The following is a 57,671-nucleotide window of genomic DNA, read 5'->3' on the forward strand; positions in this document are numbered from 1 at the left end:
GCGCGTCCGGGCGGCCGAAGGCCAGGGCCCGGCCCGCGTTGATGAGCGGGCCGACCTCGGCCACCTGGACGCCGAACTGGAAGCCGACCCCGTTCTCGCGGGCGTAGTCGACAAGCCCGGCCGCCGGCAGCGGTCCCCCGTTCTTCGACACCCGGATGTTGAACGCGTCGCACGCCCCGGACTCCACCGCCGTACGGGCGTCCCGGGCCGTGCACACCGACTCGTCCAGCATGATCCGCACCCCGCCGTCGCGGCGCAGCACGCGCAGCGCGTCCCAGGAGCCCTTGGGCAGCGGTTCCTCCACGTAGTCGACGCCGGCCTCGTGCAGCCGGCGGGCGTGGCCGACCGCGTTCGCCGGGGTCCAGCACATGTTGGCGTCGACCATGACCGGTACGTCGGTGCCGATCTTGTCGCGGATCGTGCGGACGGTCCGCGCGTCGTGCTCGACGTCGTCCGACGCCTTGATCTTGACGAAGTGGAAGGGCCCCCGGGTCGCGAGGAACTCCTCGGCGTCCAGGCTGAGATCGAGCACCTGGGAGACGGGCAGGGACGGCGGGGTGCCGGCCTGCGCCCCCGGCAGCAGGGCGCCCGCACCCAGGCCCAGCCGCCGCCCCAGCCAGTCGAGCACCGCCGTCTCCAGCAGGCAGAGCAGATTGTTGCCGCCGGTGATCCCGAAGGTCCCGGAGAAGCCGTCCCGGTGCAGCAGGCCCAGCACCTCCTCGGGGTCGCGGCCGGTCAGCAGCGCGCACAGCGCGGCGAAGTCGACCTCTTCGAGCGCGGCGCGCACACCCGCGGTGGTCTCGCCGGTGACGTACGGGCGCGGCGCGCACTCCCCGATGCCGTCCACACCGCCGGCCGACAGTCTCAGGACCAGGCTGTCGGAGGTACGGCGCCGGGCGGCGGGATGGTCGAACGGCGTCCGCATCGGCAGTTCGACGTGGTACAGCCGGGCCCGTCCCGAGCTCCCGGTCTCAGGCGCCACGGTTCACCCCTTGGAGCAGGGTGTACGTCGACGTCCAGTCGACCAGGTCGCCGCTGACGTCGGTGTAGAAGAGATAGTGCCTGTCGGTGGGGAACTTCATGATCGCGCCGCGCCCGGAGACGAGGTCCTGGAAGACGGAGTGGGCCGCGTCCAGGTTCACGATCGGGTCGGTCATACCGGAGACGAAGGTGGCCGCGGGCACCCTCGGCGCGGTCCGCCCGCGCGCCAGGTACAGCCGCTCCAGCTCCAGCAGCACGGCCCGCGACCGCCGGGTCAACTGCCGTACGGCCAGGTCGTCGTGGTCGATGAAGTGCTGGTACTTGGCCTCGCCGGTGAAGTCGGCGCTGTCCAGCCCCGCGTCCCACGGCTCCTCGCTCGCGTCCGCCGCGATCGCCGCCCGCGCGTCCGCGTCGAGCGTGGCGTGCATCCGGCCGAGCCAGGAGGAGCAGAACACGGCCGCGTCGTACGAGGTGGTGAACCCCTCCCAGCTCATCAGGGCCGCCATGAAGGAACCGCCGAGGCAGTGCCCGAACAGGGACAGGGGTACGGAGTCGCCGATCATCTCCCGGACGAACGCGACGGCCCCGGCGTAGTCGCCGAGTGCGGTCCCCGCGTCCGGTATCACACCGCGCGCGCCGGGGCTGATGCCGCTGCCGCGCCGGTCCAGTACGAAGAAGGCGATGTCGTTGTCGGCGAACTGCGGGCCCACTTCCCACAGCCACCCGGCGTGACTCTGCAGCCCGTGGAAGTAGAAGACGGCGCCCTTGATCTGCTGCGGTTTCCACACGTGCAGGGCGAGCCGGACCCCGTCGCCGGACGGCAGGTCGATGATCTCGCGGCGGGTGTTCTGCGGGGGCCTGAGGGTTTCCAGCATGGCGAACTCTCCTTGTTCGACGAGTGGTCGGTGATGTTGCGGAGGTGACACCGGCGGTGCGGGCGTCAGCCGGTGAGGATCGCGTCGACGAAGTCGGTGTCCTTCTGGAACGGCTTGTACTTGTACTGGGTCGCGTTGCCCTGTTGGCGCCGTGACTCGACGTACGCGGCGATCGCGCCCTGTGCCACGGTCCGGACCCTGAGGCCGGCGAGCCGTCCGCTGTCCCGCTTCGAGGCGTACTCGATGTTGATGACGGACAGCTCGCGGTCGACGGCGGCGGACAGCTCGGCATCCAGCTCGGGTCCCGGGGCGGGCACTTCGACGACGACCGTGTAGGACGGCGGCTCGTCCCAGCGCGGCCCGCACATGTACAGGCCGGTGTCGAGGCCGCTGCCTTCCAGGCCCTGCCGGATGGCCTGGGTGACCTGGCTCTCGGTGATCTTCTCGCCGGTGAAGGAGTGGAAGACGCCGTCGCGGTGGGTGAAGTGGATCCAGGGCGTGCCGTCGACGATCCGGTCGACGCGGTAGATGTCGCCGGTCCACAGCCGGTAGAGGCCGTTTCCCTGGGACATGATCAGGTGGTAGTCGCGGCCCGCCTCGACCTCGTCGTACAGCAGGGTGTCGACCTTCTCACCGGCGTCGAGGAGCTGCCCGAGCGGCACGTCGGCGGGGACGAACTCGAACCAGGCCTGGCTGACGGCGAGCGGCTGGCTCTCCAGGGTCTCGTCCACGGGGATGGTGGTGACGCCCTCGGTGCCGCAGCTCATGAACGGCAGCTTGGCGACGCCGGGCAGTACGGCGTCCAGGCGTGGCCGGTACAGCTCGGCCGAGGCCGACAGCCAGCAGCTGTAGAGGGTGAGGGACGGCCAGACGTCGACGAGGCTGAAGTCGTGCTTGGCCAGGGCCTGTTCGAGGTGGAGCGCGGCCTTCTCGTCGGGGTCGGTCCACGGCCTGCCCCGGAAGGTGCCCTCGCGCAGGTCGCGCACCAGTTCGGCGCCGTGCTCGGCGATCAGGTCGCGCAGGGAGACGAGCGTGCTGGGGTTGATCGCCGAGATGTAGTGCAGGTCCTTGCCGACGAGGTGCCGTACCCGGTGGTACATCCGCCCGGCGTGGCTGGTGGGGGTGTCGGGGCCGAACCAGGGGGACTCGTACCACGGCGGGTTCCAGTCCAGGCTGTTGATCTGCGGGTGGCGGTTGCTGATCGCCTGGTGCTCGACCCCGTGCACGAAGTCGTAGACGTCCTCCCGGACGGTCTGGGTGTCGAGCGTGGCCCAGGGGTGGGCGAGGATCTCGGGGTGGTGCTCCAGGTAGGTGCCCCACATGGCCTTCATCGCGGGGATCCGGTACTTCAGCAGCCAGTGCAGCGTGTACGGGATCCGCTTGGGGGTGCCCGTGGTCCCGCTGGTCTTGAGCCAGCGCAGTACGGGGCTGCACGAGAGGACGCCGCCCTTGGTGCGGGTCTCCCGGTCGATCTGCTCGGCGAAGTCGTCGTAGCGCATGATCGGGAGCACGGAGCGGAAGGTGGCGGGGTCGGCGGCGATGACGTCGTACCCCTTCTCCTTCCAGTGCAGCGAACTGGCGCCGATGTCGATGAGGTCGTCCAGGACGCGGGCCTGGGCGGCGCGCGGGTCCTTCAGATCGGCGCGCAGGCTCTCCCGCGCCCGGAAGCACTCCGCGACGAAGGGGTCGCGGCGGGCCTGCCAGTGCTCCTGCCACTGGGCCGTCCGGGGTGCCTGGTCTGCCTGGTCTGCCTGGGGTGCGTGCACGGTTGTCTCTCCTCGGGTGCCGGCCCGTTTCCGGGCAGGCGGAAGCGCCGCGCGGCGGATGCCGAACGGTGGGGTGGATGGGGGGTGTTACGTGGCGCCGACCGCCGTGGTACGGCTAGGTGGCGCTCTCACCGGCCGCGAGCGCGGTCAGCTCGTTCAGGTCGTACAGGGCCTGGCGTTTCGTGCCGTACCGGGTGATCTTGCCCCGGCGGGCCCACTGGCGGATCGTGCCCTCGCGGACGCCGAGGGCGAGTGCGGCGAGCGAGGTGGGGACACGCTTGCCGCGCGGGGCGCGGACGTCGTCGGTCATGCGGACTCCTTGGTCCCGGCCGTGGATTGACGCTGATTCAGCAGGAGCCACTGGCGTGGCGTGAGTACGTGCCCCGCGTCGCACATCGGCCCGCGCAGCACCAGTTCGTCGCCGCCGCGCCCGGGCAGTGACACCTCGGCGTCGCAGCCGGGCTCCACGCACCGGCCGAGCGGTACCAGCTCCGGCCTGGGCGCCGCCACGACGAGCCGCAGGGCGGCGGCCACCTGGGCGATCTCGTCGGCCGCCGGGCCCGCGGCGGGGTGGGCGGCCAGGAAGCCGGCGTGGCGGCGGAGGAAGGCGGCCAGCTCGGGGACGGTACGGCCGGGAGGCGCCCCGGTGGCCGCGTCCGCGCACTCGTCCAGCACGAGCCGGGCCCAGGAGGCCAGGCGTACGACGGCGTCGTGGCGGGCCTCCAGCGCCGCGTCGTTCACGGGCGGCGCGTCCGGGTGGTTGCCCGTGACCCGGGCGAGACCGGCTCGCCGTGCGGGGAGCACGAGTTGCTGCTCGCTCTCGTGGTGGAGCGCGGGCAGCGCCGCCAGGTCGGCCGCGAGGGCACGGGCGCACGATCCGCAGAGCCGGGCGCCGGGCGCGGCGGGCCTGCGCCGCAGCGCGTCGGAACGGGCCGCCCGCCCGCAGCGGTGCGACGCGCACTGCCGCGGGCGGGACTGCGACGGGGTCGGGTCGGCCATGGACGCCTCACCTTCGTGGGAAACAAAAAAAGCGCCGCTCGATGGCGACGCGACAGCAGTGCGAGGGCCCAGGGGAGAGGTCCCGGAACTTTCGGAGCACCTGCAAGCGGGGTACCTGAAAGTGGGCAGACTGCCTCGCGAAAGAGTGTTACACGTCTGCCGCGTGGACCGCAAGGGGCCGCGGAAGGGAATCCAACGGGGTTGCGGGCAGCGGCGGTTGACGGCAGGGACGGTCCGCGTCCGGCACGGGCGACGGGCGCCGCCCGCCCCGGCGGTCGCGGGGCGGGCGGCACCCGTCGCCGGGTTCCGGTCACCGGGGCGCCGGAACACCGAGCACTCGGTCGCGGAGCGCGGGGAACTCGGCGCGGGTCTTGGCCACGAGCGCCGGATCGAGATCGACGACGAGCGTCTCCTCGCCCGGCCCGGCCTCGGCGAGCACCTCGCCCCACGGGTCGGCCACGACACTGTGCCCGGCCTGTTCGACCCCGGCGTGGGTGCCGGCCGTACCGCAGGCGAGGACGTAGGCCTGGGACTCGACGGCCCGGGCGCGGGCCAGCAGCGACCAGTGGGCGCGGCGGGCCGCCGGCCAGCCGGCCGGGACGAGGAACAGTTCGGCACCGGCGTCCACCAGCAGCCGGAACTGCTCGGGGAAGCGCAGGTCGTAGCAGGTGGCGAGCCCCGCGGTGAGTCCGGTCCCGCCGGGCCCGTCCAGTACGGCGGTGACGGTCTCCTCGCCCCTGGCGAGCAGCGTCGCCTCGCCGCGGTCGAAGCCGAAACGGTGGATCTTCCGGTACGTCCGGTGGAGGGTGCCGTCGGGCGCGAAGACCAGGGAGGTGTTGTACAGGGTGCCGCCCGGGCCGCGTTCGATGATCGAGCCCGCGTGCAGCCAGACCCGTGCGACGGCCGCGGCCTCGCCCATGGCCAGGGCCGTGGGCCCGGCGAGCGGCTCGGCCCCGGCCCGGAACGCGTCGAAGGCGAACGCGCCGACGGTCCACAGTTCCGGCAGCAGCACGAGGTCGGCGCCGTGCTGCTCGCGGACGAGGGCGGCCACGCGGTCTCGCCGCTCGGCGACGGGTTCTTCCGGTCGTACGGCGATCTGCAGGAGTGCGGCGCGCACGGTGTCTCCGTTCGTGGTCGGTGGGTACGGGGTTCAGCGCAGGTGGGAGGCGCCGTTGACGTCGAGCACGGTGCCGCTGCACCACTCGGCGCCGGCGCTGCTCAGCCAGGCGACGGCGGCCGCCACGTCGGAGGGCACGGCGATCCTGCCGAGCGGGCTCTGCCGGCGCACGTCGTCCGCCATGGGCCCGGCGAGCATGGCTTCCGTCAGGTCGGTGCGGACGAATCCCGGCGCGACGGCGGTCACGGCGATGCCGAGCGGGCCGAGCGACCGGGCGAGCGACTGGGTCAGCGCGTGCAGGGCCGCCTTGGAGGCGCCGTAGGCGGGGGCGTCGGGTTCGCCGCGGTAGGCGCCGCGCGAGCCGACGTTGACGATCCGCGCGCCCTGGGGGCCCTGGAGCCGGTGGCGGAGGTGGTCGACGTGGTGCCAGACGAGGTCGGCGGGGCCGAGGAGGTTGACGTCGAGCAGGCGTCGCCAGTCGGCCCGCCAGTCCTCGTACGAGGTGGTGGCGACGGGCTGTTCGGCGTAGACGCCGGCGTTGTTGACGAGGACGTCGACCGTGCCGAGCTGGTCGACCGCGGATCCGATGATCTCCCGGGCCGCGCCCGGTGCGCCGACGTCGCCGGTGACGAGGGCGTGACCGGTGCCGGGCAGGGCGGCCAGCACGGCGTTCGCGGCGGCGGACTCGGCACGGCAGTGCACGGCCACCCGGTGCCCGGCGGCGGCGAGTTCGGTCGCGATGGCGGCCCCGATACCCCGGGAACCGCCGGTGACGAGCGCGCAGCGTCGCATCATGGAGTGAGCCTTTTCGTGTCGGATGACGGCGGGGACGGGAGGGGGGTAGGGGCGCCGACCGGGCTCGCGGCGGCGCCCGGTGTACACGCGGCGGTGCCCGGTGGACACGCCGTGGCGGCAGCCGACGGCCCGGGATCGCGCACCAGCGCCCACAGACGCTCCAGTTGGGCGCGGACCTCGTTGCCGGTGCGTCCCGCGCGCAGCGCCGCCTCGGCGCCGGCCATGAGGTAGAGGGCCAGCAGTTCCAGTTCCTCGGGCTCGGGTCCGGACCGTTCGCGGCTCCGGGCCACCGCCTCCCGCAGGGCGGCCCGCCAGACGGCGTGCCAGCGGAAGGAGACGGCCTGCTCCTGGGCGAGCCGGGCCGCGGCGCGGACGGTGACCTCCTCGTCCAGCAGCCGGACCACCGCGAAGGTGAACTCGGCGACCGGCAGGAGCGCGCCGTCCGGGGCGAGCCTGGCCAGCGCCTGCCGGGTGACGTCCGCGGCCTCGTGGCAGACGGCGCCGGCCAGCTCCGCCTTGGCGGAGAAGTGGAAGGTGAGCGCCCCCATCGTCACCCCGCAGGCCCGGTGCACGGCGGACAGCGAGGTGCCGGCGTACCCCTGTCGGTCGAACTCGACGGCCGCCGCCGCGACCAGCGCCTGCCGGGTGCGTTCGGCTCGCACCTGCTTCACCATGGGCTTGACCTCGGTATCCGTCACGGGAACTGACGCCCACGGGCCGCAGGACGGTGTTGCGCGCTCCGGGCACCGGTGGCGGGGACCCGTCTGTCGCGCTCCCGCCCGCCGTTGCTCCGCTGGTGGGACGAGAGGGCAGGGCCCTCAGTCTCCCGAACCTACCGCCGCTTCCCCTTCGGACACCTCGCTTGCCCAAGTCGGCAACTACTTGGCCAAGTTGAGGTAATGCCGGTGGTATGTGCCAGGGGGCGCGAGCGCGTCGGCGGTGCCGTCGGGGCCGGCGCGAGTGGGCCCGGGGGCAACCACGTGCGCCGGGCCGGGCATCCGGACCGCCGCGGACGAGAGGCGCCCGGCCGGCGGAGCCGGACGTGCTGCCGTGGGTGGCCGTTGACCTGCCGCGCGCGATGCCGCGGCCGCCGTCGCGGAACAGGGGCGCCGGGTCACCACCCGTCAAACACCCGGCCCAGGGGCACCGGCTGCCGTACCGTCACCCGGCGGCCCCGAGCCACTCCCGGTACCACCCCGCCGCCCCGCCGAGCCGTTCCAGCGGCCCCGGCCCCGGTGCGCAGCGCGTCAACCGCCAGATCTCCTCGCTCTCGTACCAGTGATCCCGGGCCAGCAGCGCGAACTGCCGTTCACTGATGCGTCCCGGGGCCTCCCGCAGGCGCGCCAGGCACTGGTCCCACGGCAGGTCGGCGGCGGCCCCCGGCAGGACGTCCAGCGCCGCCAGCCGGGCCATCAGGTCGCGGTTGCGCACCGGCACCGGATGGCTGGCGTGGTACACCCCGGAGGGCACCTCGTGGTCCGGGGCCAGGGCCACCGCGGTCACCAGCCGGGCCAGGTCCCCGACGTCCACCGCGGACGCCCGCCCGCGCCCGCCGTCCCACCGCGCCGGCACCCGCCGGAGCAGTTCGGCGAGCGCAGGCACGACCCAGCGGTCCCCGGCCCCGAGCACGAGCCCCGGCCGCAGCACGACCCCGCCCGCGTCGAGCGCGACGCGCTCGGCGGCCAGCCGGGTACGGCTGGCCGCCGACACCGGCGCCGGCGTCACCCCGTCGACGGCGATGCCCCGATGCGGTCCCGGCCCGTACACCGCCGCCGTGGACAGGTGGACGACGCGCCCCACCCCGGCCCGCCGGGCCTCGGCGAGGACGGCCCGGGTGCCACCCACGTTCGTCCGCTCGCACTCCTCCGCGTCGCCGTCGACCCGGCAGGCGAGGTGCACGAGCACATCCGTGCCGCTCGCCACACCGGCCAGCGACGCCGGGTCCGCCAGGTCCGCCCGCACCCACTCCACGCCGGCCGACGCCCCGGCATCCGCGGGAACCGCGCGGGCTACCGCACGCACCTCGACCACTCCCCCGCCGGCGCCCCCCGCGCGCGGCAGGGCATCCAGCACCGCCCGCCCCACGAACCCGGTCGAGCCCGTCAGCAGGACCCGGACAGGTCTCATGAGGCGGCGACCTCCCCCGTCGCCTTCGCCCCCTCGGCGTCCCCCGGGAACTCCAGCGTGTCGACGACCTCAGCCGGCGCGAGGGCCGGCAGCAGACATCGCAGCATGGTCTCTATGCGCTCGGGGAGGTCGGCCCGGTTGGTGGCGAGCCGGGACATGATCTGCGTCCCGGTGTAGGCGGCGACGATCACCTGCGGGAACGCGCTCTCGTCGACGTCGGGACGCAGCTGCCCGAGCTCCCGCGCCTCCGCCAGGTGCGTGGCGAACTGCTCGGCCCACCAGTCGTAGATCGAGTAGTCGAGCAGGTTCATCTCGCTCTGCTCGACGGCCAGCCGCACACCCGCCCGGAACAACACGTTCGAGCGCATCTGCACGGCCAGGTACTGGCACACGTCGATCAGCTGCTGCAGGCCCTTGCGCTCCTGGGGCCAGTGCAGCTCGGCGGCCTGGTCGACGATGACCGCGCGGGCCAGCTCCTCCTTCGACTTGAAGTGGAAGTACATGGCTCCGGTCGTGATGCCCGCCCGCCGCAGGATCGCGTTCAGACCCGCGCCGTGGTACCCGGCCTGGTCGAACTCCTCCGCCGCCGCGTGGATGAGCGCGACCCGAGTCCGCTCCGCCCGCTCCTGTCGTTGCCGCGCCATCAGCGGACTCCCTCGTATCCGTAGACAAACAAAAAGAACGACCTCTATTTTATTCACGTCGGCGCCGCCCTGTCACTGCGAGCGCCCTCGTTTCAGCTGCGCGTGCCCACAGGAGAGTCACCGCAACAGGGGGGTCAACCATGTCTATCAGCTTTGCCCAGCACGCCCTCGAAAATAGTTTTGAGAGGGTTTCACCGGATTTCACGCACAAGACGAACCAGGCCGAAGTACTGCTGCGCGACTGGCGGCGGACCGCGCCCGACGCCTTCACCGTCACCGCCGCCTGGCCCGCCACGCACCCGTTCTACGTCAACCGCCTGGGTCTGCACGACCCGCTCCTGCTGAGCGAAACCGTACGCCAGACGCTGCCGTTGCTGTCCCACGGCGCCTACCGGGTGCCGTTCGGCCACCAGTTACTGTGGAAGGACTTCGGCTGGAGCCTCGACCCGTCGGCCGCGTGCGCCGACGGCGGCCCGGCCGAACTGGAACTGCACATCACCTGCACCGAGGTGACGTACCGTCGCGAGCGCGCCGCAGCGATATCCCTGAGCGTCGAGGTGGAGCGCGGTGGCCGGCACCTCGCCGCGGCCCGTTCCCGCTTCACCATCCAGGACCGCACCGTCTACAACCGGCTCCGCGGCCCGTACGCCGACGCCGCCGCGGCCACCGCACGGGCCGTGCCGCTGCCGCCGCCGGCCGGTCTCACGCCGTTCGGCCGCGACCGCTTCGAGGACGTGGTGCTCGCCGCCACCGACCGTCCCGACCGCTGGCAGCTGCGCGTCGACACCACCCATCCCACCCTCTTCGACCACCTCGTCGACCATGTGCCGGGCATGCTGCTCCTGGAGGCCGCCCGCCAGGCGGCCCTGGCCACGGCGCACCCCGGCACGGCGGCGGTCACCGGCATGGAATCCGACTTCGCCCGCTACGCCGAGATGGACGCCCCTGCTGGATGGAGGCCGAGCGGCTGGCCGAGCCCGGCCGGGTGCGGATCAGCGCCCGGCAGCACGACAAGGAGATCTTCGCCAGCGTGGTCACCCTGACCGCCGTTCCCGCCGTACCCGCCGCTCTCGCCGCACCCACCGTCCCTGGGGCGCACAGCGCCTGACGCACGCGTCCCGCGCCCCCGCCGGCCCGCGGCCCGCAGGCCCCGGTCATGGCGACCGAGGCTCGTCGCCCGGGTCGGCGGTGGCGGCCGCGTCCCGCAGCGCGTCCAACAGGCCGCGCAGGGAGGGCTGTTCGAGGGCGGTCTCCCGGACGGCGGCCGAGATCACCCGGACCGGCTCGGGGTTGCGGACCGGGCGTACGACGACACCGGGGTGCTGGTTGCGCAGCCCGAGCCGCGGCATCAGACCGACGCCGAGGCCGGCCGCGACGAAGCCCTGCGCGGTGGCGTAGTCCTCGCTCTGGATGACGAAGTCGGGACTGAAGCCGGCCGCCGCGCAGGAGTCGACGACGGGTTCGAGGCAGGGACCGGGGGGCTCGCTGCCCACCCACTGCTCACCGGACAACTCGTGCAGGTCGATCGTCTCCCTGCCGGCGAGCGGATGGCCGAGGGGCAGTACGGCCGCGTACGGGTCGTCGAGGAGGTGGACGAGCCGGAAGCCGTCGCCTGTGCGGTCCTGCGCCTGGACCACCACGGCCAGGTCGGCCCGGCCTCGCGCCACCTCCTGGAACGGGTCCTCCGGGTCGGCGAGTTCGAGGTCGACGCGGACGCCGGGGTGCTCGGCGCGGAGTCTGGCCAGGGCCGGCGCCACCAGCGTGGAGCCGGCCGTGGCGAAGTAGCGGACCGACAGCCGGCCGGTGCGTCCGGCGCGGAGGTCGGCGAGCGCCGTCTCCGCCTGGGCGACCGCCGAGCTGATCAGCGCCGCGTGCTCGGTGAGCAGCAGCCCGGCCGCCGTGGGGCGCACCCCGCGTCCGACCCGCTCCAGCAGCGCCGTACCGGCCTGTTTCTCCAGCGCCGCCACCTGCTGGCTGACGGCGGACGGGGTGTAGCCGAGGTGGGCCGCGGCCGCGGTGACCGTGCCGCTGGTGACCACCGCCCGCAGGACCTGCAGTCGCCTCACATCAAGCATGTAGTACAGCTTAACAGTATGGGTAGAAGCGTTTGCTTGTCCTCAAAGCTCGGCTGAGGCACCGTCGTAGGAGTCGCGGCGAGAAGAACGAGACGACCACCGGACGGGACGACGGGAATGGGGAAACGCCAATGACCGACAACAGCGGCACGCGGGCCCTGGTGGGCGGCGTGCGGGTGGCCGTGCTCGCCCTGCTGTGGGGCTCGACCTTCCTCTGGATCGAGCTGGCGCTGCGCGGGCTCTCCCCGCTCCAGGTCACGTTCGCGCGCTGTGCCCTCGGTGCGCTCGTCCTCGTCGTCGCCTGTTACGCGACGGGGCACCGGCTGCCGACGGGCGTCGCCGTGTGGCGGCACATCGTCGTCGCCGCCTTCTTCTGCAACGCCCTGCCGTTCGCGTTGTTCAGCGTGGGCCAGCAGACCGTCGACTCCGGGCTCGCGGGCGTCCTGAACGCCACGACCCCGCTCTGGTCGATCATCCTCGGTCTCGCCCTCGGCTCGGAGCGCGGACTGCGGCCCGTACGGCTGGCGGGACTGCTGCTCGGCTTCACCGGCACCATCGTCATCTTCGCCCCGTGGCAGACGACCGGCGCCACCGGCTGGGGCGCCCTCGCGATCCTGGGCGCCGCCGCCAGTTACGCCGTCGCGTTCACGTACATGGGCCGAACCCTGGTCCGCCGGGGCACGCCCACGATCTCGCTCTCCGCCGCCCAGCTCGTCGCCGCGAGCGGGCTGACCGCCCTCGCGGTGCCGATAACGACGAGGGCGCGACCAACGCCGCCGTGGTCGGCTACCTGCTGCCGGTGGTGTCCGTGCTGCTGGGCGCCGTCGTCCTGGGCGAGGACCTGAGCGTCCGGGTGGTGCTGGGGATGGCGGTGGTACTGGTGGGCGTGGGGATGACCCGACGGCAGGGGGCGCCCGCGGCATTGTCGGAAGCCGCGGCATTTTCGAAAGCCGCGGCATTTTCGAAAGCCTTGGGGGGCACGGGCGTCGTGACGACCTCCGAAGCCATGGCTGGCCCCTAAGCCCTGGTGGCCGCGGAGGGCCGAGGTCACCGAGGAGCCGGGCTCCCCTGACCTGCGCCCGGTCGACGCCGAACCCGCCCCGGAGGACCGCCCGTCCGAGACCCAGCGCCCCCTTCTGGAGAAGACCGGCGGCCTCGGGCTCACCTGAGCCCAGGCGGGGGCGACGGCTCCGGGCTTCACCGGCTTCGTCTGCGCGCTCCGCCTGATGCGTGCCGAGACGACCTGGGCGCCGCTCAATCCCTACGAAGCCGTCCCCAGGTCGGCCTCTGCTCCAACGCCTCGACTACGACACCGACTTGGACGACTGGCTCGTCGTCACACCGCCCCAGGACGTCACCGGACTCGGCATCGGCGACTCCGACGCGATCGCCGCGTCTACCCCACCTCCGGAACCACAGGCCTTCCGCGTTGCTCGCCGCCGCCCCGCTCACCCACGTCTCCGGCGGGATTGCCTTGGCCGTCACCCATTGCGGCGGAACTGTGGTGATCCCGCACCGATCCGAACTGGATACCTTGCTGTGCACCATCGAACCGCGCCGGGGCCACATTACGATGATCCCGCCGACGGACCTCTACCCGATCGTCGGGATGCGCGGTTTCGAACACCGCCGCTTCCCCGCGCTGTGGCAGATCAGCTACGGCGCCCTACCAATCCGCGTGGAGAGGCTCAAGGGCTCCCTGGAGCTCTTCGGCCCCGTCTTCCGCCAGGGCTACGGTCGGACCGGAGCTCCCATGCTCATCACCGCGTTGACCGCCGCAGAACACTTCGCACAGCTGTGCCCCGGAGGGGCCGGTCGCGCTGATGCTTCGCGTCGGCGCCCACGGCCCGCTCGCGTCGCCGGGAGGCAAGCTTGACCTGGTGCCGTTCGCGCCACAACGGGCCGCTCCGCTATGAGTTCGGCGATCGCCGGGCGGACGGACCGGTGATCCTTCGGCTACTTGTGATCGTCAGGGAAATCGGCACCACTGCCAAACGCGACACCATGCGACGAGGGCGTCGCCCCCCTCGACCGCCATCCCCGAAAGCCCGTAAAACGCCGTTACAACAAGGAGTCGGCATCCCGTGCAAGATCATAATCACAGAAAGCTACCCGCCGTCGCCTCCGCATGCGGGCTGACCCGTTAAATTGAGACACTCGGGACCTCGCCTGGCGGGCCGCGAGGCCCGCCAGGCGCTGGCAAACCACCAGGGCGGGGACTACGAGGATCCGGAAGGTCGTGCCGTGGCCGCGCTGCGCCCGCTGGAGTGCCCCGGGTATGGCGTCACTGCGGTTCTGCAGCCAGCGTCGCGTGAAGGCGGAGAAGTTCCCCGACCTGCTCGGGGGGGCGGCGGCCGAAGCCGCATTCCGTGGCGATCCCGAAGTGCGGTAGGTGGGCGCGTGCGGTACGGATACGACGACGGGTTCCTTCAGCGCCGTCTGTGAAGTGGACCAGGCCGAGGTAGATGGTGGTGCCTGGGGCGTCCAGGGCGGCGAGGGGCTGGAAGTAGGCGTCGTCGTGCCGGTCACGCGGGACGGCCATGTGGACGTAGTCGACCCGGCGCCCGGCGGAGGCGACCGCTGCGTTGGCCATCGTCACCGAGACGGTCAGGTCCTCGGGCTCCTTGATGTGCCGGTGCCCCAGGTCGGCGTAGCAGAAGTGATAGCCGAGGCGGACGTTCTCCGGCACCTCGGCCGCTATTCGCCGACACCAGCCGGTGAAGCGTTCGAGTGCGTTGCCCTGCGGGGCGAAGGGGAAGACGCCCTCAAGATCGAGCAGTTCCATACAGACGTCGAACTGAATGGACAACTCGTCGTCCGGGATGGCCAGCGTCAGCTTCCGTATCTCACGGATGAGCGCTCTCTCGTAGGCGGGTACCACTTGCTCGAGATCGGCCGGAGTGGTCATGAAGAACATCAGCGTCGCGCTCCATGGGAACGGCAGACAGACCTGGAAGCGGACATGCTGAGGGATCCGACCCGAGTCTTTGAGCTCCCGGAAGGTCAGGTAGGAGCTGAGGGCGGCGCCGGCGTACCGGAGGTCCTCGAATCGCAGGTCGGTCACGCCGGGCTTCACACGAAACTGCCAATGATCGCCGGGCGACGCGGGTATCCACTGCTCCTCTCCGTCCACAGTGGCAGGCCGTTGCACCGAGTCCAGTTGCGGATGCATGTAGTACGTACGGAGGGCTAGGAAGTTGATCCACTGGTGCCGGTCGGCGGGCTCACCGTCCGGCAGTGCCGCGACGTGGTCGCCGATCAGCTCACCAGCGGTGCTGAGTACCTCCTCGGCGTTGGCCAGCGGGACGCTGCCGACAAGAAGTACAGGAGTGTGTGACACAAGAGCTCCCGCTCCGTTTGAGGGATAACACGCTTCGTTTATATGTCAATCACTTTGTTAAGGACAAGAGATTCAGAGCCGATCGCGAACATCCTCGATGGGTGTCTCAATTTGGCGGGTCTGGCGCATACTTGATGGTGACTTTAGGTAACCATTGGCGATCATGGTCTCGTTAGGGACGTCGACTCCCTTGGTGCGACGCTGATTTCCGGGCTGTCGGGAGTGGCGATCCGGGGGAGATACGGACGGCGACGACGCGGTCGACACGGCTCGCTCCGGGTGTCGCGGTTCCGTGTCCGGTGTGCGGGATGCCGACGATAAAGGCGCACAGGTTCGTCGACCAAGGAGGAACGGTCGAAGGCTTGACCCGGCTCATTGAGGCACCGTTGCCGCGTGGCCCGCGGAACTGTGCGGTAGTGGGCCACGTTTGCACCCCAACGGATCGGTCACTCCCACGCCGCGATGCCGGCTCTGCTGCGTGAACTTGTATGGAGCGGAGTCGACCCGCGGCGGCATTCTTCGGGAACTGGCGAGAGTACCGTGATAAGTCCGAACATCCGGCAGTTGGAGAAGGAAACTGCCGAGCTACGGCGGGCGAACGAGATCCTCAAGGCTGCGGCTGCTTTTTCGCAGCGGAACTCGCCCCTTCCGCTGCGCGGATTCCCTTCATCGACCCCCATCGTCCGCCTGCAGCGCGGTCGGTGCCTGCCTGATACTGGGCTTCCCCCGAAATCCAGCGGATCCACCAGGCCGACCACCGAGTTTACGGGGCACGTCTGACCCCCACCGCAGCGCGAGGGCATACCAGTGCCCCCTTTGCACGGTCGAGCGCCTAGCGTGGACCGAGGGCCCGGCTGGGATGGCGCGGGCCGCAAGATCCGCACCACCGTGCCAGGCAAGGACGGCCGACGCGCAGGCGACCCGGTCAATCGCGACTTCCATGCGCCGGGCCCACCGGCCGTGGGTGGCGGCCTTCACCTACGTGCCTTGCCGGGCCGGCACCGTTTACACCGCGTTCTGCCGCCGATACCTTTCCCGCCGGATTCCGGGCCGGCAGGCATCGACGAACAGGCACACCCGCCTGGTCCCGGACATGGCCGACCCAGCTCCCGACGATCGGCCTCAGGCCGTAAAGCTCACGCGGTGCCGGCGAGCACCGAGCTTCTGACCGACCCGACAGCCTGGCGGTCATCCCGCCATGGCCTGAGCCGTCACCAGACACCCAGGGGTCACCGGTCGACACCGCTGCCGGATCCTCGCGTCCAGCCAGCGTCCGGAATTCGACACCCAGACGCTCGCACAGCCCACCCACGACGCCATCCTCCAGCCGCAGGCCGAGACGTCTGCGCAGGCCAAAGGGATCCCAACGCAGACTGACAGCCACAGAGTTGAACTCGCGGGCAGCGGATTCAGCCCCGCAGCCCAAAGTCCCGCATCCTCACGCCAGATGAGACATTTTTGCAGGTCAAAGACCTGCACAGTGGGGCGGGTGGGACTCGAACCCACGGCCGACGGATTATGAGTCCGCTGCTCTAACCGGCTGAGCTACCGCCCCATAGCGGCGTGTCGCGTACAAGTGTGCGCGCCGTCTGCCGCAGCATAGCCGCTCATACGATCTCCTGCTTCGGCTGGTCGGCGAACTGCGACGTTCACGACCTTGAGGACATCGACGCAGGCCCGGCGGTTCCCGCGGACGCGCAACGGACATGAAAAAGGACCCCCGCAGGGGTCCTCGTTCAGCATGCTCCCCCGACTGGACTCGAACCAGTAACCTGCCGGTTAACAGCCGGCTGCTCTGCCAATTGAGCTACGGAGGACCGAGCTCCCCCGACTGGACTCGAACCAGTAACCTGCCGGTTAACAGCCGGCTGCTCTGCCAATTGAGCTACGGAGGAATGCCTCGTTGCATCGAACGTACCTTCCTGGGTATTCGCCAGGGGGCGCCCGCTCGCTGCGACACATACATTAGCGCAAGCAGGGGGGTGCTCCGCCAATCGGTACTCCCCCACGTCGGAAGGGTGGCCGCCATGCGCTACAAGCTCACGTTCGTCGTCGGGCTCGCTCTGGGTTACGTGCTCGGCACGCGAGCCGGACGCGAGCGCTACGAACAGCTGAAGAAGTCGGCCCGCCAGGTGGCCCAGAACCCAGCCGTCCGCAACACCGCCGAGACCGCCGCCCAGCAGGGTCGCGTCTACGCCGGCAAGGCGATCCACTCGGTGAGCGAGAAGGTCGGCGACCGCATGCCCGACTCGGTCGCGGCCCGGGTCCGGTCCCTGCGCGAACGCAACACCGACGGAGCAGTCGGCGACGACTGGGGTACCAGCAACACCTGACAGCGCTTTCCGGAGAGCCGGGCAGCCCGTCCGACCTGGGCGCGGGACTGTATCGAGGTGCGGCTCCGCCGCGTGCGGGCGAGCGGCCCCCACTCGCCCGCGCCCGCCGTACGACACAGGGCACCCACCCCAGAAGACGCCCGTCGGCCGAACCACAGCGGCGCGTGCGGCAGAATTTCGGTCATGGGGATAGTCGCCGGGTTGGACAGCTCACCCGATTTCACTCGCATCGTGGTCTGCGACACGGACACGGGTGCGGTGCTCCGCCAGGGGTACGCACCGCACCCGGTCGACACGCCGGACGGCGCGGCGCGCCCCAGTGACGTCGACCCGCAGGCCTGGCTGCTCTCCCTCGGCGAGGCGGCCGGCGGCGGGCTCCTGGAGGGCGTGCAGGCCATCGGCGTGTCCGCGCAGCAGAACGCGGTGATCCCGCTGGACGCCCAGGGCAACACCGTCCGCCCCGCGATGGTCGGCGGCGACAAGCGCGCCCAGGTCGCGGCCGCCGATCTCATCGACGCGCTGGGCGGCCGGGAGGCCTGGGCGCAGGCGGTGGGTACCCTGCCGCAGGCCGCGCACCCCGTCACCAAGCTGCGCTGGCTGGCGAAGACCGAGCCGGAGAACGCCCGCCGGACCGCCGTACTGCTGCAGGCCCACGACTGGCTGGTGTGGCAGCTGCTCGGCCGGCCGGTCAGGAGGACCACCGATCGCGGCGGGGCCTCCGGGACCGGGTACTGGTCGGCGGCCACCGGCGGTTACCGGCCCGACCTCGTCGAACTCGCCCTGGGGCACCAGGCGATGCTGCCCGAGGTGATCGGGCCGTCCGACGCGGCCGGTACCACGCCGGAGGGGCTGCTGATCTCGGCCGGGACCGGCGAGACCATGGCCGCCGCCTTCGGTCTCGGGCTCGGGTTCGGGGACGCCGTGGTCTCGCTCGGCGCCTCGGGGTCGGTGATGGCCGTGCACACCGAGGCGCTCGCCGACACCTCCGGGATGATCACCTCGCTCGCCGACGCCACCGGCATGCACCTGCCGGTCCTCACCACGCTCAACGCGGTACGGGCCCTGCGCGGCACCGCCGAGCTGCTCGGGCTGGCCGATCTGGAGGCCCTCTCCGACCTGGCGATGAAGTCCACGCCCGGCTCGCACGGGCTGGTCATGCTGCCGTATCTGGAGGGTGAGCGGACGCCGAACCTGCCGCACACCGCCGGCACGCTGGCCGGGCTGCGGCGGGAGTCGATGAAGGCCGAGCATCTCGCGCGGGCCGCCTTCGAGGGCATGCTCTGCGGGCTCGCCGACGCGCTGGACGTGCTGCGCGGCCGGGGTGTCGAGGTACGGCGGATCTTCCTGCTGGGGCAGGCCGCCGAGCTGCCGGCCGTACAGGCGGCGGCGCCGATGCTGTTCGGCACCCAGGTCGTCGTACCGCAGCCGGCGGACTACGCGGCGATCGGGGCCGCCCGGCAGGCGGCCTGGGCGCTCGGGGTCTCACAGGGGACGCTGGACCCGCGTACCCCGCCGGTGTGGCAGGGCGCGGCCGCGCAGGTGCTGGAGCCCGGGGACGAGCTGGCGGTCGGGCAGGCGGTGCGGCAGCAGTTCGTCTCGGTGCGGGAGCAGACCCATCCAGGGGCGTTCCGGGCGTAACCCCCGCGAAGCGTACGTCCGCGTCCCTCGGCGTTCGTCCGCTGTCGGGTTAATCGGTTGAGGTAACGCGGGTGGAGTGTCGGACGATAGGGGCCTAGGGCAAACACCCCGCCCACCGGGCGGGCGACCCCGCCCACCCCACCGCCGACTCCGAGAGACGTAGCGTGCTCATACGACTTCTGCGGACCTACCTCAGGCCCTACAGGAAACCCATCTCCATCCTGGTGCTGCTGCAGTTCCTGCAGACCTGCGCCACTCTCTACCTGCCCACGCTCAACGCGCACATCATCGACAACGGCGTCGTGAAGGGTGACACGGATTACATCCTGACGTTCGGCGCCCTGATGATCGGCATCTCGCTCGCTCAGGTGGTGTGCAACGTCGGTGCCGTCTACTACGGCGCCAGGACCGCGTCCGCGCTCGGCCGGGACGTGCGTGCCGCCGTCTTCGACCGCGTGCAGTCCTTCTCCTCGCGTGAGGTGGGTCACTTCGGGGCGCCCTCGCTCATCACCCGTACGACCAACGACGTACAGCAGGTCCAGATGCTGGTCCTGATGGCGTTCACCCTGATGGCGTCGGCGCCCATCATGTGTGTCGGCGGCATCGTGCTCGCCCTCGGCCTGGACGTTCCGCTCTCCGGGGTGCTGGTCGCCGTCGTACCCGTGCTCGGCATCTCCGTGACCCTGATCGTGCGGCGGCTGCGCCCGCTGTTCCGGGCCATGCAGGTGCGGCTCGACACGGTGAACCGGGTGCTGCGCGAGCAGATCACCGGCAACCGGGTGATCCGCGCGTTCGTCCGCGACGAGTACGAGCAGGGCCGGTTCGGCAAGGCCAACAAGGACCTGACGGACATGCAGCTGGCCACCGGCAACATGCTCGCCCTGATGTTCCCGATCGTCATGACGACGGTGAACGTGTCGTCGATCGCGGTGGTCTGGTTCGGCGCCCACCGCATCGACAGCGGCGGCATGGCGATCGGTGACCTGACCGCCTTCCTCGCCTACCTCATGCAGATCGTGATGTCCGTGATGATGGCCACCTTCATGTTCATGATGGTGCCGCGCGCGGAGGTCTGCGCCGAGCGCATCGAGGAGGTGCTGGACACCGAGTCCAGCGTCGTCCCGCCGCTCGCGCCGGTCACCGAGCTGCGCCGGCACGGCCATCTGGAGATCAGGGGCGCCGGGTTCCGCTATCCGGGTGCCGAGGAGCCGGTGCTCAAGGCCGTCGACCTGGTCGCCCGGCCCGGCGAGGTGACCGCCGTGATCGGGTCCACCGGCAGCGGCAAGTCCACCCTGCTCGGGCTGGTCGCGCGCCTCTTCGACGCCACGGACGGCTCCGTCCTCGTGGACGGCGAGGACGTCTCGGGCCTCGACCCGAAGCTGCTCGCGCAGACGGTCGGCATGGTCCCGCAGAAGCCGTACCTGTTCGCCGGCACCGTGGCGACCAACCTGCGCTACGGCAACCCGGACGCCACCGACGAGGAACTGTGGCACGCGCTGGAGGTGGCGCAGGCCAAGGGCTTCGTGGAGAAGCTGGAGGGCGGGCTGAACGCGCCCATCGCCCAGGGCGGTACGAACGTCTCCGGCGGTCAGCGTCAGCGCCTCGCCATCGCCCGGACGCTCGTGCAGCGCCCGGAGATCTACCTCTTCGACGACTCCTTCTCCGCCCTCGACTACGCGACCGACGCCGCCCTGCGCGCCGCGCTCGCCCAGGAGACGGCCGAGGCGACCGTCGTCATCGTCGCCCAGCGGGTGGCGACCATCAGAGACGCCGACCGGATCGTCGTCCTCGACGAGGGACGCGTCGTCGGCACCGGCCGCCACCACGAACTCATGGCCGGCAACGAGACCTACCGGGAGATCGTGCTCTCCCAGCTCACGGAAGCGGAGGCTGCCTGATGGCCGGGCCCATGGGACGCATGATGGGCGGGGGCGGCCCCGACCAGCGCTCGATGGACTTCAAGAACTCGGGCAAACGGCTCCTCGCCCGGTTCAAACCCGAACGGCTCACGATCTACCTGCTGCTGTTCTGCGTGGTCGCGAGCGTCGCCCTCAACGTGATCGGCCCGAAGATCCTCGGCCGGGCCACCGACCTGGTCTTCGCCGGTGTCATCGGCAAGCAGATGCCGGCCGGGGCCACCAAGGAACAGGTCCTGGCGGGCATGCGCGAGCGCGGCCAGGGGACCGTCGCCGACATGCTCAAGAGCACCGACTTCACGCCGGGCAAGGGCATCGACTTCGACCAGGTCGGCAGTGTCCTGCTGTTCGCGCTCTGCACCTACGTCGTCGCCGGCCTGCTGATGGCGGTGGCGACCCGGCTCGTCAACCGGTCCGTCAACCGCACGATGTACCGGCTGCGCGAGGACGTCCAGGCGAAGCTGTCCCGGCTGCCGCTCTCCTACTTCGACAAGCGGCAGCGCGGCGAGGTGCTCTCCCGCGCCACCAACGACATCGACAACATCGGCCAGACCCTCCAGCAGTCGATGGGCCAGCTCATCAACTCGCTGCTCACCATCATCGGCGTGCTCGCGGTGATGTTCTGGGTGTCCTGGATCCTGGCGCTGGTGGCCCTGGTCACCGTGCCGCTGTCCTTCCTGGTCGCGACCCGCATCGGCAAGCGCTCGCAGCCGCACTTCGTGCAGCAGTGGCGCTCCACCGGCAAGCTGAACGCCCACGTCGAGGAGATGTACACCGGGCACACCCTGGTGAAGGTGTTCGGCCGGCAGGAGGAGTCGGCGCAGCAGTTCGCCGAGCAGAACGAGGCGCTGTACGAGGCCGGGTTCAAGGCGCAGTTCAACAGCGGCATCATGCAGCCGCTGATGATGTTCGTGTCGAACCTGAACTACGTGCTGGTGGCCGTGGTAGGCGGTCTGCGGGTCGCCTCCGGCGCCCTGTCCATCGGTGACGTCCAGGCCTTCATCCAGTACTCCCGGCAGTTCTCGATGCCGCTGACCCAGGTCGCCTCCATGGCCAACCTGGTGCAGTCCGGGGTCGCCTCCGCCGAGCGGATCTTCGAACTCCTCGACGCGGAGGAGCAGGAGGCCGACCCGGTTCCCGGCGAGCGCCCCGCCGAACTGCGCGGCCGGGTCGCCCTGGAGCACGTCTCCTTCCGCTACGACCCGGAGAAGCCGCTCATCGAGGACCTCTCCCTCACGGTGGAGCCGGGCCACACGGTCGCGATCGTCGGCCCGACCGGCGCCGGCAAGACCACGCTGGTCAACCTCCTCATGCGGTTCTACGACGTCTCCGGCGGCCGGATCACCCTCGACGGGGTCGACATCACCCGCATGTCCCGGGACGAACTCCGCGCCGGCATCGGCATGGTGCTTCAGGACACCTGGCTGTTCGGCGGCTCCATCGCGGAGAACATCGCGTACGGCGCGGCCCGCGAGGTCACCCGGGGCGAGATCGAGGAGGCGGCACGGGCCGCCCACGCCGACCGGTTCGTCCGGACCCTGCCCGACGGCTACGACACGGTCATCGACGACGAGGGCACGGGGGTCAGCGCCGGTGAGAAGCAGCTCATCACCATCGCGCGCGCCTTCCTGTCCGACCCGACGATCCTCGTCCTCGACGAAGCGACGTCGTCGGTCGACACCCGTACCGAGGTCCTGATCCAGAAGGCGATGGCCAAACTGGCGGACGGGCGGACGTCGTTCGTGATCGCGCACCGCCTTTCGACGATCCGGGACGCGGACACCATCCTCGTGATGGAGAACGGCTCGATCGTGGAACAGGGCGCGCACGCCGAGCTGCTGGCCGCGGACGGGGCGTACGCGCGGCTGTACAAGGCGCAGTTCGCGCAGGCGGTGGCCGAGGTGGACTGAGCGGGTGCGGTGCGCTGTGGGCGCGGGCGGGGGATTCACCCACCCGCGCTTGCGGGGTGCCTCCCCCAGCCTTCGGCCGGGGGGACCCCCAGCGCCCACCCGTGCCGCCCCAGCGGCACGACTGCCCGCGGCTGGATGAACGACACGGCGGGGCAGCGCCCCGTAAGGGGCGCTGGGAAGGCTGGGGGAGGAACTGCGCGACCAGCCCCCACGCACCCGCAGCCGGCGTCAGTCCAGGTAACCCCGAAGCTGATCCGCAAATGCATGGTCCCGGAGCTTGTTCAAGGTCTTGGACTCGATCTGGCGAATTCGCTCCCGCGTCACACCGAAAATCCGCCCTATCTCCTCCAGCGTCCGAGGCCGCCCGTCGGCCAGGCCGTACCGCAGCTGGACGACCTTCCGCTCCCGCTCCCCGAGCGTGGACAGCACCGCCTCCAGGTGCTCCCGCAGCAGCAGGAACGCCGCCGACTCGACCGGGCTCGCCGCGTCGCCGTCCTCGATGAGGTCACCGAGGGCGACGTCGTCCTCCTCGCCCACCGGGGCGTGCAGGGACACCGGCTCCTGGGCGAGGCGGAGTACCTCACCCACCCGCTCCGGCGCCAGGTCCAGGTGCGCGGCGACCTCGTCCGGCGTCGGCTCGTGGCCCCGCTCCTGGAGCATCCGGCGCTGGACCCGGACGACGCGGTTGATCAGCTCCACCACGTGCACGGGGACGCGGATCGTGCGGGCCTGGTCGGCGAGGGCCCGGGACATGGCCTGGCGGATCCACCAGGTCGCGTACGTGGAGAACTTGTAGCCGCGGGCGTAGTCGAACTTCTCCACGGCGCGGATCAGCCCGAGGTTGCCCTCCTGCACCAGGTCGAGCATGGTCAGGCCGCGGCCGACGTACCGTTTCGCGACCGACACCACCAGCCGCAGGTTCGCCTCGATGAGGCGGCGCTTGGCCATCCGGCCCATGACGACCAGCCGGTCCAGGTCCAGCGCCAGCTCGCTGTCGAGGTCGGGGGTGCTGCCCAGCTTCTCCTCGGCGAACAGGCCGGCCTCGACGCGGCGGGCGAGTTCGACCTCCTCGGCGGCGGTGAGCAGCGGGATGCGGCCGATCTCACGCAGGTACTGGCGGAACAGGTCGGAGGAGGGCCCGGCGGTGTCGGCGCGGGCGGCGGCCCGCGGCTCGGCGGGCTCGGGCTCGGGCTCCGCGTCGGGGGCATCGGCCGCGAGTTCCTCGGGAGCCGGGCCGTCCGGCTCGGTCTCGGGGTGCAGCGCGGCCCGGCTCTGCGGTGGTACGCCGGCATGGCCGCCGCTGTCGGCTTCCGGCTCGTCCGTGAGCGTGCTGCTGTCTGTCTGGGTCAGGGTCTGGGTCTGCACGGGGGCGACCTCCTGGATGATCGCTGCCAGGGGGTACGGCAGCGGTACTTCGGGGGCGGAGACGACGGCCTCGCCGCTGTCCGTCCCGTACGCGACGAGTGGAACGGCGGGGGTGTGGGACCCGTCCGGGACGGGCCGGCCGCGCTCCGAGGACTCAGGCACCGCACCCCAGTGTGGGGTAAGACACATCGCCGCCACGAGGGGCGTGCGGTGACTTTTTGCGTCCGGTCCGTGACCGCGCGGTTATCCTGCCGGCCGGCCGGGGCTCAGAGGGCGGCGGGACCCTGCTCGCGCAGCGCCTGCCCGTACTGCTGGAGCACCCACAACTCGTTCTGCACGGCGGCGAGTTGGGCAGGGTCGCCGCCGTTGCCGAGGCGGGTGAGGGTGATCTGGATCTCGTGGATACGCCGGTCGACGGCGCGGCGGCGGACGGTCACGAGTTGCTCGCCCGCGTAGTTCTCGTCGACCGTGCGGCGCATGATCGCCTCGACGGCGAGTTCGGTGACCATCGCCCGGACCGTGTCGTCGGCGGCGGCCTCGCGGACGCGGACCAGGTACTCCTGCGGGTCCTGCACGCCGTACTCGGCGCCGCCCGCCTCCATGATGGTCCGGCGTACGGCCGCGTAGGGCTCGGCGGTGAACTCGTCGATGCCATAGGCGTCGAAGGCCGGGGAGACCAGCTCGGGGCGCTGGAGGGCGAGCTTCAGCAGCTCGCGCTCGGTGGCGTAGACGGCGTTGCGCAGGTTGAGGGCGGGCCCGGAGACGGCGGGGCGGGCCGCGCCGGAGCCGTACGACGGCTGCTGCGGGCCGCGCGCCGGGCCGCCGGCCCCCCTGCCACCGCCGCCGCCCTTCTCGCGGGCCCAACGGGCCAGCTGGGCGACCCGCTTCACCACGAACTGGGTGTCGAGGATGCCGAGCATGCCGGCGAGCTGGACGGCGACCTCGTGCTGGGCGCCGCTGTTCTTGATCCGGGCGACGACCGGCGCCGCCTCGTCCAGTGCGGCCGCGCGGCCCGCCGGGGTGTCCAGGTCGTAGCGGGCGACGATCTGGCGGAGCGCGAACTCGAAGAGCGGGGTGCGGGGTTCGGTCAGGTCGGCGACCGCCTCGTCGCCCTTGGCCAGGCGCAGCTCGCAGGGGTCCATGCCGTCGGGGGCGATGGCGATGTACGTCTCGGCGGCGAACTTCTGGTCGTCCTCGAAGGCGCGCAGGGCCGCCTTCTGCCCGGCCGCGTCGCCGTCGAAGGTGAAGATCACGCGGGCGCTGCCGTTGTCCATCAGGAGCCGGCGCAGGATCTTGATGTGGTCGCCGCCGAAGGCCGTGCCGCAGGTGGCGATCGCGGTCGTCACCCCGGCCAGGTGGCAGGCCATGACGTCGGTGTAGCCCTCGACCACGACCGCGCGGCTGGCCTTCGCGATGTGCTGCTTGGCGAGGTCGATGCCGTACAAGACCTGGGACTTCTTGTAGATCGCGGTATCGGGCGTGTTGAGGTACTTGGGCCCGTTGTCCGCCTCGTAGAGCTTGCGGGCGCCGAAGCCGACGACCTCGCCGCCGATGTCCCGGATCGGCCACATCAGGCGGCCGCGGAAGCGGTCGATGGGCCCGCGCCGTCCCTCCTGGGACAGCCCCGACAGCAGCAGCTCCTTGTCGGTGAAGCCCTGGCCGCGCAGGTAGCGGGTGAGGTGGTCCCAGCCCTGCGGGCTGTAGCCGACGCCGAAGTGCACGGCGGCGGCCTGGTCGAAGCCGCGCTCGGCGAGGAAGACCCGGCCGGTCTCGGCCTCGGGGCTGGTCGCGAGCTGCTCCGCGTACCAGGCGGCGGCGATCTTGTGCGCCTCCACCAGGCGGATGCGCTCGCCGCGCTGGTGGGAGGGGTTGTAGCCGCCCTCCTCGTAGCGCAGGGTGATGCCGGCGCGGGCGGCCAGCCGCTCGACCGCCTCCGAGAAGGAGAGGTGGTCGACCTTCATCACGAAGGTGAGGGTGTCGCCGCCCTCCTGGCAGCCGAAGCAGTGGAAGAGTCCCTTGCTCGGGCTGACCTGGAAGGACGGCGACTTCTCGTCGTGGAACGGGCACAGGCCCTTCAGGTTCCCGCCGCCCGCGTTGCGCAGCTGGAGGTACTCGGACACGACGGCGTCGATCGGGACCGCGTCCCGTACCGCCTTCACATCCTCGTCATTGATCCGTCCAGCCACGGATGAATTCTACGGTCACCGAAGCGCCCCGAAGGGGCGCTGGGGGTACCCCCGGCCGAAGGCTGGGGGAGGAACTGCGCGACCAGCCCCCACGCACCCGCACCCGCGAGACGACAGAACCCCGCAGCCCCTTAGGCGAGCGAATCCAACGGCACATGCGGATCCGCCAAGGCATCCGTGTCCACCACCGCCCGCGCGGTGATCAGCCGCTGGATCGGCTCTGTGACATCCCACACGTTCACGTTCATCCCGGCCAGCACCCGCCCCTCCTTCACCCAGAACGCGATGAACTCCCGCTTCCCCGCGTCCCCCCGGATCACCACCTGGTCGTACGACCCGGGCGGCGCCCACCCGCTGTACTCCATGCCCAGGTCGTACTGGTCGGTGAAGAAGTAGGGCACCCGGTCGTAGGCGAGGTCCTGCCCCAGCATCGAGCGGGCCGCGGCCGGGCCGCCGTTCAGCGCGTTGGCCCAGTGCTCCACGCGGAGCCTCGTGTCGAACAGCGCGTGCGGGAACGCGGCCACGTCGCCGGCCGCGTAGATGTCCGGGTCGGACGTCCGCAGCCGTTCGTCGACGACGATGCCGCCGCCGTCGGCCCGGTCGGCCAGCTCCAGCCCGGCCGCCTCGGCCAGCCCGACCCGCGGCGCCGCGCCGATCGCCGCGAGGACGTCGTGCGCCGGGTGCTCCTCGCCGTCGTCGGTGCGCGCGGCCAGCACCATGCCGTCCTGGCCGACGATCTCGGTGAGCCGTACCCCGAAGCGGAACCGGACGCCGTGCTCCTGGTGCAGCTGGGCGAAGACGTTGCCCAGTTCGGGCCCGAGCACGCTGTGCAGCGGGGTCTGGCCGTGCTCGATGACGGTGACCTCGGCGCCGTACGTCCGGGCGGCCGCCGCGACCTCCAGGCCGATCCAGCCGGCGCCCGCGATGACGAGGTGCCCGTTGTCCCGGCCGAGCGCGGTGAGGACGCCCTTGAGGCGCTCGGCGTGCGCGAGGCGGCGCAGGTGGTGGACGCCGGCCAGGTCGGTGCCGGGGATGTCGAGGCGGCGCGGCTCCGCTCCGGTGGCGAGCAGCAGCTTGTCGTAGCGGACCAGCGTGCCGTCGTCGCCGAACCGGACGGTCTTGGCGGCGCGGTCGATGCGGTCCACGGTCTGGCCGAGGTGCAGTTCGATGTCGTGCTGCGCGTACCAGGCGGGCTCGTGCACGAAGACGCTGTCGCGTTCCGCCTTGCCGAGCAGGTAGCCCTTGGAGAGCGGCGGCCGCTCGTAGGGGTGGTCGCGCTCGTCGCAGATCAGTATCACCCGGCCGGTGAAGCCCTCGGCTCGGAGCGTCTCGGCCGCCTTCGCACCGGCGAGTCCGCCTCCGACGATGACGAATGTCTGGTCCGCGTCGACCACTTGATGCCTCCTCGTAAGGGTGCCGCCACATATGCCGCCCACATGCGCCGCACTGCGAGCCTCCCGCACGCAGCGTGATGCGGGAAGAGGGAGTGACCCCCGCTGACGCGATCATGACCCGATCAGGCGACAGAGAGTCACAAAGTGTTCACATACGTCCGGTCAGCCGCGCGTGCAGGGAGCGTGCGGAGGCGTCGGTGAGCGACGCGATCTGATCGACGATCACCCGTTTGCGGGCTTGGTCGTCGTCGGCCGCGTCGAACAGCGCCCGGAACTGCGGGTCGAGTCCGTCGGGGGCGCGGGCGGTGAGCGCCTCGGCGAGTTCCGCGACGACGACCCGCTGGTCGGCGCGGAGCCGCTCCTGCTCGGCGCGCTGCATGACGTACCGGTGGGCGATGGCCTTGAGCACCGCGCACTCCGTCCTGGCCTCGCGCGGTACGACGAGTTCGGCGCCGTAGCGGGTGAGCCGGCCGCTGCCGTACCGCTCGCGGGTGGCGCTCTCCGCGGCCAGGCAGAACCGGCCGATGAGCTGGCTGGTGGCGTCCTTGAGGCGGGCCTGGGCGACCGCGGTGCCGTCGTAGCCGTGCGGCCACCACTCCTCGTCCTGGAGCCGGTCGAGGGCGGCGGCGAGTTCGGCGGGGTCGGTGCCGGCGGGCACGTACAGGCGGACGGCGACGGCGAACACCTCCTGCCGCTCCGGCTCCGCGCGCAGGCTGCCGGGGTCGATGTGACCGGCGTGCAGGCCGTCCTCGACGTCGTGCACGGAGTAGGCGACGTCGTCCGACCAGTCCATGACCTGGGCCTCGAAGCAGGTACGGGTGCCGGGGGCCTCCTTGCGGACCCAGTCGAAGACGGGCCGGTCGTCCTCGTAGACGCCGAACTTGGGGGACGCCGGGTCGGTGGGGTGCGCGCCGCGCGGCCACGGGTACTTGGTGGCCGCGTCCAGGGCGGCGCGGGTGAGGTTGAGGCCGACGGAGCCCTCCGGGGTGAACCGCTTGGGCTCGATGCGGGTGAGGAGCCGCAGGGACTGGGCGTTGCCCTCGAAGCCGCCGCAGTCGTCCGCGAACTCGTTCAGCGCCTGCTCGCCGTTGTGCCCGAAGGGCGGGTGGCCGAGGTCGTGGGAGAGGCAGGCGGCCTCCACGAGGTCGGGGTCGCAGCCGAGGGCCGCGCCCAGCTCCCGGCCGACCTGGGCGCATTCGAGGGAGTGGGTGAGGCGGGTGCGGGGGCTGGCGTCCCACGCCTGGGTGGAGGCGCCGGGGGTGACGACCTGGGTCTTGCCGGCGAGTCTTCTCAGGGCGGCGGAGTGCAGGATGCGGGCGCGGTCGCGCTGGAAGGCGGTGCGGCCGGGGCGTTTGTCGGGTTCGGGGGCCCAGCGGTCGGCTGACGCCGGGTCGTAGGCCGAAGAGGGTGCGGGTGCGGTGCCTGCCATGGTTCGACAGTACGGGGCGGTAGTGACAAATGGGTGTTTGGTACGCCTACTGATCTGCCGGGTCGGGTTGCGTTTGCGGGTGCGCGTGCGGGGGGCTTGCCGCGCCCACGCGGCGGTAGCCGCAAATCAAACACAGCCCCGCGCCCCTTTTCGGGTCGGCCCGGTGGACCCGCCTTCTTGGGGGCGCGGGGAACTGCGCGACCAGCCCCCAGGCACCCGCAGCGGTCCACGCACCGCTAGGCGGCTGCCGTCACCGGTGTTGCCAGTGCCTGCTCGTAACGGTGGAGGACCAGCCCTGCCATCGCGTCGTGGGCCCCCAGGGGAGCCGCGGCGATCCACGGGGCGTGTGCCGCGCACTCGGTGGCGAAGCGGCCGGGGGCCGTGAAGTAGGAGGCGACGGCGATGTGGCGGCCGCCCCTCGCCCGCAGGGCGGTGACCGCCTCCGGGACCGTCGGGGCCGCTGCCGAGGCATAGGCCGGGAGGACCGGGACACCCAGGCGGGCGGCGAGGAGGCCGGCCATGCGGGTGGTGTCGACCCCGGCGTCGGGGTCCCGGGAACCCGCCGCCGCCAGGACCACGGCGCTCGCGGGCCTAGGGCGCCAGCCCGCCTCCAGCAGCCGGGCGTGCAGCGTGTCGGCCAGGAGGGGGTGCGGGCCCAGCGGGGCGGCGACGCGCGTACGGGCGCCGGCGGCGGCCGCGGTCTCCGGGATGTCCCGCTTGACGTGGTAGCCGCGGCCGAGCAGGAGCGGGACGAGGACGGCCTCGGTGTCCCCGAGGGCGGCGAGGGTGTCCGGCAGCAGCGGCTCGTTCAGTTCGATGTGACCGAGGTGCACGGGCAGGCCGGGCCGCAGCGCGCGCACCCGGTCCATGAGCGCCCGCACGGTGCTGAGCGCGCGCGGGTCGCGGCTGCCGTGGGCCACCAGGACCAGGGCGGGCGGGCCGGGGCGCGGGGAGAGGTCGGTCACCGTCATGCGAAGATCCTCGCCGGGCGAGGTTGCACGCCCGTTGCCTTACCGTCACGAGTCTTTTCCGGCGCTTCACGGCAGGGCCCCGCACCCTGTGAGCGAACCGGAACCTCCTGCGCTGCGTCCTCCATGGTCGAAGCCCACGGGGAGCACAAGGGGGGAACGAGCGTATGAGGATCCGCCGACCGCAGCTGCCCGAGACCCGTACCGGCCGGCGGCGCCTGGTGCAGGGCGTGATGGCCGCGTGCGTGCTGGCGCTGCTGCCCGCCACCTGGCTGTACGTCTCGACGGCCGGCCGGCTGCGCACGGTGGCGGACGTGCCGCGCGCCGACGTCGCGGTCGTCTTCGGCGCCGGCCTGTGGGACGGCGAGCCCTCGCCGTACCTCGCCAACCGCCTGAACGCGGCGGCGACGCTGTACGAGGAGGGCCGGGTCAAGGTCGTCCTCGTCACCGGCGACAACAGCCGGAAGGACTACGACGAGCCGGACGCCATGCGCACCTACCTGACCGGGCACGGCGTCCCCGGCAGCCGCATCGTCAGCGACTACGCCGGGTTCGACACCTGGGACTCGTGCGTCCGCGCGAAGAAGATCTTCGGCGTGGACCGGGCCGTACTGATCAGCCAGGGGTTCCACATCCGTCGGGCGGTGGCGCTGTGCGAGGCGGCGGGGGTGGAGTCGTACGGCGTCGGGGTCGACGCCAAGCACGACGTGACCTGGTACTACGGCGGCACGCGGGAGGTCTTCGCGGCCGGGAAGGCGGCCCTGGACGCGCTCTTCGAGCCGAACCCCCGGTTCCTCGGGAAGAAGGAACCGGGGGTGGCCGAGGCCCTGGCCGCGGCGGCGCGCTAGGTGTGCTGTCCCGGAGGCGCGGGTCCGTCGGTCGTCGCGTGACCGTCACCGGGCCGGTCGGGGGGGCCGGGGGGTTGGAGGCCGCCGTCGGGACTCCAGCGGCCGAGATCGCGGGTGCGGACCATGAAGCGGCCCCCGCCGAGGAACGGGTCGGGGCGTACCGTTCGGCCGACAAGGGTGGTTAATAAGCCAGTTGTTGTGCGGGTTCCGTGCCACGGGGACGGTGGCGGACCCGGGAGCCCGTCGGCCCGGGCGGGGCCGGTGCCCATGGCCGGCGGTCCGGTGGCTGGTTCTCACGATGGCTTTGACACCGCGGGGAGTTGACCGTTTCGGCCGTGCAACACGGGTCCGTCACGGGACGTAACACAGTGCAAGCACGCTGGTCGACGCGGAGACCGCCTCGACGCCCGCCCACCGCCCGTACCGCGCCCCGCGGTTCGGGACGGCCCTGTCGCCCCTGCCAACCGGGCGGGCGCCGAGGTCTCTGCGGGGGCAGCCCGGTCAGCCGTGGCCGAGCCAGTCGCCGGCGTGGATGCGCCGCCCGCCGGTGCGCAGTCTCCCGGCCACGACGGGGCCGGCGACGTACACCCAGGCCCGGACCGCGGCCCCGTCCCGCAGCCGTACGACGTCCCGCGCGACGCGTACGTACAGGCTCGCCGGGTCCTGGGGCACGCACTCCTCCAACGCGTCGAGTTCCACGAGGAGTCGGTCGTACGACTCGGGCCGCGCGGTGACGAGTTCGCCGCGCACCGCCGCCGGGCCGGGCTCCTCGACGGCGTAGGGATAGCCGGGTCCGTCGTAGAGCACCGCGCCGTCGAGGCGGCCGGGTTCCTCGGTCTCCGTCCGTCCCCGCAGGTAGGCGTCGTGGTTGACCTCGCCCGGGCGGAGCGTGCCGTAGACGAAGAACGGGAGGCGGCGGGGGTTCCGGGTGGTCACAGGAAGGATTCTGCACCCCCTCCACCTCCACACACATCTCCATGGAGGCGCTATGGACATGACATGTCACGCCCTCTTAAATCTCAGTCGTCATCAGCGCCACCCCCACGCCTTCGAGGCGCATCTCCGAGGAGACCGATGAGCCGGACACGGAACACCCGAGCCTCCCGTCTCGCCACGGCCGGCGTCGCCGCCACCACCGCGACCCTGCTGGCCGCCGCACTCTCCCCCGCCGCCCACGCCGACGCGAGACCGTCCCGGGCCACCGCGATCTCCAACGCGGCACAGGCACTCGTCCAGCACGCCACCGCCCTCGGCCTCACGTCCGCCGAGGGCACCTCGGTCCGCGACGTGATCGTGGACGGGAACGGCACCCAGCACGTCCGCTACGACCGCACCTACCGCGAACTCCCGGTCCTGGGAGGCGACTTCGTCGTCCACCTCAAGTCGGACGGCGCCTACCGCAGCGCCGACCGCGCGACCCGCGGCCGGATATCCCTGGCGTCGATCGTCCCCGACGTCTCCGCCCCGAAGGCCGCCGACCTCGCGGTCAACGCGCTGCGGGCGGCCAACCTCGGCGACGCGCTGAAGCAGGTGCAGGCCAAGCCGCAGCTGGTCGTCGACGCCCTGCACGGCACCCCGAAGCTCGCCTGGCGCACCAACGCCGTCGGCAAGGACTCGCTCGGCAACCCGGTCGCCCGCACGGTGCTGACGGACGCCCGCACCGGCGCCCAGATCGACGCCTGGGACAGCATCGAGACGGCGACCGGCGACGGCAAGTCGCTGTACAGCGGCACGGTCCCGCTGCAGACGACGCAGTCCGGCTCGACGTACAACCTGACGGACCCGACGCGCGGCAACACGTACACGGGCGACGCGGCGAACAAGACGGACCTGTGCATCTTCGGCATCTGCATCAGCCGGGCGCCGTCCACGGTGTTCACGGACGCCGACAACCACTGGGGCACGGGCGCCGCTTCGGACCGCTCCTCGGCCGCGGTCGACGCCCAGTACGGCACCAACGAGACCTGGGACTACTACAAGAACGTCCACGGCCGCAACGGCATCGCCGGCGACGGCAAGGGCTCGTACAACCGCGTCCACTACGGCAACAGCTACAACAACGCCTTCTGGGACGACAGCTGCTTCTGCATGACGTACGGCGACGGTGACGGGACGACCTTCGGCCCGCTGGTGGCGCTCGACGTGGCGGGCCACGAGATGACGCACGGCGTCACCTCGAAGACGGCCGCGCTGACGTACTCGGGCGAGTCCGGCGGCCTGAACGAGGCGACCTCCGACATCCTCGGCACGCTGGTGGAGTGGTACGCCAACAACTCCTCCGACCCCGGCGACTACCTGATCGGCGAGAAGATCGTCCGCTCCGGCTTCGGCAAGACGGCACTGCGATACATGGACCAGCCGTCGAAGGACGGGAGTTCTGCCGACTACTGGAGTTCGTCGGTGGGCAATCTGGACGTCCACTACTCCTCCGGCGTCGCGAACCACTTCGCGTACCTGCTCGCGGAGGGCAGCGGCGCGAAGACCATCAACGGCGTGAGCTACAACTCCCCGACGTACAACGGCTCGACGGTGACGGGAATCGGGAGGGACAAGCTGGGCGCCATCTGGTACCGCGCCCTGACGGTCTACATGACGTCCTCGACGAACTACGCGGGCGCCCGCACGGCGACCCTCAACGCGGCGAAGGACCTGTACGGCAACGGCAGTGCGGAGTACAACGCGGTGGCGGCGGCGTGGAGCGCGGTGAACGTGAACTGAGCGGCGGCCGGCGCGCATGAGTACGGCCGCCCCGGTGCTCCGGCATCCCGTGAACGAACCGGGGCGGCCGTCACATACACCCCAGACAACGGGGAATAGCGCAATTCAAGGAATCACGGAATCGTGACACCCGGGAATGCCGGACACTTCCCGAGCGGATCCCATGATGACGGTGTGCAGTTTCGGTGACGATATGCGGAATTCCCGAACTCCTTTGTCCGGGCGACCACTTGCGGCAATTCCCGGAGTCGACTAACTAGATAAATCATGAACTTGTTCAGCCGCCCCCACACGTCCCGGCGCACCCCCACACCCCCCTCACGCCCCGCTGCCGCCCCCACCTCGGCCCCCGTCCTCCTGGACCCCGCCCTCGCCGCCCTCACCGGCGAGTGGATCATCGACCCGGCACACAGCAGGATCGGGTTCTCGGTCCGGCACGCGATGGTGACGACGGTCCGCGGGGCCTTCACCGAGTACAAGAGCCGCCTCTACTTCGACGGCCGCGACCCGTCCCGCTCGCAGGCGGAGATCATCCTGTCCACGGCGAGCGTCGACACCGGCGTGGAGCAGCGGGACGCCCACCTGGTGGGCCGCGACTTCCTGGACGCCGCGACCCACCCCCGCATGCGCTTCCAGAGCACGGCGGTACGCCTGAAGGCACCGGACGTCTACGTCATGACCGGCGACCTGACCATCAAAAACACGACGCGCCCGGTGGACCTGGAGCTCACCTACATCGGCAACGTCACGGACCCCTTCGGCTACCAGCGCGTCGGCTTCGACGGCACCACCACCATCAACCGCATGGACTGGGGGCTGGTGTACAACTCCCGACTGGCCGAGGGCGGGGCGATGGTGAGCGAGACGGTGCGGCTGCAGTTCGACATCGCGGCGATCCGGATGGTGCCGGAGGGCGGGACGCCGTAGCGCTGCGGCTGCGGCCCGGACGTCCCGCTCACGCGCCTTCGGTCCCGTATTCGGCACCGCCCCTGAGGGGGTCACCCGTTCACTCCCCCCGGCCCCCACCATTCGTGTGTTCTTCATACCGGTGCCCGTGCGACCCCTTTGACCTGCTCGGATTCGCCCGCAACGGGCATCCCGGCCCCCCTCCGTGACACCCGTTCAACCCAAACCTGACGGTGCCTCAGGGAGCGGGGCCGGGCGGTTGGCTTTTACCTCGGAAGAGCAAGGGAGTGGACGACCTCGACCGAGGGAGCACCATGCGACGCACCGCCCGTCTGGTGACCGGGACCGCGCTGGCCGTGGTCACGGCCGGACTCGCCGTCGCGCCGGCGTACGGTGGCGGCACCGGCAGCCTCGACGTGTACCCGTCGACCGCGTCGGCAGGCGCCCAGGTCACGGTGAACACGGCCGCCTGCGGTGAGAAGGGAACGGCGGTCGGGGACGCCGGCTCGGTCGGTGCCGGCACGTTCACCCTTGCGCCGAGCACGCACGAAGGCGAGGCGATCGGGCAGTTCCAGGTGCCGCCGAGCGCGCAACCGGGGACGTACGAGATCGTCGCGAGGTGCGCCGAGGGGAACCGGCAGGTGACCGGGGACCTGGTGGTGGCACTGGCGCCGGCCGCGGGGCAGCAGGTGCAGCCCCACGGCAGTGTGAAGACGGGGGTCGGTGGTGCCCTTGGCCCCGACCCCGTGCAGACCGCGGCAGGCGTGGCGGCTCTGGCCGTCGCCGCCGCGGGCGGTACCTGGCTCCTGCATCGCCGGGCGAGAGGCGATGTGATCTGACGGACACCCTCCGCTGTCCGTCCGCCGGTACCGCACATCCCACCCCCTCCGGGTCCGACGCCCCTCGCGGCCCGGAGGGGGAGGGGGTCACGTCCGTCCCTCAGGGAGAGGGGTTCGCATGCGCAGGATCGGGGACACCGCGATAGCCACCGTGACCGTCATGGCCCTCGGCTCCGGCGTGTGGCTCCTGGGCCCCGGCATCGGACCGCACACCGCGCCGCCCCAGCCGTCCGCCGCCGAGGGCCGCCCCGACCCCGGCGAGGAAGCCCTCGAAGCCCCCGCGCTGCCGCCCTCCCCGCCCACCCGCATCCGCATCCCCGCCATCCGCGTGAACGCCCCCCTCATGGGCCTCGCCCTCACCCCCTCGGGCAGCCTCGACGTCCCGCCCGCCGGGGAGAAGAACCTCGCCGGCTGGTACGAGGCCGGGACCACCCCCGGCGAGACCGGCACCGCCGTCGTCGCCGGGCACGTCGACAACACCGAGGGCCCCGCCGTCTTCTACGACCTCGGCGCCCTCAGGCGCGGCGCGGCCATCGAGGTGGACCGGCAGGACAGGAGCGTCGCCGTGTTCAGCGTCGACGCGGTGGAGGTCTACCAGGCCCGCGACTTCCCCGACGAGAAGGTGTACGGCGCCGCGAAACGCCCCGAACTCCGGGTCATCACCTGCGGCGGCGGCTACTCGCGCACCACGGGTTACCAGGGGAACGTCGTCGTCTTCGCCCACCTGACCGGAACCCGCTGACCGACCCACGGCAACCCGCGCACCGGCGACCGGAAGCCGCTGACCGACGACCGACAACCCGCCGACCGCCGACAGGCGACCGCCCCGACCGGAAGCCGCTGACCGACGACCGACAACCCGCCGACCGCCGACAGGCGACCGCCCCGACCGGAAGCCGCTGACCGACGACCGACAACCCGCCGACCGCCGGGGAAACGACCGGCGACCGGCGACCGGCGACCGGTGGGAAACGGCCGCCGCGTGCTTCGAGGGCGACGTACACAACCGCGTCCCCGCGTAACCGGTTCCGCCGCCGCCCCGCCCTCTCCCGTCGCCGTCCCGCCCACCTGCGGGGCAGGCCGGCCGCCGCCCCCGTGTTTCCTTCGGCTCACAGCCCCTGCCGGCCCTCTCCCCGGACCCCTCACACCCTCTCCCCGCCGCCGAAGAGGGCAGCGTTCCTCCTGGGAAACAGCGGTGATGCGGCCGGGTAACGTCGGCGCCGCAGGCTCCTGGGTATGACCTCGAATACGCGTGTGGTGGTGACGGGCGGGACGCCCGAGGCACCCGTCGGCGCGCGGGAGCACCGCCCGTGCGGCCGGGTGCCGCTCGCCGAGGTGCCGACCGGCCGCCGCCACACCCCCGAGGCGACCGACGGCCCCACACCCGCCGTGCCCGGCAGCCCTCGGCTCCGCCCGGTGCCCGCCCTGCTCCCCAACGACGGAGGCTCCTGATGACCGCCACCCCCGGGGCCACCCCCACGATCGTGCTCGTCGGCCACGGCATGGTCGGTCAGCGCTTCCTGGAGGCGCTCGCCGAGCGCGGCCTGACCGCCACGCACCGCGTGGTCGTGCTGTGCGAGGAGCCGCGCCCCGCCTACGACCGCGTCGCCCTCACCTCGTACTTCTCGGGCCGGACCCCCGACGAACTCTCCCTGACCGACCTGGAGTTCATCGACGCACACGGCATCGAGCTGTACGTCGGCGACCCGGCGGAGACCATCGACCGCACGGCGCGGACGGTGACGGCCAGGTCCGGCAGGGCCTTCGCGTACGACACGCTCGTACTCGCCACCGGCTCCTACCCGTTCGTGCCCCCGGTCCCCCACAAGGACGCCACGGGCTGCTTCGTCTACCGCACCATCGAGGACCTGCTCGCGATCGAGGAGTACGCGAAGTCGAGGGCGGCCGTGGGCGCGGTGGTCGGCGGCGGGCTGCTGGGGCTGGAGGCGGCCGGGGCGCTGAAGGGGCTCGGACTCACCTCCCACATCGTGGAGTTGGCGCCGCGGCTGATGCCGGTGCAGGTGGACGAGGGCGGGGGCGCGGCCCTGCTGCGCACCATCGAGGAGATGGGCCTGACGGTCCACACCGGCGTCGGCACGCAGGAGATCGTGGTCGACTCCGCGGGCGCCGTGACGGGGATGAGGCTGTCCGACGGCTCCGAACTCGCCACCGACCTGGTGGTGTTCAGCGCCGGTGTCCGGCCGCGGGACCAGCTCGCCCGGGACTGCGGTCTGACGGTCGGCGAGCGCGGCGGCATCACGGTGGACGAGCAGTGCCGCACGGTCTCCGACCCGCACGTGTTCGCGATCGGCGAGTGCGCGCTGGCGGCGGACGGCCGGGTCTACGGGCTGGTGGCGCCGGGCTACGAGCAGGCCGAGACGGCCGCGGCTGCCCTCGCGGCCGACGAGGCCGAGCAGCTGACCTTCACCGGCGCCGACCTGTCCACGAAGCTGAAGCTGCTCGGCGTGGACGTGGCCTCCTTCGGCGACGCGCACGGCACGGCCGGGGACTGCCTGGACGTCGTGTACTCCGACGCCCGTTCCGGCCTGTACAAGAAGCTGGTCATCGGCCGGGACGGCACCCTGCTCGGCGGCATCCTGGTCGGCGACGCGGACGCGTACGGCACCCTGAAGGCCTTCACCGGTTCGGTGCCGCCGGTCCCGCCCGAGTCGCTGGTGCTGCCGGCCGGCGCCGGTGAGTCCGTCCAGCTCGGCCCGGCCGCGCTGCCCGACGACGCGGTGATCTGCTCCTGCAACAACGTCCGCAAGGGCACGATCCGCGGCGCGGTCACGGAGCACGGCTGCACCACCGTGCCCGAGGTGAAGAAGTGCACCAAGGCCGGTACGACGTGCGGCAGTTGCGTCAAGGTGCTCGGCCAGCTGGTCACCGCCGAGCTGGAGGCGTCCGGCGTCGAGGTCGACAAGGGCCTGTGCGGCTGCTTCGCGCAGACCCGCGAGGAGCTGTACGAGATCGTCCTGGCGCTGCGCATCAACACCTACCGGGATCTGCTCGACCGGTACGGCCGGGAGGCCGCCCGGGGCGGCGACGGCTGCGAGGTCTGCAAGCCGGCGGTGGCGTCGGTCATCGCCTCCCTCGCCCCGACGATCGGCGCGAGCGGTTACGTGCTGGACGGCGAACAGGCGGCGCTCCAGGACAGCAACGACCACTTCCTCGCCAACCTCCAGAAGAACGGCTCCTACTCGGTCGTCCCGCGCATCCCCGGCGGCGAGATCACCCCCGAGGGCCTGATCACGATCGGCGAGATCGCCCGTGACTTCGGCCTCTACACGAAGATCACCGGCGGCCAGCGGATCGACATGTTCGGCGCGCGCGTCGAACAGCTCCCGCTGATCTGGATGCGGCTGGTGGACGCCGGTTTCGAGTCGGGCCACGCGTACGGAAAGGCGCTGCGGACCGTCAAGTCCTGCGTGGGGTCGACCTGGTGCCGCTACGGCGTCCAGGACTCGGTCCGGATGGCGATCGACCTGGAGCTGCGCTACCGGGGGCTCAGGTCGCCGCACAAGCTCAAGTCCGCCGTCTCCGGCTGCGCCCGCGAGTGCGCGGAGGCCCAGTCGAAGGACTTCGGCGTCATCGCCACCGCCAACGGCTGGAACCTGTACGTCGGCGGCAACGGCGGTGCCACCCCGCGCCACGCGGACCTGCTCGCCCAGGACCTCACCGACGCGCAGCTGGTCCGGCTGATCGACCGTTTCCTGATGTTCTACATCCGTACGGCCGACCGCCTGGAGCGCACGTCGACCTGGCTGGAGCGGATCCCGGGCGGCCTGGAACACGTCCGCGACGTGGTGGTCGAGGACTCCCTGGGGATCTGCGAGGAGCTCGAGTCCCTGATGGCGGCGCACGTGGCCAGCTACGCGGACGAGTGGGCGACCACCATCGACAACCCCGAGAAGCTCGCCCGGTTCGTCTCGTTCGTCAACGCCCCCGACACCCCCGACCCGGTCGTCGGCTTCGTGCCCGAGCGGGACCAGATGAAGCCCGACCTGCCCCTGCTGTCGATCGGCCTGCGCCGCGCCGACGGCACGGCGACCGTTCTGGAAGGAAGCGCCCAGCGATGACCCTGGCCCCCGAGACCACCGACCTGAAGGTCCAGCTCCAGCTGGCCGACTGCTGGTTCACGGTCTGCGACCTGAGCCTGCTCACGCCCGGCCGGGGCGTGGCCGTACTCCTCCCGGACGGCCGCCAGGCCGCCGTCTTCCGCGACCGCACCGACCGTCTCTACGCCATCGACAACCGCGACCCGTTCGGCGGCGCGGCGGTCCTCTCCCGCGGCCTGACCGGCACCCACCAGGGCCGCCCGTTCGTGGCCTCCCCGCTCCTCAAGCAGCGCTTCGACCTGGAGACCGGCGCGTGCCTGGACGACGAGGCGGTACGGGTGACGGCGTACGAGGTGCGGGCCGCGTAGAGCGGGGGCAGCGCCCCGGCGTCGGCGGACCGGCACGGGGTCCGGCGGTCTGCAGGTCGGTGAACGGCGTACCCGGGGTGCGCGACGGCGTACCCCCCGGGCGCGTAGGGTGCCGGGATGATCGGCATTCCAGAGGCACTGGTGCGGGGCACGATCGACCGCGAGGGTGACCGCGGAGCGGCTTGGATCAGCGAACTCCCGGCAGTGGTGGATGACTTGCTCCAGCGCTGGGACTGCGTGCCCGACGGCGCGGTGACGCACGGCGGTGTGGGGGTGATCGTCCCGGTCCGCCTGCGGTCCTCGGGCCGCCCCTGCGTCGTCAAGGTGTCCTTCCCGCACCCCGGCAACGTCCACGAGCCGGACGCGTTCGAGGTGTGGGCGGGCCGTGGCGCGGTCCGCCTCCACCGGCGCGACGACGCCCGCTTCGCCCTCCTCCTGGAGCGCGCCCACCTGTCGACGCTGGCGGCGCTGGAGCCCGACGACGAGACGGTGATGACGATCGCGGGCCGCCTGAACCACCGCCTCGCCGTCCCGGCACCACCGGGCCTGCCCCGGCTGCGGGACCGCGCCGACGGATGGGTGGCGGAGCTGCGGGCGAACGCCGCCGAGCTGCCCCACGCGCTGCCGCCCCGCGCCCTGGACGCGGCCGTCGCCACCGCCCGCGAACTGGGCCCGGCCCAGCCGGACACCCTCGTCCACGGCGACCTGCACGCACGCAACATCCTGCGGGCGGACCGGGAACCGTGGCTGGCGGTCGACCCGAAGGGCTGTGCGGGAGACCCGGCGTACGACGGCGGCACGCTCCTGAAGTCCCGTGCGAACCTCATACGGTCCGACGACCTCCCGCGGACCGCGCACCGCCTCCTGGACGTGTTCGCCGAGGCCGCGGAGCTCGACCGCGAACGCGTCCGCCGCTGGGCCCAGTTGCACGCCGTCCAGGCGGCGTTCTGGGGCCGCCGGCACGGCTTCCGCATCGCGCGGTCCGGCCCCCGGCTCGACCGGATCACCCGGTTCGCGGACAGCCTGGCGGAGGCACTGGTCGTCTAGCCGGAGACGGCCGTCCCCCGGCTCGCCCTCCCGTCACCGCCGCCCGCCGAACTCCCAGTCGTGCACCTCGACGTCCGCGTACCGCACCGGCGCCAGCACCCCCGGCGCCGCGTCCCGGTCCGCGGCCCGGACCAGCGCCGCCGTGCCGATCCAGGTGGTGCCGTCGTCGGACAGCAGCGGGCCGAAGGCGATCAGGTCGCCGGGGTCGGCGCCGGGCGGCAGGGCGTCGGGAACGGGGACGGTGCCGTCGGTGACGTGGGCGCCGTGCATGCCGTCGTGCGACGGGCCCAGGCCGAGCACCAGGTACCGGTTGCCGCCGCTCCGGCCGCCGGGGAACTCCCACATGGTGCGCCCCAGCAGGTTGCGCCACCGCCGCAGCAGCACGTCCCGGTACACGCCCGCCTGGTAGTTGGGCTCGTCGAAGGCGAACGCGCGGGCGGCGGCGGGGCCGGGCAGGTCGACGACGTGCACACTCCCGCTCGGCACCTCGGCGCCGGCCTCGAACGTCGGGCCCCGGGCGATCAACTCGGCCGCGTAGCCGTCCATGTAGGACCAGTGGTCCTCCACCAGTTCCGTACGCAACGCGGCAGAGCCGGCACGGTCACGGTGATAACAGAAGAACTCCATGACCGCGGAGCCTTCCGCAGGACGGCCCGGCCCCTCAACACGGTTTTGTTGGCCCTGCCCTGCCCCGGGAGGGCGCCGTCACCCCTCCACGACCCCGTACAGCAGCAGGTCGATGAGCCGGCCGGCCAGTTCGCGCTGTCCCTCGTTCGCCGCCATCAGGCTGATCCCCCCGAGCGACATCAGCACGTCACGCGCGTCCACCCCCGGCCGCGCCACCGACGCACCCTCCGCCGCGGCCAGCAGGTGCGCGATCGCATCGACCAGGAGCGTCCGGGTGTGCAGCTTCTCGCTCTCGTCGGTCAGGATCACCCGCAGGACGTCGGCCATCCCCTGCTTCGCCGCCATGAAGTCGATGAAGCGCTCCATCCACGTCCGCAGCGCCGCCACCGGCGGGAGCGCGGCCGCCAGTTCGTCAGCCGCCTCGCACAGGCGCCGCACCTCGTGCCGGTAGACCGCCTCGATGAGCAGTTCCTTCGACGGGAAGCGGCGATAGAGGGTGCCGACGCCGACGCCCGCTTGGCGGGCGATGTCCTTGACCGAGGCGCCCGCCCCCTCGCGGGCGAACGCCGCTGCCGCGGCCTCCAGCAGCCGGTCCTCGTTGCGCTGCGCGTCCGCGCGCAGCGGCCTGCGGGACGTCGCCGCGCCTTCCTCGGTGCCGGTCAACCCAGACCCCTCCTCGTCACCACCACTTGCAACCGGAACCAGTTCCGCTTACCGTCGAAAGGCCAACCGGAACCAGTTCCGGATATGAGGGTACGACGGCCCCCTGCTCCCATGCCACCGGCCGCGCCCGCACCAGCCCCGTCCCACCGCCCGCCTGGAGAACCTCGTGTCCCGCCCCCTCTTCACCACCCCCTTCGGAGCCCACAGCACCGCCGCCGAGGTGCTCTCCGGCGTCGGCCTCGGCGGCAGGCGCGCCGTCGTCACCGGCGGAGCCTCCGGCATCGGGCGCGAGACCGCCCGCGCCCTCGCCGCCGCCGGCGCCGAGGTCACCATCGGCGTCCGCGACCTCGCGGCAGGCGTACGGGCCGCCGAGGAGATCGCCCCGCCGAGCGGACCGGGCAGCGTACACGCCGCCCTCCTCGACCTCGCCGACCAGCGCTCCGTCCGCGCCTTCACCGACGCCTGGCAGGGCCCGCTGCACATCCTCGTCCTCAACGCCGGCGTCATGGCCACGCCGCTCCAGCGGACGCGGGAGGGCTGGGAGATGCAGTTCGCCACCAACCACCTCGGCCACTTCGGCCTCGCCACCGGCCTGCACGGCGCCCTCGCCGCGGCCCACGGCGCGCGCGTCGTCGTAGTCAGCTCGGTCGGCCACGTCAACGGCGACGTCGTCCTCGACGACGTCAACTTCGAGCGGCGCCCTTACGACCCGTGGGCGGCCTACAGCCAGTCCAAGACGGCGAACGTCCTGTTCGCCGTCGAGGCGGCCCGCCGCTGGGCCCCGGACCTGATCACCGTCAACGCCCTCAACCCCGGCCGGATCACCAGCACCCGGCTCGGCCGGCACATCGGGGACATCTCCAACAGCCCGGCCTCGTTCGACGCCACCAGCACCGACGTGTCCTGGAAGGACATCGGACAGGGCGCCGCCACGTCGGTGCTGCTCGCCGCCTCCCCGCTGGTCGAGGGCGTGACCGGCCGGTACTTCGAGGACTGCGACGAGGCCGGCCCCCACCGGCCCGGCATCCGCCGGGGGGTGGCCGCCCACGCCCTGGACCCCGGTCATGCGGCCCGCCTGTGGCAGCTCTCCACCGACCTGCTCGCCACCCCGGCCGCCGTCTGAGGCCCGCGCCCTTCGGCCAGGGGCCGCGGTTCCGGTCAGCCGACCCGCCGCAGCGCCCCGGGCGTGAGGTCGGCGAGGGTCGGGTAGCCGTCGACGGCCATGATCAGGTCGGCCTCGGCGAGCAGCGCCCGCAGGACGTGGACGAGGCCGGGCTCGCCGCCGTTGGCGAGGCCGTACGCGTAGGGACGGCCGACGCCCACGGCGGTGGCGCCCAGCGCGACCGCCTTGACGATGTCGGCGCCCGTGCGGACGCCGGAGTCGAAGAGGACGGGCAGGCCGTCGGCGGCCTCGACCACCTCCGGCAGCACGTCGAGGGCGGGCAGACCGCCGTTGGCCTGGCGGCCGCCGTGGTTGGAGCAGTAGATGCCGTCCACGCCGGCGTCCCTGGCCCGGCGGACGTCCTCGGGGTGGCAGAGGCCCTTGAGGATCAGCGGCAGATCGGTCATCGAGCGCAGCCAGGGCAGGTCGTCCCAGGTGAGCGGGTTGCCGAAGATCCCCGCCCAGAGCGCGACGGCGGCCTGCGGGTCGTCCTCGGGGTCCTTGCCGAGGCGGGCGCGGAAGACGGGGTCGCCGGTGTAGTTGGCCAGGCAGTTCCCGCGCAGCTGCGGGAAGTTGCTGGTGCTCAGGTCACGGGGCCGCCAGCCGGTGATCCAGGTGTCGAGGGTGACCACGATCCCCTTGAACCCGGCCTTCTCGGCCCGGTGCACCAGGCTCTCGGCCAGTTCGCGGTCGGTGGGGGTGTAGAGCTGGAAGAACCCCGGGGTGTCCCCGAACTCGGCGGCCACCCGCTCCAGCGGGTCGACGGTCAGCGTGGAGGCGACCATCGGCACGCCGGTACGGGCCGCGGCGCGGGCGACGGCGAGGTCACCGTGACCGTCCTGCGCGCAGAGCCCGATCACCCCGACCGGGGCCATGAACAGCGGCGAGGGCAGCCGCATCCCGAACAGGTCCACGGACAGGTCCCGCTCCGCGGCCCCCACCAGCATGCGTGGCACCAGCCCCCAGCGCTCGAACGCGCTGACATTGGCCCGCTGCGTCCGCTCGTCACCGGCGCCGCCCGCGACGTACGAGCGCACCGCGGGGGGCAGTGCGGCCAGGGCCAACGGCTCCAGGTCGTCGTACGACATCGGGAACCGCGGCACCACTCCGCGCAGCCCGTCGAGGTAGATCTCGTGCTGGTAGTCGGCGAACGCCATGGTCCGGCCCTTCTCACGGCTTCGAAACGCAGGATTCCGGCTCGAACGGCGAGCAGACGCAGGATACTGCCGCCCCCGGGGCGGTACCGGCCCGGGTGGCCGGGCCACGCGCGGCCCCTCCGTGGCGGCGTACCGGCCGGCCTGTGGGCGGAACCGGCCCTGTAGTCGGTCCTCGGCGCCTGTCACCGGGCTGTCGTAGAGTGCGCCGTGGCGGGAACGCGCAGCGGTTCGAGGGGGGAGCCTGCCATGGGTGCGCCGAAGAACGGCCCGGTGAACACCCCGGGGAAGAAACCCGGGAAAGCGCCGAAGAAGGACCGGCCCGCACCGGTGCCGACGAGCCCCGAGCAGATGATCACGGAGGCCCGTAAGGCGTTCTTCGTGATGTTCGGCCTGCTCGCGGTCGTCTGGCTGGTGCAACTGGCCAACTTCTCCGACCACTACGCCCTCTCCCGCGACTACGCGGTGGTCTCCGGCGACGTCGGCACCCTGCCCGACATCCTGGTCGCGCCGCTGCTGCACTGGAGCTGGGCGCACATCGAGAGCAACTCCGGCCCCCTGTTCGTCTTCGGCTTCCTCGCCGCCTACCGGGGAGTGGCGCGGTTCCTCGGCCTCACCCTGCTGATCGCGCTGAGCAGCGGCCTGGTGGTCTGGTTCTTCGAGCGCGGGGACGTGGCGACGGTCGGCGCCAGCGGCCTGATCTTCGGGTACTTCGGCTACGTCGTCGTACGGGGACTCTTCGACCGGCACCTGATCGACACGCTGGTCGGGATCGTCATGGGCGCGTCCTTCGCCTACCTCCTCACCGTGGCCGTACCCGGCACCCCCGGCGTGAGCTGGCTCGGCCATCTCGGCGGGCTGCTCGGGGGCCTGCTCGGGGCCTGGCTCTTCCGCGACCGCCGCGCACCGCGGGCGGCCACCGGCGGCGGCACCCCCCGGACGCCGGCCGACGGCGGCGCCGCACCGCCCCACCCCGGTTCCCCGCGCTCCGACCTGTACAAGGAACTCGACGACCTCGGGCTGCTCTGACCGCCCGCACCTTCCTCACGCAGGCCCGTGACACCGAGTCCGCGCGAGGCTTTCCCCAAGGTGCCCTGACGTCACTGCGGAAGGACGCCTCCTGACGCGACCGGGGACCGCATGCCGAGCCACTGCTCGGCGCCCCAGGCCTCGAACCGCTCCACCTCGACGAATCCGAGCTTCGCCGCGAGGCGCATCGAGGCGACGTTGGCGGTCTGGGTGTGGAGCACCACCGGCTCGCCGGGAAGCTCGCCTGCGAGCCAGCCGAGGGCCGCCGCGCACGCCTCGGCGGCGTACCCGCACCCCCAGGCCCGCGGCAGGAACAGGTAGCCGAGATCGGCCTTGCCCGCGGCAGCCGGGCGACTGTGCGCCGGCACTCTCCTGAGCAGGATCTGGCCGATCATCGACCCGTCGAGTTCGACGACGAAGCTCCCGGGCCGCCGCTCGGGCACCTCGGGCATCTCACGCTCGAGCTCGTCCCGGCGCCGGGGCCCGCCGAGGTAGGTGTGCACCTCCGGTGAGGCGAACAGCTCGACGAACGCCGCACGGTCCCGGGACCCGGACTCACGGAGCACCAGCCGCTCGGTGACGATCGGCTCGGGCGGCCACGCCACGGGGCTCAGATCTTCCATCCGGGCACGCTAACAGATGGTCAGACTCCCCCGGCCGCACGCACGAAGGGGCGGCACCCCCGCACAGGGTGCCGCCCCTCTTCTTGCGTGCCGGGGCCGCCGTCCATCGGTCTTGAGGGTCGGGGACGGACGGCGGACCCGGGTTCTCGGGAGGCCTGCGAGGGCCTCAGCGGTGGTCGCTGCCCGCCGACTCGGTCGCCGCGCGGCCCGCCTCCAGGCGCGCCACCGGGATGCGGAACGGGCTGCAGGAGACGTAGTCCAGGCCCACCTCGTGGAAGAAGTGGACGGACTCCGGGTCGCCGCCGTGTTCGCCGCAGACGCCGAGCTTCAGGTCGGGGCGGGTGGCGCGGCCGGCCTTCGCCGCGGCCGCCACCAGGGAGCCGACGCCGTCCCTGTCGATCGTCTCGAAGGGGGAGACGCCGAAGATGCCCTTCTCCAGGTAGGCCGTGAAGAAGGAGGCCTCGACGTCGTCGCGGCTGAAGCCCCAGACCGTCTGGGTCAGGTCGTTCGTGCCGAAGGAGAAGAACTCCGCCGCCTCGGCGATCTGGGCCGCCGTCAGGGCGGCCCGCGGGAGTTCGATCATCGTGCCGATCGCGAGCTTGAGGCTGGTGCCCGTCGCCGCCTCGACCTCCGCGATGACCTGGTCGGCCTCCTCGCGGACGATCTCCAGCTCCTGGACCGTGCCGACCAGCGGGATCATGATCTCGGCCCGCGGGTCGCCCTTGGCGTTCCTGCGTTCCGCGGCGGCCTCGGCGATGGCGCGCACCTGCATCGTGAACAGGCCGGGGATGACCAGCCCGAGGCGGACGCCGCGCAGGCCCAGCATCGGGTTCTGCTCGTGCAGGCGGTGGACCGCCTGGAGGAGGCGGAGCTCGTTCTCGTGGGGTTCCTGGCGGGACTCGGCGAGGGCCACGCGGACCGAGAGTTCGGTGATGTCCGGGAGGAACTCGTGCAGCGGCGGGTCGAGGAGACGGACCGTCACCGGGAGGCCGTCCATCGCCGAGAAGAGCTCGACGAAGTCCTTCTTCTGGAGCGGGAGAAGGGCGTTCAGCGCCTCCTCCCGGTCCTCCTGCGTGTCCGCCAGGATCAGGCGTTCCACCAGTTCGCGGCGGTCGCCGAGGAACATGTGCTCGGTGCGGCACAGGCCGATGCCCTGGGCGCCGAAGCGGCGGGCGCGCAGGGCGTCCTCGGCGTTGTCGGCGTTGGCGCGCACCCGCAGCCGGCGCTTGCGGTCCGCGAAGGCCATGATGCGGTGGACCGCCTCGACCAGCTCGTCGGCGTCCTGGGCGCCCGCGTGCATCCGGCCCTCGAAGTACTCGACGACCGGGGAGGGTACGACGGGTACCTCGCCCAGGTAGACCTTGCCGGACGAACCGTCGATGGAGATGACGTCGCCCTCCTCGACCACCTGGCCGCCGGGGACGGTCATGCGGCGGCGCTTGGTGTCGACCTCGAGCTCCTCGGCACCGCACACGCACGTCTTGCCCATGCCGCGGGCGACCACGGCCGCGTGGGAGGTCTTGCCGCCCCGCGAGGTGAGGATGCCCTCCGCCGCGATCATGCCGTCCAGGTCGTCGGGGTTGGTCTCGCGGCGGACCAGGATGACCTTCTCGCCCGAGCGGGACCACTTCACCGCGGTGTACGAGTCGAAGACCGCCTTGCCGACCGCCGCGCCCGGCGAGGCGGCGATGCCCCGGCCGACCTGCTGGGTCTTCGCCTGCTCGTCGAAGCGGGGGAACATCAGCTGGGCGAGCTGGGCGCCGGTGACACGCTGGAGGGCTTCGGTCTCGTCGATCAGGCCCTGGTCCACCAGCTGGGTCGCGATCCGGAAGGCCGCGCCCGCCGTGCGCTTGCCGACGCGGGTCTGGAGCATCCACAGCTGACCGCGCTCGATCGTGAACTCGATGTCGCAGAGGTCCTTGTAGTGGTTCTCCAGCGTCTCCATGATCTGCATCAGCTGGTCGTACGACTTCTTGTCGATGTTCTCCAGCTCGGCCAGCGGGACCGTGTTGCGGATGCCCGCGACCACGTCCTCGCCCTGGGCGTTCTGGAGGTAGTCGCCGTAGACGCCCTGGTGGCCTGAGGCGGGGTCGCGGGTGAAGGCGACGCCCGTGCCGGAGTCGGGGCCGAGGTTGCCGAAGACCATGGAACAGACGTTGACGGCCGTGCCGAGGTCGCCGGGGATGCGCTCCTGGCGGCGGTAGAGCTTGGCGCGGTCGGTGTTCCAGGAGTCGAAGACCGCGCGGATGGCGAGGTCCATCTGCTCGCGCGGGTCCTGCGGGAAGTCCCGGCCGGCCTCCGCCTTGACGATCTTCTTGAACCTGGTGACGAGCTTCTTGAGGTCGGCCGCCTCCAGCTCCGTGTCGACGGTGACCTGCTTGGCCTCCTTCGCCGCGTCGAGGGCCTCCTCGAAGAGCTCGCCGTCGACACCGAGGACCGTCTTGCCGAACATCTGGATGAGGCGGCGGTAGGAGTCCCACGCGAAGCGGTCGTCGCCGGCCTGCTTGGCGAGGCCCTGCACGGACTTGTCGGAGAGACCGATGTTCAGGACCGTGTCCATCATGCCGGGCATCGAGAACTTGGCGCCGGAGCGGACAGAGACCAGGAGCGGGTTGTCGGCCTGGCCGAGCTTCTTGCCCATCCGCGCTTCGAGGGCGTCGAGGTGCGCACTCACCTCGTCACGCAGTGCCGTCGGCTCCTCGCCGCTGTCGAGGTAGACCTTGCAGGCTTCCGTCGTGATGGTGAAGCCGGGGGGAACGGGGAGCCCCAGGTTGGTCATCTCGGCGAGGTTCGCGCCCTTGCCACCCAGGAGGTCCTTGAGGTCCTTGTTTCCCTCGGTGAAGTCGTAAACGAACTTCACACCGTGGGGTTCTTTGTTTTCCGACACGGGTCTCGACTCCCTGGAAGACTCGGTGGCTGCCCTGACGGCCAGGAACATACCCAGATCGAAGGCGCCTGGGTACGTCTACTTGCGTGTCATGCGCCCGTAACCAGTCGTCCGCCACGGGATCGAAAGTCAAAGCTTGGCAAGCGGAGACCGGCTCGTGTTTTCACTTCTTGAACACATGATCGCTCAGCACCGCACCTTTCCGCTCACTTGAGCGGTCACGCCGCACACCTGATTTCGATCGATGAACGATCAAGGGGTGGCACCCAGTGCCACCCCTTGGAGAAGTGCAGTCGCCCATGATCCGCTCATCTGAGCGCAACCCTTATCAAGGGTGGCGAGAATCACGCTGCCACAGACCGCCGGAGTTCACCATGCGGACGCGGGGGCGGACACCCGAACCCGCCGGAAACGCGCCGGTCACACGCCCAGTGCGAGCAACCGCTCCTCGACCCGCTCCGGTGCGTACAGGTGCTCCACGACCAGCGCCCCAGCCCCGACCAGTCCGGCCCGCTCCCCCAGCCGCGACGTCACGACGTCCAGATGAGCGGTGGAGCGGGGCAGTGCCCGCTGGTAGAGCAGTTCGCGGACGCCGGTGAGGAACGGGGTGCCGGCCAGGTCGCCCGCGATCATCAGGACGCCGGGGTTGAGGAGGGTCACGACCGTCGCCAGCACGTCCCCGACCAGGCGGCCGGCCTCCCGGGCCAGCGCGGCCGCCTCCGGGTGGCCCGAGGCGAGCAGGTCGCGCACGTCCGATCCCGAGGACGCCGGCACCCCGGCCGCCGCCAGCCGCCGGGCCACGGCACCGCCGCTGGCGACGGCGGCGAGGCAGCCGTACGAACCGCACCGGCACTGCGCGTCGGCGCCCACCCGGATGTGGCCGATGTCCCCGGCGCCGCCGTCGACGCCCCGGTAGATCGAACCGTCCACCACGACCCCGGCGCCGATCCCCGTCGAGACCTTGACGAGGACGAACGCCGAGCAGTCCGGGTATCCGGTGCGCTGCTCCCCGTACGCCATCAGGTTCGCGTCGTTGTCGACCAGGACCGGGACCGGCGGCGCGCCCGTGTGCTCCGTGAACGCCCTGGCGAGGCGGCCTCTTATGTCGTAGCCGTCCCAGCCCGGCATGATCGGCGGCTGGACCACCCGGCCGGTGTCCGTGTCGACCGGCCCCGGTACCGCGAGACCGATCCCGCACACCTCCGCCGCGCGGTGGCCGGTCTTCTCCAGCAGCTCGGCGAACCAGCGGCCGAGTTCGGCGAGCACCGCCTCGGGACCGTCCTGGATGACCGGGTTGCCGGAGCGCTCGGCGAGGATCTCGCCGGTCAGCGTGAGCACGGCGGCGCGGGCGTGCCGGGTCTCCAGGTCGGCGGCGAGGACGACCGCGTGGGCGTCGTCGAACTCGAGGGTGATGGAGGGGCGTCCGCCCAGCGGGGAGTCGACCGGGCCGCCGGCGCCCTCGCGCAGCCAGCCCGCACGGAACAGGCGGTCCAGGCGGTGGCCGACGGTCGCCCGGGAGAGCCCGGTGGCCTGCTGGAGCGCTCCGCGCGTCACGGCCCGCCCGTTGCGCACGAGTGCGAGCAGATCTCCGGCACTCGCCTGTGCGCCGCCCTTGCCGGTCCTGCCGGGACGTCCGGTCATGCGCACCCCCTTGTGTTTCTCAAGCTTGCATTACATATTGAGTTTTGCGTGTTAAATAGACGTAACCCTACGGTAGCCACTGCCAAACCCGGCCGGCCGGACGTCTTCGGGGAGTCCCGAGTGGATCGCACTGCCCAGCTCACCACCCATGCGCCCGATCGCGGTATTGCATACGATCCACCGCCCGCCGCCACCGGCGCCGGACGGTCGCCGCACGTCAGGGCCGCACAGGTGCTCGACGAGAACTGGACCGGCAGCTCGACCGTGCCCTCCCGGAACCTGTATCCGCACCAGTGGTCGTGGGACTCGGCGTTCATCGCGATCGGCCTCAGGCACCTCTCGCCGCTGCGCGCGCAGACGGAGCTGGAGACCCTGCTGGCCGCCCAGTGGGGCGACGGGCGGATCCCGCACATCGTGTTCAACCCCTCCGTGCCCCTCGACGCGTACTTCCCGAGCCCCGACTTCTGGCGCTCCTCGACCGCGGGGCGCGCTGCGGGCGCCCCGCGCACCGTACAGACCTCCGGGATCGTGCAGCCACCGGTGCACGCGCTGGCGGCCTGGCTGGTGCACCTCGCCGACCCGGGCCTGTCCCGGGCCCGGGGCTTCCTGTCCGGCGTCTACCCACGGCTCGCCGCCTGGCACCGCTACCTGCTGCACCGGCGCGACCTGGGCGGGGGCGGGCTGGCCTCCGTCGTGCACCCCTGGGAACAGGGCATGGACAACAGCCCCTGCTGGGACGCCCCGCTCGCCCGGGTCGCGCCCGCCCCGGCCCGCTCCTTCCGGCGCGCCGACCTGGACCACGGCGCCGCCGAGGACCGGCCGACCGACCTGGACTACGGGCGGTACGTGCGGCTGGCAGCCGACTACCGGGACGCCGGATACACCGACCGGACCAGGGACTTCGCCGTCGAGGATCCCGCCTTCAACGCGCTGCTCATCGCCTCCGAGCACGCCCTCGCCCGCATCGCGCGGGAGCTGGGCGCGAACGGCACGGCCCGGCAGGCGCGCGCGGAGCGGCTGACGGCGGCGCTGGTGGACCGGTTGTGGGACCCGGAGAAGGAGATCTTCCTCTGCCGGGACCTGCGGGACGGCGCGGGTGGCTCGCTCATCCCCGAGCGCGGGGTCTCCGGGCTGGTCCCGCTGCTCCTGCCCGGCCTGCCCCGGGAGGTCGCCGCCGCGCTCGTCCGCACGCTGGACGGCCCGCACTTCGGCACCGGGTCCGGCCTGGTCCCCAGTTACGACCTGCTCGGCGAGGCCTTCGACCCGCACCGCTACTGGCGGGGGCCCGCCTGGTTCAACACCGGCTGGCTGCTGGAGCGGGGGCTGCGCGAGCACGGCGAGCGGGAGCGGGCGGACGCCGTCGCCGAGGCCGTCGTGCGGACGGCCGACGCGAGCGGGTTCGCCGAGTACGTCGACCCGTACACCGGCGAGGCGTGCGGCGCGACCGGGTTCAGCTGGACGGCGGCGCTCGCGCTGGACCTGCACCACCGGCGGCATGCGGCCCCGCACGCCGCACCGCACGAAGAGCCGCACGAAGCGCCACACGACGAACGTCAAAAACTGCACAAGAGCTGACAAAACGGGGTGTCTTCGGCGGACACCGCACGTTCGACCAGAGGGACGAAGGAGGGGACCGGGGATGACGGACCGGCATCATCTGCTCGTGCACGGCACGACGTTCGCGGCAGTGGACGACCGCGGCGACATCAGCGGCGTGCGGGGCGGCGGCTCCCCGGACGGGTTATTCGTACGGGACGCCCGGCACCTCAGCCGCTGGCAGCTGACGGTCGACGGGGCGCTGCCCGAGGTGCTCACCCCGGTCGCCGACGGGGACGGCACGCGCTGTGTCCTGGTCCCCCGTGGCGGCCGCCAGGAACCGCCCGCACACACGCTCTTCCGGGAACAGGCCGTCGGCGACGGCTCGTTCGCCGAGTCCCTGCGGGTCACCAGCAACCGTCCGGTGCCGACCACGATCCGGCTCGCGATCACCGCCGACGCCGACTTCACCGACCAGTTCGAGCTCCGCGCCGACCACCGCACCTACACCAAGTCCGGCGCGGTCCGCTCCCGCCAGGTCCTCGACGACGGGCTGGAGTTCGGCTACCGCCGGGGCGAGTGGCGGTCCTGTACGACGATCACCACCGAGCCGGCCCCGGACGCCGTGGAGGAGACCGGGACCGGCGCCCGGCGGATGGTGTGGACGCTGGAGCTGGAACCGCACGGCACCACCGAGCTGCTGGTCCGGGTGATGGCGCGCCCGCACGGCGACCGGCGGGCGCTGCGGGTGCCCCGCGACCCGGCCGCGCTGAACGAGCAGCTTCTCGCGCTGGAGGGCGAGTTCGTGGAGGGCGTGGCCTTCCCGACGGGCTGGCCGGAACTGGCGGCGGCCTGCGCCCGCGGCCTCTCCGACCTCGCCGCGCTCCAGGTGCCGGCCACCGGACCGGACGGCGAGGAGCTCAGGGTCCCGGCGGCCGGGGCCCCCTGGTTCCTCACCCTGCTCGGCCGCGACGCCCTCCTCACCTCCCTCTTCGCCCTCCCCTACCGCCCGCGTCTGGCCGCGGCCACCCTGCCGGCCCTCGCCGCCACCCAGGCCACCGAGACCGGCGCGCACTCCGTGGCCCAGCCCGGGAAGATCGTCCACGAGGTACGCCACGGCGAACTGGCGCACTTCGGGCAGGTGCCGTACGGGCGCTACTACGGGTCGGTCGACGCGACACCGCTATTCCTGATCCTGCTCGGCGCGTATGTCGAGCAGACCGGGGACGCGGAGCTGGCCCGGCGGCTCGAACGCAACGCGCGCGCGGCCGTCGGCTGGATGCTCGACCACGGCGGGCTGACCTCGCGCGGCTACCTGGTCTACCGCGCGGACAAGGGCGGCCTCGCCAACCAGAACTGGAAGGACTCCCCCGGCGCGATCTGCTCCGCCGACGGCAGCCGGCCGATGGGGACCGTGATGGCGGCGGGGGCCCAGGGGTACGCGTACGACGCGCTGCGCCGGACGGCGTGGCTGGCACGGACGGCGTGGGCCGACGAGACGTACGCGGCGCTGCTCGAACAGGCCGCCGGTGATCTGCGGGACCGGTTCCAGCAGGACTTCTGGATGCGGAAGGCCGCTTTCCCCGCGCTGGCCCTTGACGGGGAGGGCCGGCAGGTCGACGCGCTCGCCTCGGACGCCGGGCATCTGCTGTGGTCGGGGCTGCTGGACAAGGAGTACGGGGAGGTGGTCGGGCGGCGGTTGCTGGAGCCGGACTTCTTCTCGGGGTGGGGGGTGCGGACGCTGGCCGCGGGGCAGGCGGCGTACCACCCGCTGTCGTACCACCGCGGGTCGGTGTGGCCGCACGACAACGCGCTGATCGCGCTCGGGCTCGCCCGGTACGGGCTGCACGACGAGGCGCGGACGGTGGCGCACGGGATGGTCGACGCGGCGACGGCGGGCGGGCACCGGCTGCCGGAGGTGCTGGCCGGGTACGGGAGGGACTCGCATCCGGAGCCGGTGCCGTATCCGCATGCGTGCGTGCGGGAGTCCCGGTCGGCGGCGGCTCCGCTGGCGCTGCTCACTGCGGTGGGCGGGGCGTAGGGAGGGGGGCGGGGGGCCGGGGGGTCGTGGGCCGGGTGCGGGTGCGTGGGGGCTGGTCGCGCCCACGCGGCGGAGCCGCAAATCGACTACGGCCCCGCGCCCCTTACGGGGCGCTGCCCGCAGCGGCACACTGAGACGGCCCGCGTCTCTGACGGAGGCGTTGTGTTTGCCCGGTGTTTGCCGAATGGCCTGAACACGGACCTAAAGAGGGCCGTACGGAAATGTGGCGGGTTCGGCCTCCGAGCGTTGGCCCGCTTCCGTTTCACGGGTCGCGCACGGAAGGACCTCCGGGTTGTCTCAGCACACGAGCATTCGCCAGCCATCGGACACGCCGTCCGGGCCGTCCGAACGCGAAGCGCCGCCGGAGGAGTCCGAGGTACTTGAGTCCGAGCGGGAAGCGGCGCCCGGGACTTCCGAGCCCGAGACCGCGCCCAAGGCCGGAGCCGCCCCTGAGGCCGAACCCGAGTACATAGCCGCCTCCGAGACCGACTCCGGATCCAAGACCGACACCACCACCGAGCCCGAAGCCGCCGTCGAAACCGGTCCCGAGGCCGAAGCCACCTCCAAGACCGAAGCCGCCCCCGAGACCGGAGCCGAGGCCGAGGCCGAAGCCACCTCCAAGACCGAAGCCGCCCCCGAGACCGGAGCCGAGGCCGAGGCCGAAGCCACCTCCAAGACCGAAGCCGCCCCCGAGACCGGAGCCGAGGCCGTGGCCGGAGTCGGGCAGGAATCCGGATCCGACGACGCCTCCGTCCCCGGAAGCTCCGCCGCACCCACTCCCGCCACCGACACCCCCCGCCCCCGGCGGCGCGGCTGGGCCGCCTGGAGTGGGCGGGTTCGGGAGCGGCGGGCGGTGTGGCGGGAGGCGCATCCCACCGCTGCCTCCGTGGTGTCGAACGGTGTCACCGTGCTGTGCGCGGCACTCGTGATCGCCGCGCTGGTGATGCCGAACACCGTCGTCGCGCTCGGGCCCGCGAAGTTCGTGCGGCTGCCGTCCGAGGGGATCATCGCGGCCGCCGTCGCGCTGGCGCTGCCCCGGCGGCCCCGGATCGTGCTGGCCGCGGTGTTCGGCGTCGTACTCGGTGCGCTGACCCTGGTCAACGCCCTGGACATGGGGTTCAAGCAGTACCTGGGCCGGAGCTTCAACGCCATCCTGGACTGGAGCCTGCTCGGCGACGCGGAGTCGTATCTCGAGGACACGATGGGCCGGACGGCCACCCTCGCCGTCAGCGTCGGTGCCGTCGTCCTCGTGCTGCTGATCTTCGTGCTGCTGGCGCTGGCGACGGTCCGGCTGAGCAATCTGCTCGCCCGGCATCCCGGGCGGGCCACCCGCGGCACCCTGATCGCCGGTGTCGTCTGGATCACCTGCTCCTCCTTCGGCGTCCAGCTCGCCGGCGGCGTGCCGCTCGCGGCCGACAGCACCGCGACCACGCTGGAGATCAAGGCCCGGCAGGTGAAGGACACCCTGCACGACGAGGCGGAGTTCCGGAAGGTCGCCAAGGTGGACGCCTTCGGCAACACCCCGTCCGACCAGCTGCTGACCAGCCTGCGCGGCAAGGACGTCGTCTTCACGTTCATCGAGAGCTACGGCCGCAGCGCCATCGAGGACCCGATCGAGGCACCCGGCGTCGACAGCACCCTCGCCGCTGACCTCGGCGACCTACGGCGGCAGCAGCTGGCTCGGCCACTCCACGACGATGTCGGGACTGTGGGTCAGCAACCAGCAGCGCTACCGCACCGTCATGGCGAGCAACCACCTCAGCATCACCAAGGCGTTCCAGAAGACGGGCGACTTCGACACCGTGGGCGTGATGCCGGGTATCCAGAAGGGCTGGCCCGAGCAGAGCTACTACGGCCTCGACAAGGTCTACAACGCCTTCCAGCTCGGCTACAAGGGACCGAAGTTCAGCTGGTCGACGATGCCCGACCAGTACGCGCTGCAGCAGTTCCAGGACCGGGTGCACAGCAAGAAGCCGGCCGACGGCAAGTCCCGGATGTCGTTCCTGATCCTGACCTCCAGCCACCAGCCGTGGGCGCCGATCCCCAAGATGGTGCCGTGGGACCAGCTGGGCGACGGCTCGGTCTTCAACGCCATCCAGAAGGCCGGCAACAAGGCGTCCGACGTCATCGCCGACACCACCAAGTCCCGCCAGGAGTACGGCAAGTCGGTCCAGTACTCGGTGACCGCGCTCACCGAGTGGCTGGAGCGCTACGGCAACGACAACACGGTGCTCGTCTTCCTCGGCGACCACCAGCCGATCGCCCGGGTCAGCGGCAACCACGCCAGCCGAGACGTGCCGATCTCGATCGTCGCCAAGGACCCGAAGGTGCTGGACGCGATCGACTCCTGGAACTGGACCGACGGTCTGCGCCCGGCGCACAACGCCCCGGTGTGGAAGATGAGCGCGTTCCGCGACAAGTTCCTGACGGCGTACGGCTCCACGCCGCACCCGAAGACGAACTGACCGCTCCGCCGGTGGTGCGCCCCCGCGCGGGGCGCTCAGCCCCCCGACGTGTCCAGTTCCGCGTCCTCGCCGATGCCCGCGCAGTCGTAGGGGTCCTTCAGCCAGCCGTCCGGCAGCACCACCCGGTTGTTGCCGGACGTCCGGCCGCGAGGGCCGTCGGCGCCGGTGGGCCAGGGCTGGTCGAGGTCCAGTTCGTCCAGGCCGGCGCGGAGGTCGGCCAGCGAGGACGTGATGGCGAGCTTCTTGCGCATCTCGCTGCCGACCGCGAAGCCCTTGAGGTACCAGGCGACGTGCTTGCGGAAGTCGACCACGCCCTTGGACTCGTCGCCGAGCCACTCGCCGAGCAGGGTCGCGTGCCGGACCATGACGTCGGCGACCTCGCGCAGGGACGGCTTCAGGACGTCCTGCGGGCGCCCCTCGAAGGCGGCGACCAGGTCGGCGAAGAGCCACGGCCGGCCCAGGCAGCCACGGCCGACGACCACTCCGTCGCAGCCCGTCTCCCGGACCATCCTGAGCGCGTCCTGCGCCGACCAGATGTCGCCGTTGCCGAGGACGGGGATCTCCGGGACGTGCTCCTTCAGACGGGCGATGGCCTCCCAGTCCGCCGTGCCGCCGTAGTGCTGGGCGGCGGTGCGGCCGTGCAGGGCGATGGAGGTGACACCCTCCTCGACGGCGATCCGGCCGGCGTCGAGGTAGGTGATGTGGTCGTCGTCGATGCCCTTGCGCATCTTCATGGTGACGGGGAGGTCGCCGGCGCCGGACACCGCCTCGCGGAGGATCGCGCGCAGCAGGTTCCGCTTGAACGGGAGCGCGGACCCGCCGCCCTTCCTCGTCACCTTCGGGACCGGGCAGCCGAAGTTCAGGTCGATGTGGTCGGCCAGGCCCTCCTCCGCGATCATGCGGACGGCCTTGCCCACGGTGGCCGGGTCGACGCCGTACAGCTGGATGGACCGGGGCTTCTCGCTCTCGTCGAAGCGGATCAGCTGCATGGTCTTCTCGTTGCGCTCGACCAGCGCCCGGGTCGTGATCATCTCGCTGACGAACAGCCCCTTGCCCCCGCTGAACTCCCTGCACAGGGTCCGGAAGGGCGCGTTGGTGATTCCCGCCATGGGGGCGAGGACGACCGGCGGCCGGACGGTGTGCGGGCCGACCTGGAGGGGGGACGTGGGCTCGGGCATTCCCCCATTGTCCCGTACGCCGC

General features: G+C 71.9%; 44 protein-coding genes, 3 tRNA genes and 2 pseudogenes. 21 read left to right on the forward strand and 28 right to left on the reverse strand.

Going from position 1 to position 57,671, the window contains the following annotated elements; translation table 11 throughout:
* The 10 genes from JF597_RS45430 to JF597_RS45475 form a co-directional block, all read right to left on the reverse strand.
* Positions 1-982: enolase C-terminal domain-like protein (locus JF597_RS45430; RefSeq protein ID WP_294010902.1), on the reverse strand; the 982-nt coding region annotated here is incomplete at its 3' end.
* Positions 972-1,856, reverse strand: a complete 885-nt coding sequence (locus JF597_RS45435) for an alpha/beta fold hydrolase (protein WP_294010904.1) — start codon at positions 1,854-1,856, stop codon at positions 972-974. The genes JF597_RS45435 and JF597_RS45430, both read right to left, overlap by 11 nt.
* 65 nt (positions 1,857-1,921) lie before the next feature.
* Positions 1,922-3,622: a GH3 auxin-responsive promoter family protein gene (locus JF597_RS45440; RefSeq protein WP_294010906.1), complete on the reverse strand. Its 1,701-nt coding sequence runs from the start codon at positions 3,620-3,622 to the stop codon at positions 1,922-1,924.
* A gap of 115 nt (positions 3,623-3,737) precedes the next feature.
* Positions 3,738-3,932, reverse strand: coding sequence for a hypothetical protein (locus tag JF597_RS45445; RefSeq protein ID WP_294010908.1), 195 nt, complete (start codon positions 3,930-3,932; stop codon positions 3,738-3,740).
* Complete coding sequence (locus tag JF597_RS45450) at positions 3,929-4,621, reverse strand: hypothetical protein (RefSeq protein ID WP_294010910.1); 693 nt, start codon at positions 4,619-4,621, stop codon at positions 3,929-3,931. The genes JF597_RS45445 and JF597_RS45450 overlap by 4 nt, the downstream gene beginning before the upstream one ends.
* A 310-nt stretch (positions 4,622-4,931) precedes the next feature.
* A complete protein-coding gene (locus tag JF597_RS45455) occupies positions 4,932-5,738 on the reverse strand; it encodes a carbon-nitrogen family hydrolase (RefSeq protein WP_294010912.1) in 807 nt (268 codons plus the stop codon).
* Between the two features lie 33 nt (positions 5,739-5,771).
* Complete coding sequence (locus JF597_RS45460) at positions 5,772-6,533, reverse strand: SDR family oxidoreductase (RefSeq protein ID WP_294010914.1); 762 nt, start codon at positions 6,531-6,533, stop codon at positions 5,772-5,774.
* On the reverse strand, positions 6,530-7,207 hold the full coding sequence (locus JF597_RS45465) for a TetR/AcrR family transcriptional regulator (protein WP_294010916.1): 678 nt from the start codon (positions 7,205-7,207) through the stop codon (positions 6,530-6,532). The genes JF597_RS45460 and JF597_RS45465 overlap by 4 nt, the downstream gene beginning before the upstream one ends.
* A 487-nt stretch (positions 7,208-7,694) precedes the next feature.
* Positions 7,695-8,660: an NAD(P)-dependent oxidoreductase gene (locus tag JF597_RS45470; RefSeq protein ID WP_294010918.1), complete on the reverse strand. Its 966-nt coding sequence runs from the start codon at positions 8,658-8,660 to the stop codon at positions 7,695-7,697.
* Positions 8,657-9,304, reverse strand: coding sequence for a ScbR family autoregulator-binding transcription factor (locus JF597_RS45475; protein ID WP_294010920.1), 648 nt, complete (start codon positions 9,302-9,304; stop codon positions 8,657-8,659). Before JF597_RS45475 ends, JF597_RS45470 begins: the two co-directional genes overlap by 4 nt.
* A 140-nt stretch (positions 9,305-9,444) precedes the next feature.
* On the opposite strand from JF597_RS45475, the gene JF597_RS45480 reads away from it, so the two are divergent.
* Positions 9,445-10,347 carry a ScbA/BarX family gamma-butyrolactone biosynthesis protein gene (locus tag JF597_RS45480; RefSeq protein ID WP_294010922.1) on the forward strand — a complete coding sequence of 301 codons (903 nt, stop codon included), beginning with the start codon at positions 9,445-9,447 and terminating at the stop codon, positions 10,345-10,347.
* Between the two features lie 111 nt (positions 10,348-10,458).
* On the opposite strand, the gene JF597_RS45485 is transcribed toward JF597_RS45480, so the two are convergent.
* Entirely contained in the window at positions 10,459-11,379 is a 921-nt protein-coding gene (locus JF597_RS45485) for a LysR family transcriptional regulator (RefSeq protein WP_294010924.1), read from the reverse strand.
* A gap of 131 nt (positions 11,380-11,510) precedes the next feature.
* On the opposite strand from JF597_RS45485, the pseudogene JF597_RS45490 reads away from it, so the two are divergent.
* Together JF597_RS45490 and JF597_RS45495 are read left to right on the forward strand one after the other, a co-directional pair.
* Positions 11,511-12,400 (forward strand): annotated as a pseudogene (locus JF597_RS45490) (DMT family transporter).
* Between the two features lie 408 nt (positions 12,401-12,808).
* A complete protein-coding gene (locus tag JF597_RS45495; RefSeq protein WP_294010925.1) occupies positions 12,809-13,255 on the forward strand; it encodes a hypothetical protein in 447 nt (148 codons plus the stop codon).
* 408 nt (positions 13,256-13,663) lie between these two features.
* Here JF597_RS45495 and JF597_RS45500 read toward each other — a convergent pair whose 3' ends face one another.
* The 4 genes from JF597_RS45500 to JF597_RS45515 form a co-directional block, all read right to left on the reverse strand.
* The gene (locus JF597_RS45500; RefSeq protein ID WP_294010927.1) at positions 13,664-14,719 is read right to left on the reverse strand and encodes a hypothetical protein; all 1,056 of its coding nucleotides are present in this window, start codon (positions 14,717-14,719) and stop codon (positions 13,664-13,666) included.
* Between the two features lie 1,481 nt (positions 14,720-16,200).
* A tRNA-Ile gene (locus tag JF597_RS45505) sits at positions 16,201-16,274 on the reverse strand.
* 189 nt (positions 16,275-16,463) lie between these two features.
* Positions 16,464-16,536 (reverse strand) — tRNA-Asn (locus tag JF597_RS45510).
* Between the two features lie 5 nt (positions 16,537-16,541).
* Positions 16,542-16,614, reverse strand: a tRNA-Asn gene (locus tag JF597_RS45515).
* A gap of 132 nt (positions 16,615-16,746) precedes the next feature.
* Here JF597_RS45515 and JF597_RS45520 point away from each other — a divergent pair.
* The 4 genes from JF597_RS45520 to JF597_RS45535 all read left to right on the forward strand — a co-directional run bounded on the left by JF597_RS45520 (position 16,747) and on the right by JF597_RS45535 (position 22,516).
* Positions 16,747-17,052 (forward strand): YtxH domain-containing protein, encoded by a 306-nt coding sequence (locus tag JF597_RS45520; RefSeq protein ID WP_294010929.1) that lies wholly within the window; start codon positions 16,747-16,749, stop codon positions 17,050-17,052.
* Positions 17,053-17,235: 183 nt separating this feature from the next.
* Positions 17,236-18,690, forward strand: coding sequence for an FGGY family carbohydrate kinase (locus JF597_RS45525; protein WP_294010931.1), 1,455 nt, complete (start codon positions 17,236-17,238; stop codon positions 18,688-18,690).
* A gap of 164 nt (positions 18,691-18,854) precedes the next feature.
* On the forward strand, positions 18,855-20,588 hold the full coding sequence (locus tag JF597_RS45530) for an ABC transporter ATP-binding protein (protein ID WP_294010933.1): 1,734 nt from the start codon (positions 18,855-18,857) through the stop codon (positions 20,586-20,588).
* Positions 20,588-22,516 carry an ABC transporter ATP-binding protein gene (locus tag JF597_RS45535; protein WP_294010935.1) on the forward strand — a complete coding sequence of 643 codons (1,929 nt, stop codon included), beginning with the start codon at positions 20,588-20,590 and terminating at the stop codon, positions 22,514-22,516. The genes JF597_RS45530 and JF597_RS45535 overlap by 1 nt, the downstream gene beginning before the upstream one ends.
* Positions 22,517-22,744: 228 nt before the next feature.
* On the opposite strand, the gene JF597_RS45540 is transcribed toward JF597_RS45535, so the two are convergent.
* The 5 genes from JF597_RS45540 to JF597_RS45560 all read right to left on the reverse strand — a co-directional run bounded on the left by JF597_RS45540 (position 22,745) and on the right by JF597_RS45560 (position 29,861).
* Positions 22,745-24,043 (reverse strand): RNA polymerase sigma factor, encoded by a 1,299-nt coding sequence (locus JF597_RS45540; RefSeq protein ID WP_294010937.1) that lies wholly within the window; start codon positions 24,041-24,043, stop codon positions 22,745-22,747.
* Between the two features lie 104 nt (positions 24,044-24,147).
* Positions 24,148-26,067 (reverse strand): DNA primase, encoded by a 1,920-nt coding sequence (gene dnaG / locus JF597_RS45545; protein WP_294010939.1) that lies wholly within the window; start codon positions 26,065-26,067, stop codon positions 24,148-24,150.
* A gap of 131 nt (positions 26,068-26,198) precedes the next feature.
* The gene (locus tag JF597_RS45550) at positions 26,199-27,461 is read right to left on the reverse strand and encodes an FAD-dependent oxidoreductase (protein ID WP_294010941.1); all 1,263 of its coding nucleotides are present in this window, start codon (positions 27,459-27,461) and stop codon (positions 26,199-26,201) included.
* Between the two features lie 148 nt (positions 27,462-27,609).
* A complete protein-coding gene (locus JF597_RS45555) occupies positions 27,610-28,890 on the reverse strand; it encodes a deoxyguanosinetriphosphate triphosphohydrolase (protein WP_294010943.1) in 1,281 nt (426 codons plus the stop codon).
* Positions 28,891-29,126: 236 nt separating this feature from the next.
* Positions 29,127-29,861, reverse strand: coding sequence for a sirohydrochlorin chelatase (locus JF597_RS45560; RefSeq protein ID WP_294010945.1), 735 nt, complete (start codon positions 29,859-29,861; stop codon positions 29,127-29,129).
* Positions 29,862-30,025: 164 nt separating this feature from the next.
* Here JF597_RS45560 and JF597_RS45565 point away from each other — a divergent pair, with 164 nt between their 5' ends.
* On the forward strand, positions 30,026-30,706 hold the full coding sequence (locus JF597_RS45565; protein ID WP_294010947.1) for an ElyC/SanA/YdcF family protein: 681 nt from the start codon (positions 30,026-30,028) through the stop codon (positions 30,704-30,706).
* A 501-nt stretch (positions 30,707-31,207) separates the two neighbouring features.
* Here JF597_RS45565 and JF597_RS45570 read toward each other — a convergent pair.
* Positions 31,208-31,642, reverse strand: coding sequence for a gamma-glutamylcyclotransferase family protein (locus JF597_RS45570; protein ID WP_294010950.1), 435 nt, complete (start codon positions 31,640-31,642; stop codon positions 31,208-31,210).
* 138 nt (positions 31,643-31,780) lie between these two features.
* On the opposite strand from JF597_RS45570, the gene JF597_RS45575 reads away from it, so the two are divergent.
* The 8 genes from JF597_RS45575 to JF597_RS45610 all read left to right on the forward strand — a co-directional run bounded on the left by JF597_RS45575 (position 31,781) and on the right by JF597_RS45610 (position 40,642).
* A complete protein-coding gene (locus JF597_RS45575) occupies positions 31,781-33,424 on the forward strand; it encodes a M4 family metallopeptidase (protein WP_294010952.1) in 1,644 nt (547 codons plus the stop codon).
* 267 nt (positions 33,425-33,691) lie between these two features.
* On the forward strand, positions 33,692-34,351 hold the full coding sequence (locus JF597_RS45580; protein WP_294010954.1) for a YceI family protein: 660 nt from the start codon (positions 33,692-33,694) through the stop codon (positions 34,349-34,351).
* A 293-nt stretch (positions 34,352-34,644) separates the two neighbouring features.
* The gene (locus JF597_RS45585; protein WP_294010956.1) at positions 34,645-35,169 is read left to right on the forward strand and encodes a hypothetical protein; all 525 of its coding nucleotides are present in this window, start codon (positions 34,645-34,647) and stop codon (positions 35,167-35,169) included.
* Between the two features lie 118 nt (positions 35,170-35,287).
* Positions 35,288-35,911: a class F sortase gene (locus JF597_RS45590; protein ID WP_294010958.1), complete on the forward strand. Its 624-nt coding sequence runs from the start codon at positions 35,288-35,290 to the stop codon at positions 35,909-35,911.
* 494 nt (positions 35,912-36,405) lie between these two features.
* The gene (locus JF597_RS45595) at positions 36,406-36,621 is read left to right on the forward strand and encodes a hypothetical protein (RefSeq protein WP_294010960.1); all 216 of its coding nucleotides are present in this window, start codon (positions 36,406-36,408) and stop codon (positions 36,619-36,621) included.
* Positions 36,621-39,248, forward strand: a complete 2,628-nt coding sequence (gene nirB / locus JF597_RS45600) for a nitrite reductase large subunit NirB (RefSeq protein ID WP_294010962.1) — start codon at positions 36,621-36,623, stop codon at positions 39,246-39,248. The genes JF597_RS45595 and nirB overlap by 1 nt, the downstream gene beginning before the upstream one ends.
* Positions 39,245-39,595, forward strand: a complete 351-nt coding sequence (gene nirD, locus JF597_RS45605) for a nitrite reductase small subunit NirD (RefSeq protein WP_294010964.1) — start codon at positions 39,245-39,247, stop codon at positions 39,593-39,595. The genes nirB and nirD overlap by 4 nt, the downstream gene beginning before the upstream one ends.
* A gap of 117 nt (positions 39,596-39,712) precedes the next feature.
* Positions 39,713-40,642, forward strand: a complete 930-nt coding sequence (locus tag JF597_RS45610; protein ID WP_294010966.1) for an aminoglycoside phosphotransferase family protein — start codon at positions 39,713-39,715, stop codon at positions 40,640-40,642.
* A 33-nt stretch (positions 40,643-40,675) separates the two neighbouring features.
* Here the strand turns inward: JF597_RS45610 and JF597_RS45615 are convergent, their stop codons facing one another.
* Positions 40,676-41,269, reverse strand: a complete 594-nt coding sequence (locus tag JF597_RS45615) for a YciI family protein (RefSeq protein WP_294010968.1) — start codon at positions 41,267-41,269, stop codon at positions 40,676-40,678.
* 78 nt (positions 41,270-41,347) lie between these two features.
* Positions 41,348-41,932, reverse strand: a complete 585-nt coding sequence (locus JF597_RS45620) for a TetR/AcrR family transcriptional regulator (RefSeq protein WP_294010970.1) — start codon at positions 41,930-41,932, stop codon at positions 41,348-41,350.
* A 166-nt stretch (positions 41,933-42,098) separates the two neighbouring features.
* On the opposite strand from JF597_RS45620, the gene JF597_RS45625 reads away from it, so the two are divergent.
* The gene (locus tag JF597_RS45625) at positions 42,099-43,055 is read left to right on the forward strand and encodes an SDR family NAD(P)-dependent oxidoreductase (RefSeq protein ID WP_294010972.1); all 957 of its coding nucleotides are present in this window, start codon (positions 42,099-42,101) and stop codon (positions 43,053-43,055) included.
* Positions 43,056-43,090: 35 nt separating this feature from the next.
* On the opposite strand, the gene JF597_RS45630 is transcribed toward JF597_RS45625, so the two are convergent.
* Positions 43,091-44,251: an alpha-hydroxy-acid oxidizing protein gene (locus JF597_RS45630; protein ID WP_294010974.1), complete on the reverse strand. Its 1,161-nt coding sequence runs from the start codon at positions 44,249-44,251 to the stop codon at positions 43,091-43,093.
* A gap of 246 nt (positions 44,252-44,497) precedes the next feature.
* On the opposite strand from JF597_RS45630, the gene JF597_RS45635 reads away from it, so the two are divergent.
* Positions 44,498-45,277 carry a rhomboid family intramembrane serine protease gene (locus JF597_RS45635; RefSeq protein ID WP_294010976.1) on the forward strand — a complete coding sequence of 260 codons (780 nt, stop codon included), beginning with the start codon at positions 44,498-44,500 and terminating at the stop codon, positions 45,275-45,277.
* Positions 45,278-45,348: 71 nt separating this feature from the next.
* Here JF597_RS45635 and JF597_RS45640 read toward each other — a convergent pair whose 3' ends face one another.
* The 3 genes from JF597_RS45640 to JF597_RS45650 all read right to left on the reverse strand — a co-directional run bounded on the left by JF597_RS45640 (position 45,349) and on the right by JF597_RS45650 (position 50,428).
* Positions 45,349-45,900, reverse strand: coding sequence for a GNAT family N-acetyltransferase (locus JF597_RS45640; protein WP_294010977.1), 552 nt, complete (start codon positions 45,898-45,900; stop codon positions 45,349-45,351).
* A 166-nt stretch (positions 45,901-46,066) separates the two neighbouring features.
* Positions 46,067-48,787, reverse strand: a complete 2,721-nt coding sequence (gene ppdK, locus JF597_RS45645; RefSeq protein WP_294010978.1) for a pyruvate, phosphate dikinase — start codon at positions 48,785-48,787, stop codon at positions 46,067-46,069.
* A gap of 420 nt (positions 48,788-49,207) precedes the next feature.
* Entirely contained in the window at positions 49,208-50,428 is a 1,221-nt protein-coding gene (locus tag JF597_RS45650; RefSeq protein ID WP_294010979.1) for an ROK family protein, read from the reverse strand.
* A gap of 120 nt (positions 50,429-50,548) precedes the next feature.
* On the opposite strand from JF597_RS45650, the gene JF597_RS45655 reads away from it, so the two are divergent.
* The 3 genes and pseudogenes from JF597_RS45655 to JF597_RS55825 all read left to right on the forward strand — a co-directional run bounded on the left by JF597_RS45655 (position 50,549) and on the right by JF597_RS55825 (position 56,470).
* Positions 50,549-52,003: a trehalase family glycosidase gene (locus JF597_RS45655; protein ID WP_294010980.1), complete on the forward strand. Its 1,455-nt coding sequence runs from the start codon at positions 50,549-50,551 to the stop codon at positions 52,001-52,003.
* 64 nt (positions 52,004-52,067) lie between these two features.
* Positions 52,068-54,005 (forward strand): glycogen debranching N-terminal domain-containing protein, encoded by a 1,938-nt coding sequence (locus JF597_RS45660; RefSeq protein ID WP_294010981.1) that lies wholly within the window; start codon positions 52,068-52,070, stop codon positions 54,003-54,005.
* A gap of 943 nt (positions 54,006-54,948) precedes the next feature.
* Positions 54,949-56,470, forward strand: a pseudogene (locus JF597_RS55825) (sulfatase-like hydrolase/transferase).
* 35 nt (positions 56,471-56,505) lie between these two features.
* Here JF597_RS55825 and dusB read toward each other — a convergent pair.
* Positions 56,506-57,648, reverse strand: a complete 1,143-nt coding sequence (gene dusB, locus JF597_RS45670; protein WP_294010982.1) for a tRNA dihydrouridine synthase DusB — start codon at positions 57,646-57,648, stop codon at positions 56,506-56,508.
* Positions 57,649-57,671: the final 23 nt, after the last annotated feature.

It is taken from the genome of Streptomyces sp. (assembly GCF_019510245.1).
Classification (GTDB): Bacteria; Actinomycetota; Actinomycetes; order Streptomycetales; family Streptomycetaceae; genus Streptomyces.

Bases quoted from the DNA above. Each gene is read 5' to 3' on its own strand.
- JF597_RS45435 (WP_294010904.1), bottom strand. From the start codon at position 1,856: ATGCTGGAAACCCTCAGGCCCCCGCAGAACACCCGCCGCGAGATCATC.
- JF597_RS45445 (WP_294010908.1), bottom strand. From the start codon at position 3,932: ATGACCGACGACGTCCGCGCCCCGCGCGGCAAGCGTGTCCCCACCTCG.
- JF597_RS45450 (WP_294010910.1), bottom strand. From the start codon at position 4,621: ATGGCCGACCCGACCCCGTCGCAGTCCCGCCCGCGGCAGTGCGCGTCG.
- JF597_RS45460 (WP_294010914.1), bottom strand. From the start codon at position 6,533: ATGATGCGACGCTGCGCGCTCGTCACCGGCGGTTCCCGGGGTATCGGG.
- JF597_RS45465 (WP_294010916.1), bottom strand. From the start codon at position 7,207: ATGGTGAAGCAGGTGCGAGCCGAACGCACCCGGCAGGCGCTGGTCGCG.
- JF597_RS45470 (WP_294010918.1), bottom strand. From the start codon at position 8,660: ATGAGACCTGTCCGGGTCCTGCTGACGGGCTCGACCGGGTTCGTGGGG.
- JF597_RS45475 (WP_294010920.1), bottom strand. From the start codon at position 9,304: ATGGCGCGGCAACGACAGGAGCGGGCGGAGCGGACTCGGGTCGCGCTC.
- JF597_RS45480 (WP_294010922.1), top strand. From the start codon at position 9,445: ATGTCTATCAGCTTTGCCCAGCACGCCCTCGAAAATAGTTTTGAGAGG.
- JF597_RS45485 (WP_294010924.1), bottom strand. From the start codon at position 11,379: ATGCTTGATGTGAGGCGACTGCAGGTCCTGCGGGCGGTGGTCACCAGC.
- JF597_RS45520 (WP_294010929.1), top strand. From the start codon at position 16,747: ATGCGCTACAAGCTCACGTTCGTCGTCGGGCTCGCTCTGGGTTACGTG.
- JF597_RS45525 (WP_294010931.1), top strand. From the start codon at position 17,236: ATGGGGATAGTCGCCGGGTTGGACAGCTCACCCGATTTCACTCGCATC.
- JF597_RS45535 (WP_294010935.1), top strand. From the start codon at position 20,588: ATGGCCGGGCCCATGGGACGCATGATGGGCGGGGGCGGCCCCGACCAG.
- JF597_RS45555 (WP_294010943.1), bottom strand. From the start codon at position 28,890: ATGGCAGGCACCGCACCCGCACCCTCTTCGGCCTACGACCCGGCGTCA.
- JF597_RS45560 (WP_294010945.1), bottom strand. From the start codon at position 29,861: ATGACGGTGACCGACCTCTCCCCGCGCCCCGGCCCGCCCGCCCTGGTC.
- JF597_RS45565 (WP_294010947.1), top strand. From the start codon at position 30,026: ATGAGGATCCGCCGACCGCAGCTGCCCGAGACCCGTACCGGCCGGCGG.
- JF597_RS45575 (WP_294010952.1), top strand. From the start codon at position 31,781: ATGAGCCGGACACGGAACACCCGAGCCTCCCGTCTCGCCACGGCCGGC.
- JF597_RS45580 (WP_294010954.1), top strand. From the start codon at position 33,692: ATGAACTTGTTCAGCCGCCCCCACACGTCCCGGCGCACCCCCACACCC.
- JF597_RS45585 (WP_294010956.1), top strand. From the start codon at position 34,645: ATGCGACGCACCGCCCGTCTGGTGACCGGGACCGCGCTGGCCGTGGTC.
- JF597_RS45590 (WP_294010958.1), top strand. From the start codon at position 35,288: ATGCGCAGGATCGGGGACACCGCGATAGCCACCGTGACCGTCATGGCC.
- JF597_RS45595 (WP_294010960.1), top strand. From the start codon at position 36,406: ATGACCTCGAATACGCGTGTGGTGGTGACGGGCGGGACGCCCGAGGCA.
- nirB (WP_294010962.1), top strand. From the start codon at position 36,621: ATGACCGCCACCCCCGGGGCCACCCCCACGATCGTGCTCGTCGGCCAC.
- nirD (WP_294010964.1), top strand. From the start codon at position 39,245: ATGACCCTGGCCCCCGAGACCACCGACCTGAAGGTCCAGCTCCAGCTG.
- JF597_RS45610 (WP_294010966.1), top strand. From the start codon at position 39,713: ATGATCGGCATTCCAGAGGCACTGGTGCGGGGCACGATCGACCGCGAG.
- JF597_RS45615 (WP_294010968.1), bottom strand. From the start codon at position 41,269: ATGGAGTTCTTCTGTTATCACCGTGACCGTGCCGGCTCTGCCGCGTTG.
- JF597_RS45630 (WP_294010974.1), bottom strand. From the start codon at position 44,251: ATGGCGTTCGCCGACTACCAGCACGAGATCTACCTCGACGGGCTGCGC.
- JF597_RS45635 (WP_294010976.1), top strand. From the start codon at position 44,498: ATGGGTGCGCCGAAGAACGGCCCGGTGAACACCCCGGGGAAGAAACCC.
- JF597_RS45640 (WP_294010977.1), bottom strand. From the start codon at position 45,900: ATGGAAGATCTGAGCCCCGTGGCGTGGCCGCCCGAGCCGATCGTCACC.
- JF597_RS45650 (WP_294010979.1), bottom strand. From the start codon at position 50,428: ATGACCGGACGTCCCGGCAGGACCGGCAAGGGCGGCGCACAGGCGAGT.
- JF597_RS45660 (WP_294010981.1), top strand. From the start codon at position 52,068: ATGACGGACCGGCATCATCTGCTCGTGCACGGCACGACGTTCGCGGCA.
- dusB (WP_294010982.1), bottom strand. From the start codon at position 57,648: ATGCCCGAGCCCACGTCCCCCCTCCAGGTCGGCCCGCACACCGTCCGG.